Here is a 57671-nt window from a genome sequence, read left to right as displayed (position 1 = left end):
CGAGGGGACGCAGGGGCTGGTGTTCCTGCTAGGGCCGGCCACGGTCGCGCTCGCCGTCCCGCTGCATCGTCAGCTGCACCGGTTGCGGGGGTACCTGCTCGGTTTGGTGGTCTCGCTGGTCGTCGGGGTGCTGGTATCGGTCGGCTCGTCGGTGGCCCTGGTGCGCCTGCTCGGAGGCGACGAGACGCTCATGCGCACCGTGGCGCCCAAGGCGACGACGGCACCGGTCGCGATCGCGCTGTCGGGCACGATCCAGGGCATCCCGGCGCTCACGGCCGCCATCGGCATCAGTGCGGGGATCCTGGGGGCGGTGGCCGCGCCCACCGTGCTCACCTGGCTGCGCGTGCGCGATCACCGTGCCCGCGGGCTGGCCACGGGTGCCGTCTCGCACGGCATCGGCACCTCACGGATGCTGCTCGAGCACCCGACCGAGGGAGCGTTCTCCGGCTTGTCGATGGGCCTCACCGCCCTGGCCACCAGCGCGCTCCTGCCAGTGCTCGTGCCGCTCCTGGTACGCCTGCTGGTCTGACCCGCCTGGCCTCGCCGGGCCGGTGGACGGAACGCGTCACCCCACGGGCGCGCGCACGACGGCGATGCACGGCACCAGCCACGCCTCGAGGTAGGCCTCGAGGTCGGCGCCGTGCCGCGGGGGAGTGCCGGGGTCGACCGCGAAGGACTGGATGAGTCGCAGCATGTGCTCGACCAGCTGGGAGAGTCGCACAGCGTCGAAGCCGGCGGCCGGCCAGTCGACGGGCAGGGCGCCGAGCACCTGGCGGCCGAACTCCTGCGCCTGGGGCCCGGTGATGCTCTGGGCTCGGGCTCCGGTGGCGTCGGTGGCCAGCGCGAGGGAGAGGTAGGGATCCTCGGGCAGTCGGTCGATGACGAACATCAGGCCGGCGACGACGGCGCGAGCGGGGTCGGACTCGCCGGCCAGGCACGTCTCGAGGGCCGCGAGGAAGGCAGGCATCTGGGCGTCGGCGAGCTGGGTGACGAGATCGTCGGCGTCGCCGGCGTAGCGGTAGAGGGTGGCGCGACTCACCTCGAGATCGCGGGCCACCTCGGCCATCCGGGGGGCGCGGCCCCGCTCGAGCACGATGCGTCGCGCGGCGTCGAGCACACGCTGGCGCGCCTCTGCGTCGTCGGAAGGCGGTGAGCCGCCCCAGCCATGGGTCCGCATGAAGCAGTTCTATCGCATGGCGATCATTGACGATACATATTCTTAGAAGCGTACACTCGGCGATCATGACCACACTGGAGAACCCGACCGAGGCCCCCGCTCCCCTCGACGAGGCCCTGACTCGGCGCACCCGCGCCCTCGTCGACGCCAAGACCACCGAGTACGCCACCGACATGCTCGAGGTGCCGTTGAGCTACTACCGCGACCAGGGCGTCTTCGAGCGTGAGCTGTCGCTGTTGCGCAGTACGCCCCTGGCCTTGGCGATGAGCGCGCAGATCAAGGAGCCGCACTCCTTCGCCACGCGCACCGTGCTCGGCACCCACCTGCTCTTCACGCGCGACGCCGACGGTGCCGCCCACGTGTTCCTCAACTACTGCCGCCACCGAGGCGCCCGTCCGGCCGAGGGCGCCGGTGTCAGCCGCCGGTTCACCTGCCCCTACCACGCGTGGTCCTACGACACGTCGGGCTGCTTGGCCTCGATGCCGGGCAAGAAGGGCTTCGCGGGCATGGACAAGGGCGAGTACGGCCTGGTCGAGCTGTCCTCGGAGGAGCGCCACGGCTTCGTCTGGGCGGTGCTCGACGAAGACATCGACATCGACCTCGACGAGCACCTCGGCGCCTTCGACGCCGAGCTCTCCCAGTGGGGTTATGAGAACTACGGCTACCTGACGGAGCGCGAGTTCGACGCCGAGGTGAGCTGGAAGAACTCGCTCGAGGCGTTCGCGGAGTCCTACCACTTCCCGTTCGTGCACGGGCAGAGCGTGATCGGCATGAACACCGTCGCCGACACCGCCGCCTACGACGAGTTCGGCCCCCACCACCGACTGCACATGCCCTTCCGGTGGATCGCGGACCTGGAGGAGGGCCAGGGCGACTGGAGCCCGGGCGCCAACGGCGGGGTCATCTACTGGGTCTACCCCAACCTCATCTTGGCCAACAGCCCGGTCGGAGTCGAGATCATCGACATGCTGCCGGTCGACGACCCGGTGCGCTGCACGGTGCGGCACAGCTGGATGTCGATCGTCCCGGCTGCGGACGACGCCACGCGCTCCATGTACGAGGACATCTACGAGCAGGTGCACGCCGCCGTGCGCGACGAGGACTACGGGGTGCTGCCCGGGTGTGGCGCGGGTGTGCGCGCGGGCCAGCACGATCACATGATCCTCGGCCGCAACGAGATCGGCGTGCAGCACATGGTCAGGGTCATGGCCGAGCGGCTCGGGATCGACCTCACCGCGCAGTGAGGTGGGTCTCGAGCTGTCCGAGGCGGTGACGACCACTCCGCCCCGCCCGTCGCGGGCCGCTTTCGAGGTCGTCCTCGCGTGCGTCGACCACCGCAGTCGCTCGGTGCTGGCCGAGCACCTGCTGCGTCGGCGCGTCGAGGCCCTCGGGGTGGACGACGTGACGGTGCTCGGGGTGGGCGGGCACAAGGCGCGCGCAGCCGAGCCGGTGCCGCCGGTGGTGCTCGACGAGATGCGGCAGCGTGGTGTGCCCGAGGAGCGCCTCGCCGCGCTCGCCGCGGTCCGGGCCGCGCCGCCGCGGCTCACCGCCCGCCACCTGGCCGGCGCCGATCTCGTGCTCGTCTTCGAGCACGACCACCGGGTCGAGGTGTTCCAATACGCCCCCCGCATGCTCCGACGCTGCTTCGCGCTCACCGAGCTCGCGGCGATCTGCGAGGCCGAGCCGGGTCTGCTCGCACTGCCACGAGCCGAGCGGGTCGCGGCCGCGTCGCGCCTGCGTCACCTGGGCCGGGAGGCACCCGACGTGGCGGCGACCTGGCGGCAGCCCGAGAGTGCCGTCCGGCGGGCCGCTCAGGCCATCGACGAGGCCGTCTCGACCATGGCGCCTTTCCTGCTCTGAACCGGGCTCTGACCTGCGATGATGATGGTCCACACCAGCCGATTTCAGTCTCCGGAGAGCGCTGTGTATTGTTCTCCGACGTTGCCCCTTTAGCTCAGTCGGCAGAGCGTCTCCATGGTAAGGAGAAGGTCTACGGTTCGATTCCGTAAAGGGGCTCTGGTCCGGGGTCCGAGCCTCCTGGCGGCACCAGTCGCACGGGGGAGGATCTCCACCTATGTGGCGGGGTAGCTCAGGCGGTTAGAGCACACGACTCATAATCGTGGTGTCGCGGGTTCGAGTCCCGCTCCCGCTACCACTTCCCACCGACTAACACCGATCCGAGGACACACCGTGGCAAGCAAGAGCTCTGACGTCCGCCCCAAGATCACGCTCGCGTGCGTGGACTGCAAGGAGCGCAACTACATCACCAAGAAGAACCGGCGCAACAACCCGGACCGCATGGAGATGTCGAAGTTCTGCCCGCGCTGCCGCAAGCACACTGCGCACCGCGAGACCCGCTGACACCAGCGCACCGACGTCCACGACGGCCCGCCCGGTTCCACCGGGCGGGCCGTCGGCGTTCCCGGACGCCTCCGCGGCAGGGTCACGGCTCGCACACCGGTGCCGGCCACCGGCCGGCACGGCTCACGTCGAGCAGGCTGAGCGAGGGGACGACGGGTCGCCCGCCGAGCCCCTGGTAGTGCCGGGTGCCGGACTCGCTGGCCACCCAGATGCCGCGCGGTGAGGCGGCCATGCCCTCGGCCCCCGGCGGCCAGGCGAGCCGTCGCCCGCCCCGCCCTCCGTCGGACGCCGCGAGCACTCCGCACCGGGTGTTCGAGAGGCTCAGCCACAGCCCGGTGCGGCCGCCGATGCGGGCCCATACGGCGCCCTGCGCGTGGTAGGGGATGCGTCGGGTCGAGCCCCGGTTCGACTCGTCGAGTTGCACGACGCCGGGGGTGAGCACGGTGTCGAGCTCGTACCAGTCCAGCGCGGCTCGGCCGGGGTGCACCCGGCTGGGCCGGAAGCGGCCCAGACCGATGCGCCGGGCGGCGCGAGTCGTGGTGCCGTCGAGCACGCCGAACGACCCCTGCACCGGGTCGGCGAGCCGCCACACGCGCACGGTGGCCAGCGAGCGGGGGTCGAGCAGCCACAACCGCTCGCTCTCGGTGAGCCAGAGGCCGTGGTCGTCGATCGCGAGACCGCCACCGTGCCTGCACGGCACGACCGGTCCGGTACCGACAGTGCCGCTGATCTTCCACCGGCTGCGCTCGGCCTCGGCGCTGCGCAGATCGACGCGCACCACGTAGCAGTACAGCTTGCCGCCGTCGCCGGGCTCGTACCCGCCGATCCAGCCCGTGTGCCCCCGTACGGCGACCCCCTGGGGCACGAACCCGTCGCGCAGGTGCGGGGCCCACAGCGCGTCGCACACGGCGTCGGAGATCGAGAGTCTCGTCGGGTGGGTGCCGCGCAGGTAGCGCGGCGAGGTGCCCCGCCCGGCCCGCACCCGGTCGCAGTCGGAGAGCCCTCGCGCGACTCGAGTGGTGGCGCTCGCGTCCTCGCGCTCGTCGGCCGGCGCCCCGCCCGAGCAGGCGGCCAGGGAGAGGCAACCGGCCACCAGCGCGAGCAGACTACGTTGGTGCCATGCCCATCGACGCCGGCCTCGTCGGTCGCACCTTCCCGCCCACACCTCTTTACTCTGTCACGCCCGACAGCGTCGCCGCGTTCGCAGCAGCCACCGGCACGACCTGGCGATCGGGCGAGCCCGCGCCGGCGACATACCCCATCGTGCTGGCCTTCGACGCGATGAACGCCTTCCTCGAGGCCGAGCAGGTGCAGCTGCACCGCATCGTGCACGGCGAGCAGCGCTTCGCCTACGAGCGGCCCGTCGTGCCCGGCGACCAGCTCACCGCGACCCTCACCGTGGCGAGCCTGCGCCAGATCGGCGGCAACGACATCATCGGCACCGCCAGCGAGATCACCGACGCCGACGGCGCCTTGGTGTGCACCACCACCGCCACGCTCGTGCACCGCGGGGAAGGTGCCTGATGACCGACGCGACGCTGACGACCCAGACCTTCACCGTCACCCGTGCCGACCTGGTGGCCTACGCCGAGGCGAGCGGCGACCACAACCCCATCCACCAAGACGAGCGCGTCGCCCGCAGTGTCGGGCTGCCGGGCGTGATCGCCCACGGCATGTACACGATGGCGCTCGCTGCGCGGGCCGTCGGCACCTGGTTCCCGGGCGCCGAGGTGGTCTCGTTCGGCTGCAAGTTCACCCAGCCCGTGGTGGTCCCCGCCGAGGGCGGGGTCGAGGTCGAGGTGGCCGGCGAGGTGAAGAGCGCCGACGACGGGCTCACGACGCTCGCGCTCACCGTCACCAGCGGGGGCCAGAAGGTGCTCGGCATGCCCAAGGCCGTCGTCCGTGCCTGAGGGCCAGACGCCGCGGCTGGCCGACCACACCACGCTGCGGCTCGGCGGCCCGGCGCGCGCATGGGTGGTCGCGCGCACCGAGTCCGAGCTGGTCGCGGCGGTCGCGGCCGCAGACGCCGCGGGGGAGCCGGTGCTCGTGCTCGGCGGCGGCAGCAACCTCGTGGTCGGCGACGACGGGTTTGCGGGCACCGTGGTGCAGGTGGCGACGTCCGGCGTGAGCGCCGACGTCGACCCGGACGACGACCCCACGTGCGGCGGCGCACTGGTCACCGTCGCGGCCGGCGAGGGGTGGGACGCCTTCGTCGCCACGGCCGTCGCTCGCGGCTGGGTGGGCGTCGAGGCCCTCTCCGGCATTCCCGGGTCGGTGGGGGCGACGCCCGTGCAGAACGTCGGCGCCTACGGCCAGGAGGTGGCCGACACCATCGCCCAGGTGCGCGCCTACGACCGCGAGCACGGCAGCGTGCGCACGTATGCCCTGGCCGACTGCGGCTTCGGGTACCGCTGGTCGCGGTTCAAGGCCGAGCCGCACCGCTATGTCGTGCTCTCGGTGACCTTCCAGCTGCGTCAGGGCACCCTCGGCGCGCCGGTGCGCTACGCCGAGCTCGCCCGCACGCTCGGGGTCGAGGTGGGGCAGCGGGCCCCGCTCGTCGACGTGCGGGCGGCGGTGCTGGGGCTGCGCGCCGGCAAGGGGATGGTGCTTGACGCCGGTGACCACGACACCTGGAGCGCCGGCTCGTTCTTCACCAACCCCGTGGTCGCGCCCGAGGCCGTGCCCGAAGGAGCACCGGCCTTCGAGCAGCCCGACGGGCGGGTCAAGACCAGCGCGGCCTGGCTGATCGAGCACAGCGGGCTCGGCAAGGGCTGGGGTGCCGAGGTCGGCACCGGTCGCGTCACGCTCTCGACCAAGCACACGCTGGCGCTCACGAACCGAGGCGGGGCTACGGCTGACGACCTGCTGGCCCTGGCTCGCGCCGTCCGCGATCGGGTGGAGCGGGCCTACGGCATCGGGCTCGTGCCGGAGCCGGTGCTGGTCGGCTGCGACCTCGACCAGCTCCGGGACCGGTAGCCGGCTCAGTAGCTGCTGTTGTAGCTCGAGCCGGAGTCGTCGAGGGCGCCGGTGGCCGCCAAGGCGATGATGAGAACGAAGAACGCGACCCCGAGCACGAGCAGGATCGTGCCGATGATGCCCATGACGAAACCGGCCGTCGCCTGACTGCGGCCGCCGTAGCGTTGGGGCTCGCGGTCGATCTCCTTACGCGCCTTGGCGCCCAGCCACCACGCGAACGGCGCGACGATGATCGGCAGCAGGCAGAGGGCGCTGCCGGCCAGGGAGACGATGCCGAGCACCATCGCGGTCGTCGACGAGGGGTGGTTGGGCGGGATCGCGCCCTGGTAGCCGTAGCTGTACTCGTGTGGCTGACCCGCGGGATCCTTCGACGCGTACGGCTGCTGGCCATAGGGCTGTTGCCCGTACGGCTGCTGGCCATAGGGCTGTTGTCCATAGGGCTGTTGTCCGTACGGCTGGGTCGGCTCCTGGCCGTACGGCTGGCCCTGCGAGGGGCTCGGCGGGGTGGGGTAGCTCGACTGGCCAGGTGCGTACGGGTTGTCCCGTGGCGGCTGCTGGCCATAGGGCTGGTGGGTCGAGGGCATCGACTCGTCGGGCTGGTCCTGGTCGCTCACGCGTCCATCCTCTCATCGGGCGCGGCCAGCCAGGCGTCGATGTCGCGGATCACCGCGCGCTTCACGTCGTCGGGGGCGCGTGAGGCGCGGATCGACATACGTGCGAGCTCGGCCAGCGTGGGGTCGTCGAGATCGTGCGCGGCCCGCATGGTGGCGTACTGGCCGGCCAGTCGCGAGCCGAAGAGCAGCGGGTCGTCGGCGCCGAGCGCGACGGTGGCCCCGGCCGCCAGCAGTTCCGGCAGCGGCACCGAGGTGAGGTCGGAGTACACGCCGAGGGCGACGTTCGAGACCGGGCAGACCTCGAGCGCCACCCCGGAGTCGACGACACGGCCCAGGACGGCGGGATCCTCCACCGAGCGCACGCCGTGGCCGAGACGGTCGGCGTGCAGGGCGTCGAGGCACGTCGTGACGTGCTCGGCCCCGCGCAGCTCGCCGCCGTGAGGCAGCATCGCCAGGTCGGCGCGGCGCGCGATCTCGAAGGCCGGGGCGAAGTCGGCGGTGCTGCCGCGCCGCTCGTCGTTGGAGAGCCCGAAGCCGACGACGCCCCGCCCGGCGTACTGACCCGCCAGCCGAGCCAGGGTGCGGGCGTCGAGCGGGTGACGGGTGCGGTTGGCGGCGATGACGACCGCCATGCCGATCCCGGTGTCACGCGAGGCTCCTGCGACCGCGTCGAGCACCAGGTCGGTGAACTCCGTGATGCCGCCGAAGCGTGCCGCGTAGCCGCTCGGGTCGACCTGGATCTCCAGCCAGCGGCCGCCGTCGCGCACGTCGTCCTCGGCGGCCTCGCGCACCAGTCGGCGCACGTCGTCCTCGGTCCTCAGCACCGAGCGCGCCACGTCGTAGAGGCGCTGGAAGCGGAACCAGCCCTTCTCGTCGGCGGCCGAGAGGTGAGGCGGCCACTCGCTGACCAGGGCATCGGGCAGCCGGATGCCCTCGCGCTCGGCGAGCTCGAGCAGGGTCGCGTGCCGCATCGAGCCGGTGAAGTGCAGGTGGAGGTGCGCCTTGGGGAGAGCCTGGAGGTCACGCACCCGGCTCACCCTAGATCCCGGCACGGGCGCACCGCCGAGAGGCATCGTTTGGACGCCGCTTGCCGGTCCGCCTAGACTCGCCCGTCGGTGGAGGATTCCCCATGCTTCGGCATGCCCGGGAACGTCTCGACCGAAGGGCACTAGCTCAACTGGCAGAGCATCGGTCTCCAAAACCGAAGGTTGGGGGTTCAAGTCCCTCGTGCCCTGCAAGAACACTCGTTCCAGGCAAGACCGAGAGCAGTCGAAGGAAGTGGAAGGCCCGTGGCCGACAGTGCGACCGACCGCAGGGTCCGCGACGACGGACCCGCGCGCACCACTCCTGCGACCTTCGTGCGGCAGGTGATCGCCGAGCTCCGCAAGGTCGTGTGGCCCACCCAGGAGCAGCTCGTCACCTACTTCTTCGTGGTCATGGTCTTCGTGCTGGTGATGATGGCGATCGTGTCGGCGCTCGACCTCGGGCTCGGCAAGCTCGCGTTCGCGGTCTTCACCGGCCAGCAGAACTGACGAGATCCGCTCGACCCCGGCTTCGGCCGACCCGCAGACGAACCCCAGCGACGTGATGGAGCAACCAGTGTCGGAGCAGTACGAGACCGAGCAGACCGAGCAGGGCGAGGAGACCACCTCGGCCGAGGCTCCGGTCGACGTCGCGCCCGAGGAGGTGCTCGAGGAGAGCGCCCCCGTGCTCGACTCTCCCGACTCCGAGCTCGGTGACGACTCCGACGAGGCCGACGAGGCCGACGACGAACTGGCCGAGGAGGATCCGCTCGAGGAGTTCCGTCGCGAACTGTGGGCCAAGCCGGGCGACTGGTACGTCGTGCACACCTACTCGGGCATGGAGAACCGGGTCAAGCAGAACCTCGAGAACCGCTCGATCTCGCTCAACATGGAGGACTACATCCACGAGATCGTGGTCCCCACCGAAGAGGTCGCCGAGATCAAGAACGGCCAGCGCAAGATGGTCAAGCGCACCGTGCTGCCCGGCTACGTGCTGGTGCGCATGGACCTCACCGACGAGTCCTGGTCCGCTGTGCGGCACACGCCGTCGGTGACCGGCTTCGTGGGCAACTCCCACCAGCCCGTGCCCCTGACCATGGGCGAGGTCGAGGACATGCTGGCCCCCGCCGTCCGCGCGCGCGTCGAGGCCGAGGCCGCCGCGGCGGGCACGGCACCGGCCGGTGGCGGCGCCACGACCGCGAAGAAGCCCGTCGAGGTCGCCGACTTCGAGGTCTCCGACTCCGTCATGGTCGTCGACGGCCCCTTCGCGACGCTGCACGCCACGATCACCGAGATCAACGCCGAGTCCCAGCGCGTCAAGGCGCTGGTGGAGATCTTCGGCCGCGAGACCCCGGTCGAGCTCAGCTTCAGCCAGATTCAGCGAGTCTGACGGCGAAGCCGGCAGAACCGAGCGAGGTCGAGCAAGCGCTCGACCGAGCCCGCAAGGTCGAGACCGCGTGTCGAGACCAGAGGAGTCGGGCCGAGGACCGGCCGACGTGGGACCGACCGACGTGGGACCGGCCGACGTGGGACCGGCCGACGTGGGACCGGCCGACCGTGGGACCGGCCGACGTGGGACCGACCGATTTGGGGCCGGCGCCCGGCTCGTCGCACACTGGTCGCTGCACGAGAAGCACGACCCACGAGCACTGGCTCGCCGGCACCATCGGTGAGGCAGGTGGCAGGGGGCGCACCGGCGTCCTCGTCATGACCACGAACAAGGAAGAGAAGCAATGCCTCCGAAGAAGAAGATCGCTGCCCTGGTCAAGGTGCAGCTCCAGGCCGGCGCCGCGTCGCCGGCCCCGCCGGTCGGTACCGCGCTCGGTCCGCACGGCGTCAACATCATGGACTTCTGCAAGGCCTACAACGCCCAGACCGAGTCCATGCGCGGCAACGTCGTCCCGGTCGAGATCACGATCTACGAGGACCGGTCCTTCGAGTTCATCACGAAGACGCCGCCGGCCGCCGAGCTCATCAAGAAGGCCGCCGGCCTGAAGAAGGGCTCCGGTGTCCCGCACAAGGAGAAGGTCGGCAAGCTGACCAAGGACCAGGTGCGCGAGATCGCCCAGACCAAGATGCCCGACCTCAACGCGAACGACATCGATGCCGCGATGAAGATCGTCGAGGGCACCGCCCGTTCCATGGGCGTCACCACCGACTGATTTCGACCTGCGAGAGAGAGACACAGACATGCAGCGCAGCAAGACCTACCGCGCGGCGCTCGAGCAGTTCGAGATCGACGAGCTGTACGCGCCGCTGGCCGCGATCAAGATCGCGAAGAGCACCTCCAAGAAGAAGTTCGACGAGACCGTCGACGTCGTCATGCGACTCGGCGTCGACCCCCGCAAGGCCGACCAGATGGTCCGCGGCACCGTGAACCTGCCGCACGGCACCGGCAAGACCGCCAAGGTGCTGGTCTTCGCCGTGGGCGACAAGGCCCAGGCCGCGCTCGACGCCGGCGCCGACGAGGTCGGCGGCGACGAGCTCATCGAGAAGGTGTCGGGCGGCTACCTCGACTTCGATGCCGTGGTCGCCACCCCGGACCTCATGGGCAAGGTCGGTCGCCTCGGCCGCGTGCTCGGCCCCCGTGGTCTCATGCCGAACCCCAAGACCGGCACCGTCACCCCGGACCCGGCCAAGGCCGTGTCCGACATCAAGGGCGGCAAGATCGAGTTCCGCGTCGACCGGCACGCCAACCTGCACTTCATCATCGGCAAGGCATCCTTCGGTGAGACCCAGCTCGCGGAGAACTACGCCGCGGCGCTCGAGGAGGTGCTGCGGCTCAAGCCGGCCAGCTCCAAGGGCCGCTACATCAAGAAGGTGACCGTCTCCACGACCATGGGCCCCGGCGTCCAGGTCGACCCGAACCGCACCAAGAACGTCGCGGTCGAGGACGAGGCCGCCTCCGCCTGACTCGCGACGAGTCACTGATCGACCCTCGAGGGGTCACTTCCGACGCCGCCATCGTGGTGGGGAGTGACCCCTCGAGGGTCTTTTCGCGACCCTCGCGGATCTTGACGGGCCGCACGCCTGAACCTATGGTCATACGGAAGAACGCAAAACGTATGATCGTGAGGTCAAGGATGACGGACGCACGGGCCGGGAGGGTCGGCGAGCGGGTCGTGGTGCTCGGGGGGAGCGTCGCGGGACTCTGCGCCGCAGCCGCTGTCGCCCCGCACTTCGCCGAGGTGGTCGTGCTCGAGCGCGACGACCTGCCCGCGGATGCCGAGCACCGACGCGGGGCCCCGCAGAGCAAGCATCCGCACTTCCTCCTCAATGCCGGGAGGACGGCGATCGGTCGGCTCTACCCCGGGATCGAGGAGGAGCTCGTCGGTCTCGGCGCGGTCGTGCGCAACCCTGCCGCCGAGACCGCCTACGGCGAGCATGCCGGCTGGGCCCCGCGCGTGACGGGCCAGATGACGATGCTCTACTCCTCGCGGGTGCTGCTGGAGCGAGGTCTGCGCGATCGTGCCAAGGCGCTGCCGAACGTCGTCTTCCACGAGCGCGCGCAGGCCACCGGCCTGCTGACCGCGGACGGCGGCACGGCGCGAGGTCGGGTCACCGGTGTCACCTGGCGCGACGCCGCAGGTGGCGAACGTGAGCTGCGCGCCGACCTGGTGGTCGACTGCCTGGGGCGCGGCTCCTCGGTGGGTGGCTGGCTCGTCGAGGCCGGCTGGGCCGCGCCACGCGAGCTGACCCTCGACGCCAAGGCCGTGTACTCCTCGCGGTGGTACACGATGCCCGAGGGCGAGCAGCGGCCCGGGTGGTGGTGGTCGCACCTCGCGCTGTTGCCGACCAACCAGAGCGGTCCGCACGCGGTCGAGCACGACTACTTGTGCACGGTCTTCCCGATCGAGCACGATGCGCGCATCGTGTTCATGGGCTCGTGGGGCCACGAGATGCCCCGCACCGTCACGGACTTCGAGGCGGCGGCCGAGCGCACCCGCACGCCGTACTTCTCCGGGGTCATGAAGCAGCTCGAGCCCACCTCTGAGGTCTTCGTGACCCGCTCGACCGGCAACCGGTGGCGGCGCTACGACGAGATGGAGCACCCGCCCACCGGGCTGGTGAGCCTGGGCGACGCGACGTGCGCGTTCAACCCTCTCTACGGACAAGGCATGAGCGCGGCCGCCTGCTCGGCGGTGATCCTCGCCGACCGCCTGGCGCAGACCTCGTCGGTCGACCCGGCGTTCCATCGCACGTTCTCGAGGGAGCACCGCCGGTTCCTGGAGGTTCCCTGGACCCTGGCGGTGGCCCGTGACCAGGGCTACGACCACGCGGAGGGCACCGAGACCGCAGCGGCCTGGAGGCGCAGGATCGCCATGCGCATCGCCTGGCCGGCGTTGGCGCTGGTCTCGGCTGCCGGTCGCGAGGATCCGGCCGTCGAGCAGCACTTCGGCCGGGTCTTCAACCTCGAGGAGTCCTTGGGGCAGATGGTGCGCAACCCGCGCTTCCTGGTCGGGGTTGCCCGCTTCTGGGTGCGCTCGCGCCTGGGCCGCACCTCCCTGCCCGCCGGTTACGACCTGCTCGGCGAACCGCCTGCCATGAATCACGACCACCTCGTCGGCAGGAGCTGACCCGTGTTGCGCTGGACCGACCCTGCCGACCTGGTCTGGCAGAAGAACCTCATGGACCTGATGTTCCTCGGCATGTTCGCCCTCGCCAGCGGGTGCGCCGTGGTGGCGTGGCGTCGTGGTCGCCGGATCGACGTCCTCGTGCTCGTCGCGGCGCTGTGGTACGGGCTGTTCCTGGAGCTCTCCGGGATGATGATCCACAACAGCTATCAGCAGGGCACGTTCGTGCTGATGCTCGACTGGGGCTGGGTGCCCGGACTGCGCGACGCGACGCTGATGCCGAGCTACGTGCCGATCTTCTATCCGGTGATGCTCTACACCGGCTTCCGCATCGTCGACTCCCTCGGTATCACCGCGCTCCTCCAGCGCGCGATCGCCGGCGGCGCCATCATGCTGGCCCTCGATGCGCCCTACATCATCGAGGGCGGTCTGCGACACGTCGTGTGGTGGACCTGGGGTGACTGGAACCTCTACCAGCTGTGGCAGGGGTGGCCGGCCATGGACGCCTGGTGGCAGACCACGTGGGGCGCCGCCTTCCTCTTCGCGGTCTACCGGTTCGCTCCCACGGCGACCGCGACCCCGCGCCGCCTGCTGCTCGGCTCCCTGGGCATCGGTGGGGGGTTGAACGTCGTCGGCCCCCTGCTGCACCTGCCGCTGCTCGGGGTGACCCTCGCCGGCTGGCCGCAGTGGCCGTTCATGGGCGTGCTCGCGGTCGTGGCCTGGGGGGTCGCGATACGCGCCATCGCCACCGGGCGGCCGAGGGCCCAGGGTGGCGCGGTGGGGCTGGTGGCCGGCTACGTGGCCGCCATGGGGGCCATGGTCATCGCCAACGCCGTCTACGAGGGTGGCCTCACGCTCTACATCGGCGTCCAGGCACTCGGGCTCCTCGCCCTCGCGACGCTGGTGGCCCTGCCCTACGCGCAGCGGCGAGCGGCGTCGTCTGGGGCGAGCGAGCGCGAAGTGTCCGTGGGAGGATCGCCGCGTGAGGACGCGGGGCTGGCAGGGTGACCTGCCGCGAGACGAGGCCGAGGCGCGCGAGCGCATCGTCGCCGCGACCCGCCGCTGCGTCGAGCGTCACGGCGCCGCGAAGACCACCCTGGCCGACGTCGCGAACGAGCTCGGCGTCACCCGACAGACGGTGTACCGCTACTTCAGCAGCATCGCCGACCTGCTCGTCGCGGTGGGCGAGTCAGGCGCCGAGCAGTTCCTCGACCGCCTGACCGCGCACGTCGCCGACATCCGTGAGCCCGGCGAGGCGCTCGTCGAGGCCATCGCGCACACCATCGAGCACATCGCCGAGGAGCCCCACATCGGCCTGCTGCTCCAGACCGGGGAGACCGAGTTGTTCTCCCGCCGCGCGACCTCGTCGACGGCCATGGACTTCGGGCTGGCCGTGCTGCACCGGTTCCCGATCGAGTGGAGCTACGACGAGATCGAGATGACCGGGCTGGTGGAGTTCATGCTGCGCACGTTCCTCTCCCTGCTCGAACACCCCTCCGATCCGCCGCGCGACGGCGAGGAGCTGCGGGCCTACCTGCGGCGTTGGGTGGCCCCGGCGCTGCTTGCGCCGGCGACGAGCTGAGGGCGCCTGCGTCGCAGAGCAGGTCGCCGTCCAGCGCGCCAGACGTTGCGCCAGACGCGTGCAATCGACCCCTCGAGCAGCAACGAGTAACTCCTCGAGGGACGACCGGGATCCCTCGTGGTTCAGCTGAGGGACTCGGCGGCGGCCAGGGCCACGCAGGTGGCCACCCCGGCCATGGCGGTCTCGACCTGCTCCAGCGGCGGGAAGGTGGGGGCCAGGCGGATGTTGCGATCGCGCGGGTCGTCGCCGTGCGGGAACGAGGCGCCGGCGGGGGTCAGTGCGATGCCGGCCTGCTTCGCGAGCTGGATGATGCGGGTCGCGGTGCCGTCGAGCACGTCGAGGTTCACGAAGTAGCCGCCGGTGGGCTTGGACCACTCCGCGATCCCGAGCCCGCCGAGGCCCGTGGTGAGCGCGGCGTCCACGGCCTCGAACTTGGGGGCGATGATGTCGCGGTGCCGGCGCATGTGCGCCCGCACCCCGTCGGCGTCGCCGAAGAACTCGACGTGGCGCAGGTGGTTGATCTTGTCGGGGCCGATCGAGGCCATGGCGAGATGCTTCAGGAACCACGCCTTGTTGGCCGCGCTCATCGCCATGACCGCCACACCCGCGCCCGCGAACGTCATCTTCGAGGTGGAGGCGAACAGGAGGGGTCGGTCGGGGTGGCCGCAACCGCTCGCGATCGCCAGCGCGTCGGCCGACTTCGCCTCGTCCTCGGTGAGGTGGTGGAAGGCGTAGGCGTTGTCCCAGAACACGCGGAAGTCCGGCGCCGCGGTCGGCATCGACATCAGTTCCGTCGCCACTTCGCGACTGCACACCGCGCCCGAGGGGTTGGCGTACGTCGGCACGATCCACAGACCCTTGACGCTCGGGTCGTCGGCCACCAGGGCCCTGACCGCCTCGACGTCGGGGCCGTCGGCGTTCATGGGCACGGTCACCATCTCGATGCCGAAGTCGGCCAGCATCGAGAAGTGGCGGTCGTATCCCGGCACCGGGCACACGAACTTCAGGGCCGGCTCGTCCTTCCACGGACGCTCCGAACCCGGCCCGCCCCACAGCAGCAGGTCGACGATCGTCTGGTGCATCATCGTGAGGCTCGAGTTGCCGCCGCAGACCACCTGCTCCGGCTCGACCCAGAGCAGCTCCGCGAAGATCTCCCGCAGCTCGGCCAGGCCCTCGAGACCGCCGTAGTTGCGCACGTCGGCGCCCGAGCGGTCCGTGGTTGACGTCGGCAGCGAGAGCAGACCGTCGGAGAGATCGAGCTGGGCGCTCGACGGCTTCCCACGGGTCAGGTCCAGCGCCAGCCCCCGCGCGCACAACGCGTCGTAGTCCGCCTGCTTCTGCGCCCGGAAGGCAGCGAGGTCGGCGGGGGAGAGGGAGGCGAGCGGCGCAGCGGCGGTCATGGCCCAGATCCTGCCAGCCTCGCTCGATTTGTCGGCATCGCCCCGGGCGACGTAGCGTGTGGCCTCGTAACCAGAGACCGCCGGTTCCCCGGCTGTGCGAGCAGCCAGGGCGAAGGTTCCGCGAGAGCGGGCAGCCAGCGCAGGATGCAGAGCATTGATGCGATTCCTCGTGAACCGCATTCCACGCCCTGAGCCTGCGCCCGGGGCGTTCGTCGTTCGACGGGCTCCCCGCGGTCTTCCAGCACACTCAGAGGAGACCCATGGCGCGGCCAGACAAGCAAGCGGCCATCGCGGAGATCGTCGACTCGTTCAACGACTCCGCCGGTGCCGTGCTGACCGACTACCGCGGTCTCACCGTCAAGGAGCTGAAGGATCTTCGACGCTCCCTCGGAGAGAACGCCACGTACGCCGTGGTCAAGAACACGCTGGCCAAGCTGGCCGCCACCGAGGTCGGCATCTCCGGCTTCGACGACCTGCTGACCGGCCCGACCGCGATCGCCTTCATCAACGGCGACGTCGTCGAGGCGGCCAAGGGCCTGCGTGACTTTGCCAAGGCGAACCCCGCCCTCATCATCAAGGGCGGCATCCTCGACGGCGAGCCGCTGGACGCGGCCAAGATCGCCAAGCTGGCTGACCTGGAGTCCCGCGAGGTACTCATGGGCAAGCTGGCCGGCGCGATGCTCGCGTCCCTCAGCCAGGCCGTCTACCTGCTCAACGCGCCGCTCAGCCAGGCCGCCCGCCTCGCGGGTGCGCTCCAGGCCAAGGCCGAGCAGGATCCCTCGATCCTCGCAGGTGGTGCGGGCGAGCCCGTCGCCACCGAGAGCGCCCCTGCCGAGGAGGCTCCCGCAGCGGACGCCGCCCCGGCCGACGACGCCCCGGTAGAGGACTCCGCCGACGCCTGACCGACCAGGTCGTTCGGCAGCACATCACCACCTGAAACCCGGCCGGTCGCCCCGGCCACACCAGAAAGGTAGAGCCACCATGGCCAAGCTCAGCACCGACGAGCTCCTTGACGCCTTCAAGGAGATGACCCTCATCGAGCTCTCCGAGTTCGTGAAGCAGTTCGAGGAGACCTTCGGCGTGACCGCCGCTGCTCCCGTCGCCGTGGCCGCCGCAGGCGCCCCGGCCGGTGGCGGTGGCGACGACGCCGCCGCCGAGCAGGACGAGTTCGACGTGGTCCTCGAGGCCGCCGGCGACAAGAAGATCAACGTCATCAAGGAGGTCCGCGCGCTGACCTCCCTCGGTCTCAAGGAGGCCAAGGAGCTCGTGGAGGCGGCCCCCAAGGCCGTCCTCGAGAAGGTCGACAAGGACGCCGCCGCGAAGGCCAAGGAGGCCCTCGAGGGCGCCGGCGCCACCGTGTCGGTCAAGTAACGACCTCCACGAGTCGAGCACGTCTCGACGTCGCCCAGGGCGGCACCCTCCGGTTCGCCGGACGGGTGCCGCCCTGTTGCGTTTCGGGGCCTCGCCGACCCCGAGCGGGCAGCGAAGCCTGGGGGAGGGGTGAGAGGAGTCTTCGCAGGTCGCGGCAGGTCGCAGTACGGTGACGAAGTTTCCGATCGACGTGACGAAGTGACGCCGACCACGTAACCTCGCGGGTGCACGGGCGTTGTTACCCATGAGTCAGCGTCCGGGGTGCATGGGGTTGTCAAGGCGAGGTCCAGCAGGGCCGTGACGGCAAGGGGTGGTGTGCGTGGGCACCGAGATCAAGGTCGAGAACCTGACCAAGAGCTTCGGCAAGAGCCTGATCTGGGGTGACGTCACCCTGACGATCCCGGCCGGCGAGATCTGCGTGATGCTCGGCCCGTCCGGCACCGGCAAGTCGGTGTTCCTCAAGACCCTCATCGGTCTGCTCAAGCCCGACCGCGGCTCCATCGTGATCCAGGGCACCGACATCGCCTCGTGCTCGGAGAAGGAGCTCTACGAGGTCCGCAAGCTCTTCGGCGTGCTGTTCCAAGACGGCGCCATGTTCGGCTCGATGAACCTCTACGACAACATCGCCTTCCCGCTGCGCGAGCACACCAAGAAGTCCGAGTCCGAGATCCGCAACATCGTCATGGAGAAGATGGACCTCGTCGGCCTTCTCGGCACCGAGGACAAGCTGCCCGGCGAGATCTCCGGTGGCATGCGCAAGCGCGCCGGCATCGCCCGCGGCCTGGTGCTCGACCCCGAGATCGTGCTCTTCGACGAGCCCGACTCCGGCCTCGACCCGGTGCGCACGGCGTTCCTCAACCAGCTCATCGTCGACCTGAACGCCCAGATCGACGCGACGTTCCTCATCGTGACCCACGACATCAACACCGCGCGCACGGTGCCCGACAACATCGGTCTGCTCTACCACAAGCACCTGGCGATGTTCGGCCCGCGCGAGATGCTGCTCAGCTCGGAGGAGCCGGTGGTACGTCAGTTCCTCAACGCCCAGCGGGTCGGCCCGATCGGCATGTCGGAGGAGAAGGACGCCGACGAGCTGGCGGCCGAGGCCGATCAGGAACTGCCCCCGCTGCCGCCGATCCCGATGCAGCTCGAGCCCTCGAACGGCATTCCTCGCCGCTCCCAGCGTGAGCCGGGTGCGTGGTGCAAGGAGAACGGCATCACGCCGCCTCCGGGCTCCTTCGAGGAGAACATGTCCATGACCACGGCCGTCTGAGGAGGGCTCGACACACGTGGCCAACCTGACCGCGAGCAAGGTGCTCGCGCCGGTCGGCGCCGCAGGCACGCTCTTCGCGTTCGCGCTCGACGTACTGCGGGGCCTCTTCCGGCGACCGTTCCAGTTGCGGGAGTTCATCCAGCAGGCGTGGTTCATCGCCTCGGTGACGATCATCCCGACGGCGCTGGTCGCCATCCCCTTCGGAGCCGTCATCGCGCTCCAGGTCGGGGGCCTCATCAAACAGTTCGGTGCGCAGTCGTTCACCGGCGCGGCCTCCGTGCTCGCCGTGGTGCAGCAGGCCGCTCCCATCGCGACGGCGCTCCTCATCGCCGGCGCGGGCGGTTCGGCCATCGCCGCCGACCTGGGCGCCCGCAAGATCCGCGAGGAGCTCGACGCCATGATGGTGCTGGGCATCGACCCCATCCAGCGCCTCGTCGTCCCGCGCGTGCTCGCCGCCATGCTGGTCTCGCTGTTCCTCAACGGCCTGGTCAGCGTCGTCGGTGTGGCGGGCGGCTATGTCTTCAACGTGCTGCTCCAAGACGGCACGCCCGGCGCCTACATCGCCAGCTTCACCGCCCTCGCCCAGCTGCCCGATCTGTGGATCGGCCTGGTCAAGGCGGTCATCTTCGGTCTCATCGCCGCTGTCGTCGCCTCCTACAAGGGCATGAACGCCGGTGGAGGCCCCAAGGGCGTGGGCGACGCGGTGAACGAGTCCGTCGTCATCACCTTCGTCCTCCTGTTCGTCGTCAACTTCGTCCTGAGTGCGATCTACCTCCAGGTCGTACCCCCGAAGACGGGCTGAGGTCATGGCCAGCATCAAGTCCGTCTACGCCAAGCCGATGTCGGCGCTCGACGACCTCGGTCAGCAGCTCTCCTTCTACCTGCGCGCGCTCGCCGCCGCACCGGCGTCCGCGGTGCGCTACCAGAAGGAGGTGCTGCGCATCCTCGCCGAGGTGACCCTCGGCTCCGGCGCCCTGGCCGTCATCGGCGGCACCGTCGGTGTCATCCTCGCGATGACGTTCTTCACCGGGGCCCAGGTCGGCCTCTCCGGCTACGCCGCCCTCGACCAGATCGGCACGGCGCCGCTGGCCGGCTTCGTCTCCGCCTACTTCAACACCCGCGAGATCGCCCCGCTGGTCTCGGGCATCGCGCTGGCCGCGACGGTCGGCTGCGGCTTCACCGCCCAACTAGGCGCCATGCGCATCTCCGAGGAGATCGACGCCGTCGAGGTGATGGCGATCCCCTCGATGCAGTACCTCGTGTCCACCCGCATCGTCGGCGGCCTGATCGCGATCATCCCGCTCTACGTCGTGGGCCTGGTGTTCTCCTACTGGGCGACCCAGCTGACCATCGTGCAGTTCTACGGCCAGAGCCCGGGCACCTACTCCCACTACTTCTTCCAGTTCCTCCCGCCCGGCGACGTGCTCTGGTCGTTCGGCAAGGTTCTGGTCTTCGCCGTCACGGTGATCCTCATCCACTGCTACTACGGCTACTCCGCAGGCGGCGGCCCCGCCGGCGTGGGCGTGGCCGTGGGTCGCGCGGTGCGTACCTCGATCGTCGCCGTCAACGTCATCGACCTGTTGCTCTCGATGGCCATCTGGGGCACCACCACCACCGTCCGGCTGGCGGGGTGACGACGTGATCCTGCGACAGTTCAAGCTCCTCGGCATCATGTTCTTGGCGCTGGCCCTCGGCAGCGTCTGGCTCACCTATGCGATCTTCACCAAGAAGTTCACCGACTACGACAAGGTCACGCTCGAGTCGTCCACCCTCGGCCTCCAGTTGCCGCCACGCGGTGACGTGAAGGTCCGCGGTGTCATCGTGGGCGAGGTGCTCGACTTCGCCCCCACCGACGACGACAGCGTCGACATCACGCTCGGCATCTACCCCAGCGAGATCGACAAGATCCCTGCCGACGTCACCGGCTCGATCCTGCCCAAGACGCTCTTCGGCGAGAAGTACGTCGCCCTCGACATCCCGCAGGGCTCCGAGCCCTCGCAGTCCGACCACCTCGAGCCGGGCGCCACCATCTCCCAGACCAAGATCGCCACCGAGGTCGAGGCCGTGCTCAACGACCTCTACCCGCTGCTGCGCACGGTGCGTCCAGCCGACCTGAACATGACGCTGACGGCGCTCTCGAACGCGCTCGAGGGCCGCGGCGAGCAGCTCGGCCAGACGCTCCAGACGTTCGACGCCTACCTGAAGAAGCTCAATCCGCAGCTGCCGGCGCTGGTCGAGGATCTCCGCCTGACCGCGCAGGTCTCCGACACCTACGCCGACGTGCTGCCCCAGGTCGGCAGGATCCTGCGCAACACCATCACCACCACGACCACGCTCGAAGACCGTGAGGCCAAGCTCAACGACCTCTTCACCAACGTCACCGGCTTCTCCAACACGACCCGACAGTTCCTGGCCGACAACGAGCAGAACCTCGTGCGCTTCGGTCAGGTGAGCGTGCCGCAGACCACGACCCTGGCCCAGTACGCCCCCGAGTTCGGCTGCCTGATGCGTGGACTCGTGAACGCCGGCAAGCTCCAGGCCGAGGCGTTCCGCGACTTCACGCTCCACATCGTGCTCGAGACCCTGCCGAACCAGCCCCGCGGCTACACGCCGGCCGACAAGCCGCACTACGGCGAGAACCGCGGCCCGACGTGTCTCCATCTCCCCAACCCGCCCTGGAGCCAGAACAACCCCGTGCGTCAGCAGCCCAACATGGACGACGGTGTGGACACCCCCACCGGCAAGGGCACCGACCGCGTCGTCCCGGGCTTCGCCCAGCGGGCGTCCTCCGCGCCGGGGTGGGTCGGCTCCGAGCAGGAGACCGACATGTTCAAGGCCCTGATCGCGCCCGGCATGGGAGTCGAGGAGTCCGACGTCCCCGACCTCGGACCCTTCCTGATCGGGCCGATGGCGCGCGGGGCGGAGGTGGACGTCCAGTGAAGCTGCTCGACCTCAAGACCTCCGTCGACCTGGTCAAGCTGACCGTCTTCGTCGTCGTCACGACGCTGGCCACCGGCATCCTGGCCGTCGCGGTCGGCAACCTGAGCTTCGGCGACACCAAGGAGTACAAGGCGGAGTTCGTCGACGCCACGGGTGTGAACACCGGCGACGACATCCGGGTGGCCGGCGTCAAGGTCGGCACGGTCAAGGACGTCTCGATCGTCGACCGCACCCGAGCGCTCATCACCTTCGACGTCGACACGACGGTCCCGGTGACCATGGCGACGCACGCGACGATCCGCTACCGCAACCTGGTGGGTCAGCGCTACATCGCCCTCGACCAACGGGTGGGCGACACCAAGGCGCTGCCCGAGGACTCCACCATCGACGTGCGCAACACCTCGCCCGCGCTCGACCTCACGGTGCTCTTCAACGGCTTCAAGCCGCTCTTCGCTGCCCTCTCGCCCGACGACATCAACCAGCTCTCCTACGAGGTGGTGCAGGTCTTCCAGGGTGAGGGCGGCACGCTGGAGAGCCTGCTGCAGCACACCGCGTCGGTCACCAGCACGCTGGCCGACCGCGACAAGGTGATCAGCTCCCTCATCACGAACCTCGACGAGGTGCTCGACAACATCGCCGACCGTGACAAGCAGCTTTCCGACCTCATCATCACCTTCAAGCAGCTCGTGGCCGGCCTGAAGAAGGACCGCGGGCCGATCCTCGACTCCCTCGACCAGATCTCGGAGCTCTCCGTGCAGACGGCCGACCTCGTCGACGGGGTCAAGGATCCCTTCGTCACCGACGTCAAGCAGCTGCGCAGGTTCGCCGGCAACGTGAACCGCAACAAGGCCGAGCTCGACCGCGCGCTCCAGGTGCTCCCCATCAAGCTCAACAAGGTGGGTCGCACGGCGATCTACGGATCCTGGTTCAACTTCTACCTCTGCCACTTCCAGGGCCGGGTCCGGCTCCCCGGCGGCCAGTCGCTGCCGGTCAACTACAACGTGGGTGGAGCGAGGTGCAGTCTCGGATGAAGCCTTTCCGCGAACGCAACCCCGTGATCATCGGTGCGGTCGGCATCGCCGTCCTCGCCCTCCTGCTCCTGGCCGGGTTCCGTGCTCAGGATCTGCCGCTCATCGGCGGTGGCGACACCTACTACGCCGACTTCTCCGAGGCGGGCGGACTGCGCGTCAACGATGAGGTCCGCATCGCCGGCGTGCGCGTCGGCAAGGTGGAGAGCATCGAGCTCGACGGCAACGTCGTCAAGGTCGGCTTCCGCATCAAGACCGACTCCCAGTTCGGCCCCACCTCGGCTGCTGCCATCCGGGTCAAGACCCTGCTCGGCGACATGTTCTTGGCGCTGGACCCCGCCGGGTCGGGCCAGATGAAAGCGGGCACCGTCATCCCGGTCGACCGCACGACGAGTCCCTTCGACGTCGTCGACGCCTTCGAGGGCCTGGCCGACACCGCCTCCGACATCAACACCAAGCAGTTGACCCGGTCGCTGACCACGCTGGCCGACCTGACCCGGAACACACCGCGGGAGTTCAAGGCGGCTCTCGACGGGGTCTCGCGGCTCTCGCGCAACGTCGCGGCCAAGGACGAGCAGATCAATCGGCTGCTCACCAACCTCAAGCGGGTCTCGACGGTGCTCGACGCGCGCGACCAGGACATCATCAAGCTGATGAAGGACTCCAACGTGCTCTTCCAAGCGTTGGTGGAGCGGCGCGACGAGATCCACCAGCTGCTGGTCTCCACCAGTCAGCTCTCGGTGCAGCTCACCGATCTGGTGCGCAAGACCCGCGGTGACCTCAAGCCGGCGCTCTCCCAAGTCGAGGGCGTGCTCGATGTGCTGAACAAGAACGAGGACAACATCGACAACAGCCTGCGGCTGATGGCGCCGTTCTACCGCGTGTTCGCGAGCACGCTCGGCAACGGCCCGTGGTTCGACACCTACATCCAGAACTTCCCCCTGACCGTCCCGGACCTCGGCAACGGAGGTGGTGTCGGATGAGCGCCGCTCGTAAGTTCGTGTTGCCGGTCATCGTGCTGGCCCTGGTCGCCGGAGCGCTCTACTACTTCACGCGTGGACCCGAGCAGAAGACCCTGACCGCGGCCTTCCCGCGCACGGTCTCCCTCTACGTCGGCAGCGACGTCCGCGTGCTCGGGGTGCCGGTCGGCAAGGTCGACTCCGTGACGCCGTCGGGTACCGACGTCATCGTGAAGATGAGCTATGACGCCGACGTCAAGGTGCCGGCCGACGCCTCGGCCGTCATCATCGCGCCCTCCATCGTGGGCGACCGGTACGTGCAGCTGACCCCCGCCTACGACGGCGGCGCGGTGCTGACCAGCGGCAAGGTGCTCGGTGTCGACCGCACCTCCACGCCGCTGGAGCTCGACGAGATCTTCGGCAGCCTCGACCGGCTCACCGTCGCGCTCGGCCCGAACGGGGCCAACAAGCGGGGTGCGCTGACCGACCTGCTCAACGTCACCGCGAAGAACTTCGGTGGGCAGGGCGCGACCTTCCGGCAGACCATCAGCGATGTCGCCAAGCTCACGCAGACCCTCGACGACAACAAGGACGCCCTCTTCGACTCCACCGCAGAGCTGGAGAAGTTCGTCAACACCCTGGCCGTGAACGACACCACCGTGCGGCAGTTCAACCAGTCCCTGGCCAACGTCTCGGACCTGCTGGCCGGTGAGCGCACCGAGCTGGCGTCCTCGATCAAGAACCTGGGCGTCGCGTTGGGGCAGGTCAACACCTTCGTGAAGACCAACCGCGGAGTGCTGGGGCGCGACATCACCAAGCTCAACCGGGTGGCCAAGGTGCTGGTCAAGCGTCGCAGCGAGCTCGACGAGACGCTGCACACCGCGCCGCTGGCCCTCAACAACCTCTACCTCACCTACAACCCGCAGGCTGGAACCCTCGACACCAACGCCAACCTCGGCAACTTCATCGACCAGATCGGCTCCGACCCGGCGCTGGTGCTGTGCACGGTGCTGAACCAGGTCGACACCTCCGGCCAGCTGTGCGACTCGATCAGTAGCGTGCTGCCCCGGGCCGGTGCCCTGGTCAAGAACGGCAAGATGCCGCAGACGCCGGATCTCTACGACCCGACGCTCGGCGGACTCGCGGAGGTGCACCAGTGATCGCCCGAGGCCTGCGTCGCGCGCGACTGGCCGTCGTGCTGCTCGCGCTCTGCCTGGGTGCCAGCGCGTGCGACTTCGACGTCTACTCGCTGCCGCTGCCCGGCGGTCCCGACGTCGGCAGCGACCCGATCGTCATCACGGCACAGTTCGGTGACGTGCTCGACCTCGTGCCGAAGTCGACGGTCAAGGTCGACGACGTGTCGGTCGGCCGGGTCACCGACATCGAGCTCGACGGCTACACGGCCGTCGTCACGATGGAGCTCAACAACGACGTCGACCTGCCCGACAACGCGGTCGCCCAGCTGCGGCAGACCAGCCTGCTCGGCGAGAAGTTCGTCGACCTCTCGGCGCCTCGCAGCGGGGCCAGCGACAACAAGCTCGAGACCGGCGACGTGATCGGCCTGGACCGCACCGGCCGCAACCCCGAGGTCGAGGAGGTGCTCGGTGCGCTGAGCCTCATCCTCAACGGTGGCGGTGTCGCCCAGCTCAAGACGATCGCCGCTGAGCTGAACAAGGCCCTCGAGGGCCGCGAGGACTCCACCCGCTCGGTGCTGCAGCAGATGGACACCTTCGCCAGCACGCTGGACGACAACAAGGCCGACATCGTCAACGCCATCGAGAAGCTCAACCGGCTCGCCGTCTCGGTGCGTCGGCAGCAGGGCACCATCAACAACGCCCTCGACGAGCTGCCGAGCGCCCTGCGGTCGATCAACCGCCAGCGTTCGGACCTGGTCACGATGCTCCAGGCCCTCGACCGTCTCGGCGGGGTCGGCGTGCGGGTCATCAAGAAGACCAAGGCCAACACGATCACCACGCTGAAGCAGTTGCGGCCGATCCTGACCGAGCTCGCCAACGCCGGCAGCGCGTTCGTGAACTCCTTCAACGTCTTCCTCACCTACCCGTTCGTCGACGAGGTCGTCGGACGCGATCCACAGGTCGCCCGCAACCTCCAGATGGGCGACTACACGAACCTCTCCATCGAGCTGGACCTCGACCTCTCCCTCGGCATCACCGGGCTGCCGACGTCGCTGCCCACCCTGCTGCCGACCGAGCTCGACCCGACCGCCGTGCTCGGTGCCGTCACCAAGTGCCTCCAAAGCGGCAACATCAACTCCAAGGCCTGCCAGAAGGTGCTGAACGACGCCCAACTGCTGCTCCAGCTGCGTGAGGAGTGCCAGAAGCCGAAGAACAAGGACGTCGCCGTCTGCACCGCGCTCAACCTGTTGCCCGGCCTACCGCAACTGCCGGGCAGCAACAGCGGCTCCGGCGGATCCGGTGGCGGCCTGGGCGGCGTACTGCCCACCCTGCCCGGGCTCGGCCGCGCCGGCGCCCTACCGATGGACACCGGCCCACGCGGCCCCACCTACGGTCAGCTCCAGGACATGTTCGACCCCGGCCTGGTCTCGATGCTCGTCCCCGGGATGGTGACCCAGTGAAGGTGACCCAGTGATCACGCGTCGCGTCAAGATCCAGCTGTTGGTCTTCGCCCTCATCACCGTGGTGGGCGTGACCTTCGTCGGCATCCGCTATGCCCAGATCCCCTCGCTGATCTTCGGCAGCGGCTACCGGGTCACCGCGCACTTCGACAACTCAGGCGGCGGCATCTTCGCCGGGGGAGAGGTCACCTACCGCGGTGTCAACGTCGGCCGGGTCGACAAGCTCGTACTGACCGACTCCGGTGTCGATGTCGTGATGGACATCAAGGACGACTACGACACCATCCCGGCCAACACGCTGGCGGTCGTGGGCAACAAGTCGGCGGTCGGTGAGCAGTACGTCGACCTCCAGCCGCAGACCGATGACGGGCCTTACCTAAAGGCGGGCTCCGAGATCGCCGCGCCCGACACCCGCACGCCGATCCCGACCGAGAAGATCCTCAGCGACCTCGTCACCACGGTCGGCTCGGTCAACAAGAAGTCGTTGAAGACGACCATCACCGAGCTCGGCGAGGCGTTCGACGACAGCGGCCGGGATCTCCAGACGATCCTCGACAGCGGCTCCAGCTTCCTCGACACCGCCAACGCCAACTTCGAGACCACCCGGGCGCTGATCCGCGACGGCAACACGGTGCTCAAGGGTCAGATCGCCTCCGAGAGCGCCATCCGCACCTTCGCCCGGCAGCTCGACCTCTTCAGCACCACGCTCGCCGACGCCGACCCCGACCTGCGTCGTCTCATCGACAACGGTGCGCCCGCGGCGGCCGCACTGAAGAAGCTGATCGACGACAACGGCGTCGAGTTGGGCGACCTCATCAACAACCTGGTCACGACCGGACAGGTCATCGTCAAGAACATCCCCGGCATCCGTCAGCTCCTGGTCATCTACCCCTACGTGGTCGAAGGTGGCTTCACCGTGGTGTCGAAGTCGCCCGACACGGGCCTCTACGACGCGCACTTCGGGCTCATCTTGACCACCCAGGCGGTGTGTCACCAGGGCTATGGCAGCACCGACACCCGGCCTCCTCAGAACGGCGGCAACCGGCCGATGAACACCAAGGCCGGCTGTACCGAGCCGATCACCGAGAGCAACGCGCGTGGTCCGCAGAACCTGCCCCGGCCCGCCGCGTCCTACGGGGACTCCCCGGTCGTGGCGTCCTACGACCCCAGCACCGGCAAGCTGACCTGGGGTGACACGGCTCCCGACGGTTTGGATTCGCCCGATAGCGTGGCGCCGCCCACGCTCGGGAAGGAGACCTGGAAGTGGCTGTACCTCCAGCCGTTGACCCCACCCCAGTGAGGGTCAACCCCCTCTTCCGCTGGATCCTGCTCGGAGTGCTGCTGATGCTCCTGGTGGCCTCCGTGGTCGTCACGACGGCCGCGGTGGCCTCGCGTACCTCGACCCCGGGTACGTCGTCGTGGACCCGGTTCACCTCGGCGCTCACCGGCAGCGACCCGGAGCAGAGCGAGCGCGACGAGGTGCGTGACATCGGCTCGCAGTTCATGCTGCGGATGCTCAGCTACGGTCCGTCGATGCTCGACAGTTCGGGTCAGATGCCGGAGTACCGCAAGCGGGTCACCGACATCATCACCTCGAAGTTCGAGGTGAGCTTCAACGACACCGTCGGAGTGGCCGAGCAGTTGGTGGCGCAGTCGGGTCAGTCGCGCTCGGCCGAGGTGTACTCCACCGGGGTCTCCGCCATGGACTCCGACTCCGCGACCGTGCTGGTCGCCGGCACGTTCACCGACTCCTACCCGGACCCGAGCGCGGCCTCGTCGTCGAAGAAGTCCGGCGGCGCCAGTGCCAGTCCGTCCGCCAGCGCCTCCGCCAGCCCGTCGGCAAGCCCCTCCGCCAGCCCGACCACCGACCCCTCGGCAAGCAGCGACGACGGCCGGGTGCAGACCGCGCCGGTGCAGTTCCGCGTCAGCGTGAGCGTCGTGCTCGTCGACGGCGAGTGGAAGGTCGACGACTACGCACCCGTCACCAGCGGCACCGACGACAGCACCGTGCCGCTCACGCCCGGCGACGGCTCCACGAGCGGGTCCGGCTCGGGCGGCAGTGCCGGCAGCCAGGGAGGCACCTCGTGAGCACGGCGGAGACGCCCACGCCCAGCTGGTACGACGTGCTCGACGTCGAAGGGTCCGCGAGCGACGAGCAGATCCGGGCCGCCTGGCGCTCGGGCATCGCCGATCTGGATCCCTCGGACCGACGCTTCCGGTTGCTCAACCAGGCGGCGGAGGTGCTGCTCGACCCCCGACGGCGCGCCGACCACGACGCCATCCTGGCCGAGCAGGAGCGTGACGACCTCGCGCCGACCGCGGCGCCGGTGACGGCGCCGACCGACACGCCGGCGGAGACCGCCGGCGAGACCACCGGCGAGGCCACCGGCGAGGCCACCGGCGAGGCGACCGACGAGTCGAAGGCCGCCGGGCAGTCGCGGCGTACCGCGCCGGCGCCCGCGATCGCGAGCGCGAGCACCGCCGAGGCAAAGCAGGGGCGCGGGGCCGGGCTGCCCGTCGTCCCGGCCTGGGCGGTCATGGTCGTGGCCTTCCTCCTCGTGCTCAGCCTGGTGCCCGCGGGCTTCGTGCTCTGGCACGGCGACCCGGAGGCCTCCGCCCAGCCCGCGCTGGCCGCCGCCGAGCGCGCCGTCGGCCCGGTCACCAGCTACGACTACCGGCACCTCGACGAGGACGCCGCCGCCGCGCACACGTACATGACGTCGTCGTTCGCGAAGAAGTACGACCAACTGTTCGCGGTGATCGAGGAGAACGCTCCCGACACCAAGACCGTGGTGGGACCGGTGGAGGTCGTCGACTCCGGCATCGTGCGCACCGGCGACGACCGCGTCGACGTGCTGCTGTTCATCAACCGGTCGCGCACGAACAAGCAGGTCACCACGCCCGACGTCTACAAGGACCAGGTGACGCTGCGCATGGTCCGGCAGGACGGCGAGTGGCTCGTCGACGATCTGACGACCAGCCCGGCATCCTGACCCGGCCTCTGACCCGGCCTCTGACCGGCCTCTGACCCGGCCTCTGACCCGGCCTCTGACCCGGCCCGGAGAGGCTCGGCGCACCGTTCGGAGCGAAGTGCTTGACCTGGCCGAGTCCGGGGTTCATCATCGACGCAGACTCCTGGCCGGTTCCTCGGCCGCAGTGGCGTCGCGGCCTTGTCTTGCGCGCTGGTGTTCAGGTATCGTGGCGCCTTGCGCCTGCCCTCAAATGCTTTTCGGTCAGTCTGGCGACCGTCCAGTGGTGGGTCGGCGTTTCTCGAGCTGACATGATCCGAAGGATTACTCTTGGCTGCTCCTGCCACCACCGCGCTCAACACCTCCGGCCACCGCCGCCTCTCGTTCGCGAAGATCGCCGAACCCCTCGAAGTCCCGCAGCTCCTCTCGCTCCAGACCACCAGCTTCGACTGGTTGGTCGGCAACGAGGCGTGGAACGCCGAGGTCGACCGCCGTCGCGAGGCCGGCGACGACGTCTCCGAGAAGTCGGGCCTCCAGGAGATCTTCGAGGAGATCTCTCCCATCGAGGACTTCTCCGAGACGATGTCGCTCTCGTTCGAGAACCCGGTCTTCTACGACCCCAAGTACACCGTCGAGGAGTGCAAGGAGAAGGACTTCACCTTCTCGGCGCCGCTCTACGTCTCGGCCGAGTTCACCAACAACGACACCGGTGAGATCAAGGGCCAGACCGTCTTCATGGGCGACTTCCCGCTCATGACCGACAAGGGCACCTTCGTCATCAACGGCACCGAGCGTGTCGTCGTGTCCCAGCTGGTCCGCAGCCCGGGCGTGTACTTCGAGCGCACCGCCGACAAGACCTCCGACAAGGACATCTACACCGCCAAGCTCATCCCGAGCCGTGGCGCGTGGCTGGAGTTCGAGGTCGACAAGCGCGACCTCGTCGGCGTCCGCCTCGACCGCAAGCGCAAGCAGAACGTCACCGTGCTGCTCAAGGCGCTGGGCTGGACCAACGAGCAGATCCGCGAGGAGTTCGGTGAGTACGAGTCGGTGATGCTGACTCTGGAGAAGGACCACACCGAGACCCAGAAGGACGCACTGCTCGACATCTACCGCAAGCTGCGTCCGGGCGAGCCGCCCACGGAGGAGGCCGCCCAGACCCTGCTCAACAACTACTACTTCAACCCCAAGCGCTACGACCTCGCGAAGGTCGGTCGCTTCAAGATCAACAAGAAGCTGGGCCTGACCGAGGCGTTCGACCAGCAGACGCTCACCGTCGACGACATCGTCGCGGCGATCAAGTACATCGTGGCGCTGCACGACGGTCGCACCGAGATCGAGGCGCCCCAGGGTGCCCTCGGGGTCGAGGCCGACGACATCGATCACTTCGGCAACCGGCGCATCCGCACGGTGGGCGAGCTGATCCAGAACCAGCTGCGCACCGGCCTGGCTCGCATGGAGCGCGTGGTCCGCGAGCGCATGACCACCCAAGACGTCGAGGCCATCACGCCGCAGTCGCTGATCAACATCCGGCCCGTGGTGGCGGCGCTGAAGGAGTTCTTCGGCACCTCCCAGCTCTCGCAGTTCATGGACCAGACCAACCCGATCGCCGGGCTGACGCACAAGCGCCGGCTCAACGCGCTCGGCCCCGGTGGTCTCTCCCGTGACCGAGCGGGCATGGAGGTCCGCGACGTCCACCCGTCGCACTACGGCCGCATGTGCCCCATCGAGACCCCCGAGGGTCCGAACATCGGTCTGATCGGGTCGCTGGCCTCCTACGGCCGGATCAACCCGTTCGGCTTCATCGAGACGCCCTACCGCAAGGTCGTCGACGGTGTGGTCACCGACCAGGTCGACTACATCACCGCCGACGACGAGGACCGCTACGTCATCGCTCAGGCCAACGCGGTGCTCGACGCGAACGGCAAGTTCGTCTCCGAGCGCGTGCTGGTGCGCCAGCGCGACGGCGAGGTCTCCGAGCTCCTCGCCGAGGAGATCGACTACATGGACGTCTCGCCGCGCCAGATGGTGTCGGTCGCGACGGCGCTCATCCCGTTCCTCGAGCACGACGACGCCAACCGCGCGCTCATGGGCGCCAACATGCAGCGCCAGGCCGTGCCGCTCATCAAGAGCGACTCGCCCCTGGTCGGCACCGGGATGGAGTACCGCGCCGCCGTCGACGCCGGCGACGTCGTCACGGCCACCGCTGCCGGCGTCGTCAAGGAGGTCTCGGCCGACTACGTCGAGACCATGAACGACGACGGCACCTACACCTCCTACAAGCTGGCGAAGTTCCGCCGGTCCAACCAGGGCACCTGCATCAACCAGCGTCCGCTGGTCAGCGAGGGTGCTCGGGTCGAGGTGGGCTCGCCGATCGCCGACGGTCCGTGCACCGACGACGCCGAGATCGCGCTGGGCACCAACCTGCTCGTGGCGTTCATGCCGTGGCAGGGCCACAACTACGAGGACGCCGTCATCCTCAGCCAGCGCCTCGTGCAGGAGGACGTCCTCACCTCGATCCACATCGAGGAGCACGAGGTCGACGCCCGCGACACCAAGCTCGGCCCCGAGGAGATCACCCGGGACATCCCGAACGTCTCCGAGGAGGGCCTGGCCGACCTCGACGAGCGCGGCATCATCCGCATCGGCGCCGAGGTCACCAACGGCGACATCCTCGTCGGCAAGGTCACGCCCAAGGGCGAGACCGAGCTGACGCCGGAGGAGCGGCTGCTGCGCGCGATCTTCGGTGAGAAGGCCCGCGAGGTGCGCGACACCTCGATGAAGGTGCCGCACGGCGAGTCCGGCACGGTCATCGGCGTCCGCGTCTTCGATCGTGAGGAGGGCGACGAGCTGCCGCCGGGCGTGAACCAGCTGGTGCGCGTCTACGTGGCGCAGAAGCGCAAGATCTCCGTGGGCGACAAGCTCGCCGGTCGGCACGGCAACAAGGGCGTCATCGCGAAGATCCTCCCCATCGAGGACATGCCGTTCATGGAGGACGGCACCCCGTGCGATGTGATCCTCAACCCGCTGGGCGTGCCGCGACGCATGAACATCGGGCAGATCCTCGAGCTGCACCTGGGCTGGCTGGCCAAGCAGGGCTGGGATCTCAACCTCTCCGGTGACGCCGACGACGCGGAGTGGAAGAAGCGGCTCATCGCGATCCACGCCGACAAGGCCGAGCCCGACTCCCGCGTGGCGACGCCGGTCTTCGACGGCGCTCGCGAGGACGAGCTCACCGGGCTGCTGGGGGCCACCATCCCCAACCGCGACGGCGACCGGCTCATCGACGAGACCGGCAAGGCCCGGCTCTTCGACGGTCGCTCCGGAGAGCCCTTCCCGGACCCGGTCTCGGTGGGCTACATGTACATCCTGAAGCTGCACCACCTCGTCGACGACAAGATCCACGCGCGCAGCACGGGCCCGTACTCGATGATCACGCAGCAGCCGCTGGGCGGTAAGGCCCAGTTCGGTGGCCAGCGGTTCGGTGAGATGGAGGTCTGGGCGATGGAGGCCTACGGCGCTGCCTACGCCCTCCAGGAGCTGCTCACGATCAAGTCCGACGACGTGCCCGGTCGCGTCAAGGTGTACGAGGCCATCGTCAAGGGCGAGAACATCCCCGACTCCGGCATCCCGGAGTCGTTCAAGGTGCTCGTCAAGGAGATGCAGTCGCTGTGCCTGAACGTCGAGGTGCTCTCCTCCGACGGCAGCCGCATCGAGCTCCGTGACGCGGAGGAGGACGTCTTCCGCGCCGCCGAGGAGCTCGGCATCGACCTGTCCCGCCGCGAGCCCAGCTCGGTCGAAGAGGTGTAGGCGGTCGCCCGGTGCCGTCCTCGTGACGGCGCCGGGCGCCGTCTCCGCCCCCCTTTACACACACTGTTTAGAACTACCGAAGGGTTGCAGCCATCGTGCTCGACGTGAACTTCTTCGACCAGCTCCAGATCGGCCTGGCCACTGCTGAGGACATCCGCCAGTGGAGCCACGGCGAGGTCAAGAAGCCCGAGACCATCAACTACCGCACGCTCAAGCCCGAGCGTGACGGCCTCTTCTGCGAGAAGATCTTCGGTCCCACCCGGGACTGGGAGTGCTACTGCGGCAAGTACAAGCGCGTGCGCTTCAAGGGCATCATCTGCGAGCGCTGCGGCGTCGAGGTGACCCGCTCCAAGGTGCGTCGTGAGCGCATGGGCCACATCGAGCTCGCCGCGCCCGTCACGCACATCTGGTACTTCAAGGGCGTGCCCAGCCGCCTCGGCTACCTGCTCGACCTGGCCCCGAAGGATCTTGAGAAGGTCATCTACTTCGCGGCCTACATGATCACCGCCGTCGACGAGGACGCCCGTCACCGCGACCTCTCCTCGCTGGAGAACAAGGTCGGCCTCGAGCGGGAGCGTCTCGAGAAGCGCCGTGACGGCGGCCTCGACGACCGGGCCAAGAAGCTCGAGGAGGATCTCGCGGCCCTCGAGGCCGAGGGTGCCAAGTCGGACCAGAAGCGCAAGGTCAAGGACGGCGCCGAGCGCGAGATGAAGCAGATGCGCGACCGCGCGCAGCGCGAGCTCGACCGCCTCGAGGAGGTCTGGGACACCTTCAAGAGCCTCAAGGTGCAAGACCTCATGGGCGACGAGCTGCTCTACCGCGAGATGAAGAGCTGGTTCGGCAAGTACTTCGAGGGGCACATGGGCGCCGCGGCGATCCAGAAGCGCCTGCAGAGCTTCGACATCGCTGCCGAGGTCGAGAACCTGCGCGAGATCATCGCCACCGGCAAGGGTCAGAAGAAGGTCCGCGCGCTCAAGCGGCTCAAGGTCGTCGACGCGTTCCGCAAGACCGGCAACCAGCCCATCGGCATGGTGCTCGACGCCGTCCCGGTCATCCCGCCGGACCTGCGCCCGATGGTGCAGCTCGACGGTGGCCGGTTCGCGACCTCCGACCTCAACGACCTCTACCGCCGGGTCATCAACCGCAACAACCGTCTCAAGCGACTGCTCGACCTCGGCGCGCCCGAGATCATCGTCAACAACGAGAAGCGGATGCTCCAGGAGGCCGTCGACTCGCTGTTCGACAACGGCCGCCGCGGTCGCCCCGTCACCGGCCCGGGCAACCGGCCGCTGAAGTCGCTCTCCGACATGCTCAAGGGCAAGCAGGGTCGGTTCCGCCAGAACCTGCTCGGCAAGCGCGTCGACTACTCGGGCCGTTCGGTCATCGTGTCCGGCCCGCAGCTGAAGCTGCACCAGTGCGGTCTGCCCAAGCAGATGGCGCTGGAGCTGTTCAAGCCGTTCGTCATGAAGCGGCTCGTCGACCTCAGCCACGCGCAGAACATCAAGTCCGCCAAGCGCATGGTCGAGCGCGCCCGCCCCGTGGTGTGGGACGTGCTCGAGGAGGTCATCACCGAGCACCCGGTGCTGCTCAACCGGGCACCCACGCTGCACCGTCTCGGCATCCAGGCCTTCGAGCCGCAGCTGATCGAGGGCAAGGCCATCCAGATCCACCCGCTCGTCTGCGGCGCGTTCAACGCCGACTTCGACGGTGACCAGATGGCCGTGCACCTGCCGCTCTCCGCGGAGGCCCAGGCCGAGGCGCGCATCCTGATGCTCTCGACCAACAACATCCTCAAGCCGTCCGACGGTCGGCCCGTGACCATGCCCAGCCAGGACATGATCATCGGTCTGTTCTGGCTCACCAGCGACCGCGCCGGTGAGAAGGGCGAGGGTCGGGTCTTCTCCTCGCCGTCCGAGGCCATCATGGCCTTCGACCGCGGTGAGGTGTCGCTCCAGAGCCGCGTCAAGGTCCGCCTCGACGACATCGTGCCGCCGCTCGGGCTCGACCTCGACGCGGACGACGAGGAGTCGCGGGCGATCACGCTCGAGACCACGCTGGGTCGCGTGCTGTTCAACGACACGCTGCCGGCCGACTACCCGTTCGTGAACGAGGAGGTCGGCAAGAAGCGTCTCGGCTCGATCGTCAACGACCTCGCCGAGCGGTACCAGAAGGTCGTCGTGGCCGCGTCGCTCGACGCGCTCAAGGACGCCGGCTTCTACTGGGCCACGCTCTCGGGCGTCACGGTCTCCATCGACGACGTCACCACGCCGGCCGACAAGCCGGCCGTGCTGGAGTCGTTCGAGAAGCAGGCCGCGAAGGTCCAGAAGGACTTCGAGCGGGGCCTGATGACCGACGACGAGCGCCGTCAGGAGCTCGTGGAGATCTGGACCGAGGCCTCCCGCCGCGTCGGTGACGCGATGGAGACCGCCTTCGATCCGGCCAACCCGATCTACATGATGGTGCACTCCGGTGCCTCGGGTAACTGGAACCAGATCCGTCAGGTCGGCGCCATGCGTGGCCTCGTGGCCAACCCGAAGGGCGAGATCATCCCGCGGCCGATCAAGGCCAACTTCCGCGAGGGTCTCTCGGTGCTGGAGTACTTCATCTCCACGCACGGTGCCCGCAAGGGTCTGGCCGACACCGCGCTGCGTACCGCCGACTCGGGTTACCTGACCCGCCGTCTGGTCGACGTCAGCCAGGACGTCATCATCCGCGAGGACGACTGCGGCACCGAGCGCGGTCTGCCGAAGAAGATCGGCGAGAGGCGCGAGGACGGCAGCCTCGTGCACGCCGAGAACGTCGAGACCTCGGCCTACGCCCGCTCGGCGGCGACCGACGTCGTGCACCCGGAGACCGGCGAGGTGCTCGCCGCCGCCGGCGACGACCTCGGCGACGTCAAGATCGGCGAGCTCGTGGCCGCGGGTGTCGAGGAGGTCAAGGTGCGCTCCGTGCTCACCTGCGACGCCCGCACCGGCACCTGCGCCAAGTGCTACGGCCGCTCGCTGGCCACCGGCAAGCTCGTCGACATCGGCGAGGCGGTCGGCATCATCGCCGCCCAGTCGATCGGCGAGCCCGGTACCCAGCTGACGATGCGTACCTTCCACACCGGTGGTGTGGCCTCGGCCGACGACATCACGCAGGGTCTGCCCCGCGTGGTCGAGCTCTTCGAGGCCCGTTCCCCGAAGGGCCGCGCGCCCATCACCGAGGCAGCCGGCCGGGTCGAGATCGAGGAGACCGACAAGGCGCGCAAGCTCCTCGTCACCCCCGACGACGGCTCGGAGGTGCAGGAGTACCCGGTCTCCAAGCGGGTGCGCCTGCTGGTGGCCGACGGCGACCACGTCTCGGTGGGCCAGATGCTCACGGTCGGTACCCCCGACCCGCAGGACGTGCTGCGCATCCTCGGTGTGCGGCGCGCCCAGGAGCACCTGGTCGACGAGGTCCAGCAGGTGTACCGCAGCCAGGGCGTGTCGATCCACGACAAGCACATCGAGATCATCGTGCGGCAGATGCTGCGCCGGGTCACGGTGATCGAGTCGGGCGACACCGTGCTGCTGCCCTCCGACCTGGTCGACCGCGTGCTCTTCGAGGAGGAGAACCGCCGCGTGGTCTCCGAGAGCGGCACCCCCGCCTCGGGTCGCCCGGTGCTCATGGGCATCACCAAGGCCTCGCTGGCCACGGAGTCGTGGCTCTCGGCAGCCTCCTTCCAGGAGACCACCCGGGTGCTCACCGACGCCGCGATCAACGGCCGCAGCGACTCGCTGCGGGGTCTGAAGGAGAACGTGATCATCGGCAAGCTGATCCCGGCGGGTACCGGCCTCGAGCGGTACCGCAGCATCCGGGTGGAGCCCACCGAGGAGGCGCGCGCCGCGGCGTACTCCGTCACCGGTTACGACTCCTACGACTACGAGTTCGGCGGTGCCAACCAGGCCGTCGCCCTCGACGAGTTCGACTTCGGTTCCTACCAGAACTGACGACGTCCTCCGGTCGCTCGACGCCCGCTCACGCCTCACGCGTGGGCGGGCGTCGTCGCGTCCGGGTCTCTTGGCGACTCTTCAGGTTGCTGCGCGCAACAATCGTCGGGGGGTGGCCGTCTCACGGGGGTAGGAACCCACCAGGCCCATGATGGAAAGGACGAGTCTGACCATGTCGAACTCCCGCCTCACCACGATCCTCACGGTGATCGCCGCCATCGTCGCGCTCGGCGCGACGGCCGTCGTGATCGCCCAGGTCACCAGCCCCGACTCCAGCCAGGGCAGGGCGGCAGATACGGCCCCGGCCACGCCACCGGTCTCCCCAGCCACGACGCCGGCGGGAGCGGATTCGTCGAGTGCCTCGCCGTCACCCTCCAAGAGCGGCGCGTCCTCCGAGTCTGCGGACTCGGACTCGGGGTCGGGTTCGGCCTCGTCGAACGACGCGGCCGTGCCGGAGTGCGAGAACGCCGACCTCACGGCGTCCTACGCCGCGGGGGATGCCGGTGCCGGTCATCGCTACGGCGCCATCCGGATCGAGAACACCAGCGACCACGCCTGCACGACCGGCGGCTTCGGGGGACTCTCCTACGTCGGCAAGGGCGACGGCACGCAGGTCGGGGCGCCCGCGACCCGAGACGGCGACAGCGACGGCGCATTCGTGCTCGACCCCGGGCAGGCGGCTACCAGTGAGGTGGACGAGGTCGTCGCGCAGAACTACCCGAAGAAGAAGTGCGACCCCGTCGACGTCGACGGGTTCCGGATCTACGTGCCTAACTCGACGAAGTCCCAGTTCGTCAAGCACCCGACCACCGGTTGCCTGAACTCCGACATCGAGCTGATCAGCCACCAGGCCTTCGCGAAGGTGCGGTGAACCTGCCCGTGAGGGTGTGACGACCACCACGGCGAGGATGTGTCGTGGAGCGTGTCCGCCGGAGGCGCCGGCGGCGCACCACCGAGGGGGAACCCATGCCCGACCAGGCCGCCGACGAGGGCACCGACCAGGCCGTCGAAGACACGGAGCAGCAGGAGGAGGAGCACGCCGACGGCTCCCTGCACGAGATGTCGGACGACGAGGTCGCCGAGGTCGAGAAGGAGCGCGAGGAGCGCCTGGACCCGGAGAACCGGCCCGACAACGTGGAGATCGACAACACCCAGCGCACCTTCGACCCCGAACAGGGCATGTTCACCGACTCCGAGGGCTACGACGAGGGCGATGCCCAGTACGCCTCCCCGGAGTCCGAGGATCCCACCCAGGACGGCTCCGACGACTGACCCGTCGCCAGTTTTCCCCTGACCCGTCGCCAGTTTTCCCCTGACCTGCCACCAGTTTCGTCCGCTCGGAAACTCGTGGCAGGTCACTTGAAAACTCGTGGCGGGTCACCTGAAAACTCGTGGCAGGTCGGGGGTGGTGGGGCGTGGCTGACAGAATGGGTCGGTGAGCAACGAGCAGCCCGACGTGAGTACCGATGTGCTCGTGGTGGGCGCTGGCCCTGCGGGGTCCGCTGCCGCCGCATGGCTCGCCCGGTCCGGGGCCGAGGTGGTGCTGGCCGATGCGGCCACGTTCCCGCGCGACAAGACGTGCGGTGACGGGCTCACGCCTCGGGCGGTGCACGAGCTCCAAGCGCTCGGGCTCGAGGACTGGCTGCGCGCTCACACGGTCAACCAGGGCCTGCGCGCCCACGGTTTCGGCCAGACGCTGCTGCTGCCCTGGCCCGGCGGCAACCTCCCCGCCTGGGGCAGCGCCGTGGCCCGCACCGAGCTCGACGACCACCTGCGCACCGTGGCGTTGAAGTCCGGTGCGACCGGGCTCGAAGACGCCCGCGCCGTCGACGTCCGGTGGGACGGCGCCCGCGTCGCCGCCGTGGTCTTCGAGCGCCGGGGGCAGGGCGTTCGGTCAGGTGCCGAGCGGTTCGAGGTGGCCTGCCGTCGACTCGTCGTCGCCGACGGCGTCCGCTCGCCACTGGGCAAGCTGCTGGGTCGCGCCTGGCACCGCGACACCGTGTACGGCGTAGCCGGCCGCAGCTATGTCGCGTCGGGCGTGAGCGACGACCCGTGGATCAGCTCGCACCTGGAACTGCGCGGTGAGGACGGCGCCATCCTCTCGGGCTACGGCTGGATCTTCCCGCTGGGCACGGGAGAGGTGAACCTCGGCGTCGGCACACTCGCCACAGCCAAGCGCCCGGCAGACATCGCGATCAAACCGCTCATGGCCTTCTACGCCGAGCAGCGGCGGGCCGACTTCGACCTCACCGGCGACCTGCGCGCGCCCACCTCGGCCCTGCTCCCGATGGGCGGCGCCGTGTCGCACGTGGCGGGGGCCAACTGGGCGCTCATCGGCGACGCCGCCGGGTGCGTGAACCCGCTCAACGGCGAAGGCATCGACTACGGTCTCGAGACCGGGCGCTTCGTCGCGGACCTCCTCGCCGACCTGCCGGCCGACGCCGCGGGTCTCTCGACGGCCTGGCCGGCCCTGTTGGGCGAGCACTACGGCGAGGCGTTCTCGATCGCCCGACGACTGGCCGGCCTGGTCACGGTGCCGTGGGTGCTGCCTCGCTTCGGACCCGCAGGCATGCGCTCGGACCTGCTGATGACCCTGGCGTTGCGCTGGATGGGCAACCTGGTCACCGACGACGACCGCGACCGGGCCGCCCGCGTGTGGCGGTGGGCAGGACGCCGTTCGCTGGCCGTCGACCACCGACCCCCCTTCTCCTGACCGCTGCGATGCGTCGGCACCGTCGCGGTGAGGGGTGGTATCGCGCCACGATCGGCCTGGGCCGGGTGCTGTTGCGCGGTCTGGACCTGACCGTCCGTGCCGAGGGGCTGGAGCGGCTCCCGGCGAGCGGTCCGGTGTTGCTGGCGTCCAACCACGTGTCGTTCCCGGACTTCGTGTTCGTCGGCGAGGCCGCTCTGCGTCGGGGGCGCTACGTGCGCTTCCTCTGCCGCTACGACATGTGGCATCAGCCCGTGGTCGGCCGGGCGCTCGACGGCATGCGCCACGTGCCGGTCGACCGGGCCGCTCCCGCCGGTGCCTACCTCGCAGCCCGTCGGCTCCTGGGCGAGGGCGAGGCGGTGTGCGCCTTCCCCGAGGCCGGCATCTCGCATTCCTACACCGTGCGCTCGCTGATGCCCGGAGTCGCGGCCCTGGCCCGCGAGACCGGGATACCGGTGGTGCCGGTGGCGGTGTGGGGCTCCCAGCGGCTCTGGCCGATGCGTCGCTCGGTCGACGAAGCCCAGACCCGGCCGCAGCTCTCGCGCGGCAGGTTGGTCGACGTCCGGTTCGGGGAGGCGATCCCGGTGGCGGCTGACGCCGACCTCGGGTCCGTCACGACGGTCCTCGGTCACCGCGTGACGCAGATGCTGGAGGGGCTCCAGGAGCTGCCCGAGCACCGACCGCGACCGGGGGAGCGCGCCCGCTGGTACCCGGCCCACCTGGGTGGTACCGCACCGACCCGCGAGCAGGCGGTCCCGCTCGACGTGGTGCCCCGCACGGCGGTGCGGCCGACCTGGGGACCGCAGCCTCAGCCGGCGGGTGCGCCCGGGCTCGTCGAGGACTCCGGAACGGCGCGGCGCGCGGGCGCACCGCCGACCAGCACGGGCGAGGCCTCACCCGACACCGCGGCCCGGTAGCCGGCGAGTCGGCCCGGAGCGCTCGGCACGAGCCCGGCGGACGCCGCCAAGGTCGGGACGCGGTCGAGATATCCGGTGAGCGCTCCGGAGACCTCTGCGCGCTGGAGCGCGTAGGTCGTGGTGGTGACCAGGGCGGGCAGTGCGAGGGGATACCTGGCCTCGCCCACGGCCGCCGGGGTGGGCTGCACGCAGGGCAGCCCCGGGCCCGCGGAGACGGCCTGGGTCGGCATCCAGTCCACGGCCTGGTGGCTCGACCAGTCGAGCAGGAGCGGTTCGCTGCTCGTGGCCGTCTGCTGGGCCTGCCGGGCGCGGCGCCAGCGTCGCTCCACGACGCTGAGCTCCGATTGCGTGAGGGCCACCCGGGAGACCGCCCCCCGTGCCTGTGCGGAGGCCACGGCGACCCAGTTGCGGTTTCTGCTCACGGCGCCCGGGTCGGTTCCGTCGCGACGGCTGGCCGCGAGGGTCCGGCGGGCCAGTGCGAGTTCGGTGGTGGCCCGGTCGCGTTCCGCGATCTGCCGGTCCCGTCGGGCGAGGAGGCGGTCGCGGACGGCGGCGCGACGGGTCACCTGCGCGGAGAGGCGCTCACGCCGCTGGGCCGACCAGACGAAGCCGCCCACGTGGTCTGGGGCGACGAGCTGGGTGTCCGCGGCCGCGGGTGGATCGCCGTCGAGCACGGCGCCGGTCAGGATCTGCCGGGCGACGGGGGTGGTGGCCAGTGCCGCCCCCTCGGCGCCGGTCCGGCCGGCCAGCCGGACCAGCCGCGCGACGGTGAGGCATCCGGTCGACCCGTCGGCGGCGTCGACGACGACCGCCGGTGCCGCGGCCACCCTCAGCTGCACGACGCCCAGCCCGGCCGCGGAGCAACGCTCCTGCGCGCTGCGGCCGATGGTCTTCTCGGAGAGAACCACATCGGCCCGCCCCGAGCACAGCGCCGCGAAGCCTGCACCGGGGCCGACCTTCGAGGCTTCGCCGAGCGGGTCGGTCGACGTCGTCGGCAGCACGGTGCCCTCCGTGACGACCCGCACCTGCCCGGTCGGGGCCTGCTGGGGCACGACGACACGGACCTGTGAGGAGGGAACCAGAGCCGAACACCCGCCGAGGGCGAGCAGGAGTACCGGTGCGCCGAACCCGAGTGCGGTGGTGCCGAACCTCATCGAGGGGGTTCGGGAAGCCGTTCGGCGCGCATGGTCTCGACGTCGTCGGCGAACGAGGCGAGCACGGTGGCGAGGTCGTCGAGCCTGCGGGCGCCGGTGTCGGCACCAGTGCGGCTGCGCCCGGTGCGTACGCGGGCGGCCGTGAGCAGTGTGTGTGCCTCCCGGCGGGCGTGCAGCCGGATGAGCTCGGCGTCGAGCTCGGCCTGGGCGGTCAGCATCTCCGTGCGCCGAGCCGCCTCGGTCTCGAGGGACTCCAGGTGCCGTTCCGTCGCGTCGTAGACCCGATGCATGAGGGCGACCAGGCCGCGCGCCACCTCGTCGGGGCTCAGGGTGCGCTCGACCTCGGGCTCGGCGGTCTCGATCGCGTCGAGGAACTGCCCGGCGACGGCCGGGGTCGGGTCGACCACGCTGAGACGTGGGGTCTCGTCGGGCTCCGCGTGGACGGGGGGCTCGGCGGTCGCCTCCTGGAGCTCGCGCATGATCCGGCGGATCGTCTCGCGACGCTCGCCGTCGTCGCCGATCGCCGGCTCGGCGGACCCCACGCGCGAGACGTAGAGGTCGTCGTGGCGTAGTGGCTGCGAGAAGTCGACCCTCCCGAGTCGACCTCCGGTGCTGTTGGCGAGGATCTCGCCCAGCCCCGGTGCGGGGTCGATGGAACCCGCCGACCGTGATTGCGCACGATTCGATCGATGCGTCATGACCTGCCCCCTTCGGTCCTACTGTCCCCCATGAGATCCGGCCACCCGGTGGCCGGTACCCGCACCAGTGTGTACCGAGCGGTAGCGAAAACCACGGACCAGGCCGCATCTTTCCCGGATGTGGCGTCCGGGAAACGTGCCGAGGCCTCGTCCGGGCCCATCCGATGGCTGAGCAGGACGTAGCTCGCGGCGTCGATCGCGTCGGTGCGCGCGTCGACGGGCACGAAGAGATCCGGACGCCCGGTGAAGAGCTCCACCGCAAAGGTGCGTCGGCCGTCGGTGACGATGCTCCTGCCGGTGTGCACGTGGCTGCGGATGTAGCCGGCCATCGCCTGCTCGTCGGCGACACCGACGACGAGGCCAGACGATGTGAGGGTGTTCTGCTGGTCGCGACCGGTGGTGACGGCGTCGGCGAAGCGCGCCTCGAGACCCTGGTGGGGGTAGATCGCCATCTGGCGCAGCGTCCAGGGCACGCTCGCGATGAGTACCACGACGAGCAGGGTGAGCGTGAGAGTGCGGCGACGCTCGCTGCGGCCCACCAGCCAGACGGCGCCCACGAGCGCCAGCACGAGACTCGGCAGCGCCTGGCTCAGCGCGAACGGCGTCGTCTCGGCACCCACGCCCGCCGAGCCGGCCGGGAGCACGACGGCGGTGAGCAGCAGGGCGGCGAGCCAGCCGGAGACGAGGTCGCGGCGCACCGCGGCGACCACCAGGAGCGCCGGCAGCACCACCAGGGCCAACGGTGCCCCGCCGATGAGGAGGCCGAGGGTCCGGGCGGGCAGGTCGACCAGCGAGACGGCCACGGAGGCGCCCGCGTCCGACGTCTCGACGGCCCAGCTCCACGGCGCGGAGCCGTGGAGCGCCGAGAGCAGCGTGACCAGGGCGAGCCCGAGCACGGTCGGAGCGACGAACGCGACCAGCGTGCCCTCGAGCTCGAGGGACGGGGCACCCCGGCGTCGCAGGGTCGTGACGAGGAGCGCCGCGGCGACGAGCACCCAGACGAGGCTGGCGTAGCTGCTGAGCACCGCGGCTGCGAACGCGACCCCGGCGAGCGGGACGTAGCCCACTCGGTCGGTCGTGAGCCAGGCCACGAGGGCGACCACGCCCAGGGTCAGCATCGCCAGCCACACCACGGAGCGAGCCCCGGTGGAGGCGCCGAGGACGAGCAGAGGGTTGGCCGCGGCGGCGACCAGCACGCCGACCCGGCCGGCGGTGCCCACCCGAGCGCCGCGCAGCAGAGCGTGCAGCGCGACGAGCAGAACGCCTGCGCAGGCCGCGGAGGCGACCGGCACCACGAGGAGCGAGTGCTCGCCGGGCGGCACGACGACGAGCGGGCCGAGGGCGAGCACCGCCAGCGGTGGCAGGTCGGGGGTGAAGGTGGTCGCCCCGGAGGCCGCATGGAGCAGGTCGAGGGCGTGGTCGAGGCGGTCGAGCACGTCGAAGCCGACGACGTGCAGCCGCGCGACGAGGTACCAGCCGAGCGCGGTGTAGACGGTCACCGCCAGCGCGAAGACCGTGAGGGATCCGCGCGGACGGCGCGATCGACGTCCGGGGCGGGTCTCGGGTGGCGACGGTGTGAGGAGCGAGGACGTCACGGCTCCTCCCGGCGCAGCACGAGACGGACGACGCCGCACCAGGCCGCGAGGCTGGACAGCGCCCACCACAGCGGCGTGAGGAGCGCGGCACGGGTCAGGCCGAACTCGCGGCGTCGCAGGTTGCCGAGCAAGGCGATCCAGGTGGCGGTCAGGTTGCCGACCAGGAGCAGGGAGACGGCCACGAGGGTCCAGGGCATCGGTGGGGCCGTCACCGGGAGTCCCAGGCGATGCGCCGAGGCGAGGCTGACCACGCACCACAGGAGCGGGTTGGCCAGCCGTGCGGCGTGGGGCGCGAGCCAGAGACCGAGGGCGGCCAGGCCGCGGGTGCCGACGTCGCGCCGCAGCCGTCGTGGATGCCGGGCGTGCACCAGCACGGTCTCGAGCGCCCCGGTGGTCTGCCGACACAGCCAGCGGAACCAGCTCCCGAGGGTCGCGTGACCCGTGGAGACCGTCGTGGAGTCCAGCACGCGGGAGCGGTAGCCCTGCCGGTAGAGCCGGAGGGCGAGGTCGAGCGCAGGAGCGTCGTGATGGGGATCCCAGGCCCCGGCCACGCGCAGGGGCGCCGTGGCGATGTGCAGCGAGCTGCCCGCGAGCTCGGCGAGACCGTCGCGGGCCGTGTCGGCGGCCACGAGCAACTCGAATCGGCCGGCCAGTTCGTTGGACGCCCAACCGCGCACGAGACCGGCCCGGCCGTCGTCGAGGGCGACGTTGAGCTTGGCCTGGAGGGCGATCACGTGCGCTGGAGCGTCGGCGAAGCAGCGCGCGGCCACGCGGAGCTGATCGTCGTCGGGCAGGTCGTCGACGTTGTACACGACGCAGTGGGTGCCGCGTGCCTGCATCAACCCCACCGTGCACAGCTGCGCACGGGTGCGGGCGCCGGCGCGCGGCACGACCGAGACGAAGGCGTACGGCGGCAGGTCGGCGTCGTCGAGAGCGCGTCGGGTCTCGAAGTCGTCGTCGACACACAGCAGGCGCACCTCCAACCGGGTGCGGGGGTAGTCGAGCCGGGCGAGCGACTCCAGAAGTGTGGCGACGTGGCCCGCGTCGTCACCGTGCAGGGGCACCAGCACCGTGTACCGCGGGAGCTGGGAGTCGGGGAGTCCGGGGAGGTGGGCGTCGGGACACAGCTCGGTGCGGCCCGCCAGGCCACGGTGGGCCAGCACCAGCTGCTGTGCGCAACAGGCCAGGTAGACCAGGGAGACCGTGGCGGCGGTCCACCGCGCCAGGTCGGCCGGCCACTGCCAGCCGGCGAGCACCACGAGCGCGATCAGTACCAGGGCAGCCAGTCGCTGGGGGGCCGTGAGCAGTGGCCGGGCGGCGAGCTCGGGCTCGGTCTCACGCAGGAAGCTCTCGGCCACCTCGACGTGGTGGGGGCCGTGGGCGCGCTGCATCAGGTGGTCGACCTCGCGGCGTTCGGCGATGAGCTGACGCAGGGGGGCACCGACGTGCGCCTCGATCTCGGCGAGTGGCTCACCCACCAGGGGCCGGGCCACAGCCAGCAGCACGGTGCTGTCGGCGACCGCCACCGGTAGCGCCGCGTGCTCGCGGGCGAGCGGCTCGGGCAGCCGGTCGGCCGTCTCGTGGTCGAGCGGACTGTCGATCAGGCTCACCCGCTGGATCTGGTGCAGTTCCGAGAGCGCGGCGACCACGACCGACTCCTCGACGAAGCCCTCGGCGACCAGCACCTCGCTCAAGGGGTCGCCGGTCCCGGTCTGCACGGCGAGCGCGTCGTCGAGCCGCTGCTGGTCGAGCAGGCCGCTGGCGAGCAGCATGTCGCCCAGCTGGGCGCGCTCCAGTCTGGCCTCGGCGGTCTCCGGCGTCCGTGCGCGAGCCGGGTGCACGCGTTCGATGGCCGCCATCAGCTCGGGCAGGGCGTGCGGCACGAGCCACACCGGTCGGCGCAGCCGGTCGCGCACGACCTGGAGCGCGATGGGGTCGTCGGGCTCGCCGGTCGCCACCAGGACGACGGGTTGGGTGTCGGACGCCCCCTGCGCGTGCTGCTCCGGGTCGCCGAGCGTGTCGGGCTCACGGTGGAGCAGGGCGTAGGGCTGCACCCGGAACGTGCGGCAGAGCCCCTCGGGGAGCAGGTGCGCTACTCCGGAGTCGATGCCCTCGGCGAGGACGGGGAGGCGGCTCTCGGCGTCGAGGGAGCGGGAGACGGTCTCGCCCGCGGGTGGATCGGTCGGTGCACTCACGGGGCGGGATCTCACCAGCCCCCGGGGAGGGGTCGCGCTCCGGTGAGGGCTGGGCGCGCCCGCAGGACGGCGAGCCCGAGGCCGGCCACGAGCACCAGGACGAGCGGCGCGAGGAGTACCGCGCCCAGAGCGGCCGCGCCGAGTGCGAGCGTGAGCAGCGCGGAGGAGAGGGCGCGGAGAACCGAGGAGTCCGGTCGCTCGACCGTCTCCCCGTCGCCCTGCTCCGAGCCAGGTGCGCACGCGTGCGCTCGTGTTGCCATCGTGTGCTGTCCCCCAGAGCCCGTGCAGAAAGCCGGGCCAGTTCACCAGCGTAGGTGGGAGCCCTTCGGAGGCGGGGAACAGCGGGGCCATGAATGAGTAACAGGGGTCGATACAGGCGGGGGTACCGGCGTCTTCGCGCGGGTCAGGCGCGGTCAGCAGGAGGGCCGGGTGCTCGGCCGGGTGCTCGGCCGTGGTGGCTGCTTCGCGGGGGTGCGAGACTCGAGCCATGTCCGATCACAGCCCCGGCGAGACCCGAACCGAGCGCGAGACCGTGTTCACCTACGCCGCTCCGAAGCTGAAGTTCGGCCCGGGTGCGGCCGACGAGCTGGGGCACGATCTGGCAGCTCTCGGCGCCCGGCGGGTGCTGCTCGTCACCGATCCGGGGGTGGCCGCCACCGGCCACCCCGCGCGGCTCGCCGACCTCGCCCGGACGGCGGGCCTCGAGGTCGTCGTCCACGAGACGGCGCGGGTGGAGCCCACGGACGAGTCGATGATCGCCGCCATCGACGCGGCCCGCGATGCCGGGCCGTTCGAGGCGATCGTGGCCGTCGGAGGCGGATCGGCGATCGACACCGCGAAGGCGGTCAACCTGCTCACCACGAACCCCGGCGAGCTGATGGACTACGTCAACGCGCCGGTGGGCAAGGCGCAGGCGCCCACCCAGCCGCTGCTGCCGCTCGTGGCGGTGCCGACCACCACGGGCACGGGCTCGGAGAGCACCACCATCTGCGTGCTCGACGTGCTGTCGCTGCACGTGAAGACCGGCATCAGTCACGCGGCGCTGCGCCCGACGATGGCGGTGGTCGACCCGCGGCTGACGATGGGGCAGCCGCCGATGGTGACCGCCTCGGCCGGTCTCGACATCCTCAGTCACGCCCTCGAGAGCTACACCGCGCAGTGGTACGGCTCGATGGCCGCGAAGGCACCCGAGCAGCGGGTGCCGTACTGCGGCGCCAACCCGATCGCCGACCTGTGGAGCGAGCGGGCGCTGGGGCTGCTGGCCGCCTCGTTCCGCACCGCGGTGGCCGACGGCAGTGACGAGCACGCGCGCGAGCAGATGGCGCTGGCGGCGACCTTCGCCGGCCTCGGGTTCGGCAATGCGGGCGTGCACATCCCGCACGCCAACGCCTATCCGATCGCCGGGCGGGTGCGGGAGTACCGGCCGGCCGGCTACCCGCAGACCGACCCGATGGTGCCGCACGGCATGGCGGTCTCGCTCACCGCGCCGGAGGCGTTCCGGTTCACCTTCGAGGCCAGCCCCGAGCGGCACCTGCGGGCCGCCTCGCTGCTGGACCCCTCGGCACCGACTTCGGGTTCGGACGCCGGCCCCGACGTGCTGCCGCGCGTGCTCGCGACGCTCATGCGCGACGTCGGCCTGCCCAGCGGTCTGGCCGAGGTCGGCTACGGCGAGGGCGACGTCCCCGATCTGGTGGACGGCGCCCTGAAGCAGCAGCGGCTGCTCGCCACCGCCCCGCGCGAGGTCACCCCCGACGACCTCGCCGGCATCATCGGCGCCTCGATGCACCACTGGTGAGGCGACCGCTGAGCGTCTCGGATCGTGCGCGGCGCGCACGGAGGAGCAGTTCGGTGCCGGACTCCGGCCCCACCCCCAGCTGGGCGCAGACCCAGTCGAGTTCGTCGTCGAGGGTGCTGGCGAAGATGTTCGGGTCGTCGCTGGCGACGACGAAAGGGAGACCTTCAGCGTCTCAGCGAGGCACCGGGTGATGGGTCGGGTGTCTCGGGGGCCGACACCACCGGGCGATCAGGGGAGAAGCCCACGCACCTGATGCGTGCTCATCTCCCCCGTTGCTGCCCCGAGCCAGCGATACCCGACCCAGATGCGGCGCTTTCACGCGCAGCGCCGACAATGGGGGAGTGACGACCGCCGCCGACGCCTCCGCCCCCGTGGCCGATGTCGTCGCCGCGCTGCGAGCGGCGGGGCTGGGCGACGTCGACGACTCGGTGACGACGCGGGCGGCGTACTCGAGCGATGCCTCGCTGTACCGGATCCCGCCGCAGGTGGTGGTGCGGCCGCGGCACCGCGACGAGCTGCTCGCCACCCTGGCGGTGGCCCGCGAGGCCGGGGTGCCGCTGACCATGCGCGGCGCCGGCACCTCGATCGCCGGGAACGCCGTGGGCGCCGGCATCGTGGTCGACACCGCCCGGCACCTCAACCGGGTGCTCGCCGTCGACCCCGAGGCCGGCACCGCGGTCGTGGAGCCCGGCGTCGTGCACGCCGACCTCCAGCGCGCGGCGGCACCCCACGGGCTGCGGTTCGGTCCGGACCCCTCGACGCATCCGCGCTGCACCATCGGCGGCATGATCGGCAACAACGCCTGTGGCTCGCGGGCGCTCGGCTACGGCCGCACCGCCGACAACGTGCTCGGCCTCGACGTCGCGTTCGGCACCGGCGAGGAGTGGAGCGGCGGCACGTCCTCCGTCGGCACGGAGCTGAGCGATCTCGTCAGCGCCGACCTCGGTCACGTGCGCACCCACTTCGGCACCTTCACCCGCCAGGTCAGCGGCTACAGCCTCGAGCACCTGCTGCCCGAGCGCCGCGACCTGGCCAAGTTCCTCGTCGGCTCCGAAGGCACCCTCGGCGTGGTGCTCGGCGCCACCGTGCGCCTCGTCGACGACCGGGTCACCCGCCGGATGCTCGTCTTCGGCTACCCGAGCATGACCGAGGCCGCCGACGCCGTGCCCGCGCTGCTCGCCGCCGCACCCCGCGCGATGACCGCCTGCGAGGGGCTGGACGCCCGCATCGTCGCGCTCGTGCGCGCCCAGCACCCGGTACCGGACCTGCCCGACGGCGGCGGCTGGCTGTTCTGCGAGACCACCGACCCCGCCCACGACACCGCACTCATCGGCGCGGCCGGGGCCCTGGGCCACCGGGTCGTCACCGAGGCGGGCGAGCAGGCGGCGCTGTGGCGCATCCGCGAGGACGGCGCGGGCCTGGCCGCGCGCAGCCTGCGGCGTCAGGCGCTCTCGGGCTGGGAGGACGCCGCCGTGCCGCCCGAGAGGCTGGGCGCCTGGCTGCGCGACTTCGAGGCACTGTTGGCCGCGCACGACCTCGACGGCGTGCCGTACGGCCACTTCGGCGACGGCTGCCTGCACGTGCGCATCGACTTCGACTTCACCGATCGCCAGAGCGACCCGGGTGCCGGGGCCCAGCGGTTCCGCGCATTCCTCGTCGACTGCGCCACCGCGCTGAAGCAGCACGGCGGTTCGCTCTCGGGCGAGCACGGCGACGGCCGCGCTCGCTCCGAGCTGCTGCCGCTGATGTACGACGAGCACTCGGTGCGCCTCTTCGCCGCCGCCAAGGCGCTGTGCGACCCCGACAACGTGCTCAACCCCGGCGTGCTCGTCGACCCCGACCCGCTCGACGCGCACCTTCGCCCCGCGCGGCCGAGGGCCGGCGTCCGTACTGCGCTGCGGCTCCTGCACGACGGCGGCTCGCTGGCCGAGGCCGTGCACCGCTGCACGGGTGTCGGCAAGTGCGTGGCCCCGCAGCCCTCGGGCGTGGGCGCACAGGTCATGTGCCCCTCGTGGCAGGCCACCCGCGACGAGAAGGACTCCACCCGCGGCCGCTCGCGCGTGCTCCAGGAGGCGCTGGACGGCTCCCTGGTCGCGGGCCTCGGCGACCCGGCCGTGGCCGACGCGCTCGACCTCTGCCTGGCCTGCAAGGGTTGCGCGTCCGACTGCCCGACCGGCGTCGACATGGCGACCTACAAGTCCGAGTCGCTCTACCAGCGCTACGACGCCCCCGGCGCCACGGAGAAGCGCCCGCGCAGCCACCGGCTGCTCGGCCGGTTGCCCAAGCTCGCCGCCCTCACCGCACCGTTGGCGCCGGTCGCCAACCGCTCGCTGCGCCTCGGACCGGTGGCCCGGATGGCGAAGTCGATGGCCGGGGTCGACCAACGCCGTTCGCTGCCCGACTTCGCGCCCCGGACCCTACGCCGCTCGGCACCCACGGCACGGCTGGCCCACACCCACACCTCGGGGGAGACCCCCGACGTGTGGATCTGGGCCGACTCCTTCACCGACCACTTCCTCCCCGGCTCCGGCCACGCGGCGATCGCGGTGCTCGAGGCCGCGGGTCTGCGGGTGCGGGTGATCGACGAGCGCGCCTGCTGTGCCCTGACGTGGATCACCACCGGCCAGCTCGACGAGGCCCGGAGGATCGCCGCCAAGACCGCGGCGACCCTGGCGCCGTACGTCGCCTCGGGTGTGCCGGTGCTCGGACTCGAGCCGTCGTGCACGGCCACCCTGCGCAGCGACCTGGTCGAGCTCGTCGACGACCCGCGCGCCGAGCAGGTGGCCACGGGGGTGCTCACCTTCGCCGAGCTGCTCACGAAGCTCGACCTCCCGCTGCCGGACCTCAGCGGAGTCGAGGTGGTGGCGCAGCCGCACTGCCACCAGCACGCCGTCATCGGCTGGGGAGACGACCAGGCGCTGCTCGAGAGGGCCGGCGCCACCGTCGTCCGGGTGCCCGGCTGCTGCGGGCTGGCCGGCAACTTCGGCATGGAGCAGGGCCACTACGAGGTGTCGGTCAAGGTCGCCGAGACCCACCTGCTGCCCACGGTGCGCGCCCACCCCGACGCCGTGGTGCTCGCCGACGGCATGTCGTGCAAGGTGCAGCTCGACGACCTCGCCGACGTGCGGGCGATGCACCTCGCCGAACTGCTCGCCTCGAAGCTGCCTGCCTCGAAGCTGCCCGGCGCTCGAACCGGGGGCGCGCGATGAACCCCAAGCACCGCCGGCTGATCATCCCTGCCGCCCTCGTGCTGCTGTTGCTCATCGTGGTCATCGCCTCGGTGTCGAAGTGAGCGAGCCGTTCTCGGTGCTCGGCTCCGCCCTCCGAGACGACGAGGGGCTGGTGCGGGCGGTCGCCTCCGGTCGCCGCAAGGGCCTCGAGCCGCCGGCCTGGCGCCGGGTCGAGCTGCGCTACGTCGACCTCAAGGCCGGCCGGCACCTGCAGGTCGTGCGCTACGACGACCAGCAGGCGCACACCGCCAACCACGCGGCCGGCGCTGCTGCCGGTGCGGCGGTCGAGGAGCTGATCGCACTGCCGTTCGGCACCTGGCACGTCGAGACCGCCACCGCCACCCACCAGCTGCGGGTGACCAAGAAGGGCGAGCCGCTGCTGCACACCAAGCGCCGCACCGCGCCGGTCGAGCCCGACCGCGGCCACGACCGCGAGAAGTCCCGGCTGCTGGAGGAGTCCGACCCGCTGTTCGCCGCCCTCGGCCTCAGCGACGCCGACGGGCGGATCAAGCCGAGCCGCCGGGCGAAGTTCCGGCAGGTCCAGGAGTTCGTGCGACTGCTCGACGACTGCGTCGGCGAGGCGATCGCGCAGGGCAAGCTGCGTCGTCCGACGGTGCAAAGACCCCTGCGTGTGGTCGACCTCGGCTGCGGCAACGGCTACCTCACCGCGGCCGCGCACCGGGTGCTGGCCGGCGTGCGCGGGCTGCCCGTGCAGGTGATCGGAGCCGACGTGAAGGAGCAGTCGCGCGACCACGGCACCGCGCTGGCGGCCACGCTCGGCGTGAGCGACTCGTTGACGTTCGTGGCGGGCAGCATCGCCGACGTAGAGGTCGACCCCGCACCCGAGGTGGTGCTCGCCCTGCACGCCTGCGACACCGCCACCGACGACGCGCTGGCCCGCGCCGTCGGCTGGGGAGCCGCGGTGGTGCTGGCCGCGCCGTGCTGTCACCACGACGTCGCCGCGCAGTTGCGACGCGCCGACGCGCCGGCGCCGTACGCCGCACTGCTGCGCGACGGCATCGTGCGCGAGCGGTTCGCCGACACCCTCACCGACACCCTGCGCGCCTCGCTGCTGCGGCTGGAGGGCTACCGGGTCGACGTGGTGGAGTTCATCGGGTCCGAGCACACGCCGCGCAACACGCTGCTGCGTGCGGTGCGCAAGGGGCCGCGGGTCTCCGGTGGCGCGGAGGCGGCCGAGTACGACGCGCTCGTCGGAGCCTGGGGCCTGACCCCGCGGCTCGGCGTGCTGCTCGACCGGTGAGCCGCGTCGTGACGCGCGTGACGGTGCTGGTGGGCGCCCTCGTGCTCGCGCCGATGGTCACCGGCATCGCGGTCTCGGCGGCCGACGACGGGCCCGGCCACGTGGTGCTGACCTTCCGCGACCCCGACATCGTCGAGTCCAGCGGACTGGTCCTCACCCATGGTCTCTTCGTCACGATGAACGACTCCGGCGACACCGGCCGGGTCTTCTCCGTGGCACCCGACGGCGACGCGGTCGGCGTCACGCAGTGGGGCACACCCGACGACGACGCGGTCGATGTCGAAGGGCTCGCGCCGGCCTGTGCCGACCGGGAGCCGGGCGTGTGGGTCGGCGACATCGGCGACAACGCCGAGGCGCGTGACTCGATCAGGGTGGTGAAGGTGCCGGTGGGCCGCGGCGACCTCGACGCCACCGGTGCGCCGCGGTACACGCTCACCTACCCCGACGCAGCCCACGACGCCGAGACCCTGCTCTGCGACCCCGCCGACGGCCGTCTCTACGTGGTCACCAAGGGCTTCCTCGGCGGCACGGTCTACGCCGCGCCGAAGCGGCTCACCGCCACCGGGGTCAACCGCCTGAAGCCGGTCGCCAGCACCATCCCCATCGCCACCGACGGTGCCTTCTGGCTCGACGGCCGACACCTGGTGGTCCGCGGCTACGCCGGTGCCCGGGTCTACGCCTGGCCCTCGATGGACGTCGTCGGCGCCCTGCCGCTGCCCAGCCAGAAGCAGGGCGAGGGCATCGCCGTCGACACCGACGGGCGGGTGTTCGTCTCCACCGAGGGCGCCTTCTCCGACGTGCAGGAGGTGCCGGTACCGCGCGCGCTGCGGCGAGCCCTCGCCCCGCTCGTTGCGGCGTCTGGTGGCTCGCCGTCGACCTCCCCGAGTCAGCCCGCCACTGCGGTGCTGCCGGAGGACGAACGCACCTCGGCTGTCGACCACGCCTGGTGGACGTGGCTGGTCGGGGGAGCAGCTGCCGTGCTCGTCGTCCTGGTCCTCGGCCGGGTCTGGATCCTCAGCCGTCGTCGCTGACCCGCCGTCAGTTCTCCGCGGAGTGGGCGGCGAAGCCCGTTACCGAATGGCGACGCCGTGACGAACCGTCCTCCAAGCGACCACTCCTTGGTAACAGGAGGTCAACAAAATGATCTTTTTCAACTTATTTCGGTGAGTCGGGTTTGTCTGTCGGTGGCGCAGGGGCAGAACACCTGTACACCGACGATCGACGGCTCCCTCCTGGGAGAGGAGCCACAGCAAGGGGGAACGGTCGCCGACGTACCACCTCACCGCCCGCAGGCCGCCAGGCACGCGGGCGGTCGGTGTTTCTGCGCTCCGGCCCCGGTCCGGGCCGCCTGCCGGGTGTCTCACAACGGGTGATCGCCGCGCGGTCGCACCTGGCTACCGTCGGGGCCATGGTGCGCCTGCGCAGGACGTCCCCGGAGCAGCCGGGCTGGACCCGGCGCCGCTCCGGTCGCGGGTTCGTCTACCTCGACCAGGGCGGCGACCGACTGCCGGACGACGATGCCCAGCGGGTCCGCGACCTGGTGATCCCGCCGGCCTGGCGAGACGTGTGGGTGACGCCCCACGCGAACGGCCACCTCCAGGCGGTCGGCACGGACGACGCGGGCCGGCGGCAGTACCTCTACCACCCCGCCTGGCGCGAGCGCCGGGACGCCGAGAAGTTCGACCGGATGCTGGATTTCGGGCGGGCGCTGACCAAGGCGCGCGAACGCGTCGTCGCCGACCTCGGGCGCGAGGGCATGCCGTTGGAGCGGGCCTGCGGTGCCGCCGTCCGGCTCATCGATCTCGGCTACTTCCGCATCGGCAACGACGTGTACGCCGACGAGCACGGATCCTTCGGCCTCACCACCCTCGAACGACGGCACGTGCGGCGCCGTCAGGACCACCTGGTGTTCACCTTCCGCGGCAAGTCGGGGGTCGACCACCGCATCGAGATCGACGACGAGGTCGTGATCGAGGCGATCGAGGTGATGCGCCGGCGGCGCGGCGCAGACGACCCGCGACTGCTGTCCTACAAGCAGGCCCGCTCCTGGCGCTCCGTGCTGCCCGACCTGGTCAACGACTACGTGCGCGAGGCGACCGGGCTCGAGGCCACGGCCAAGGACTTCCGCACCTGGCACGCCACCGTGCTCGCGGCGGCCGCGCTGGCGACCTCCGACGAGCCGGGTGAGTCGCAGGCCTCGCGCAAACGCGCGGTGTCGGCGGCGATGAAGGAGGTCTCGTCGTTCCTGGGCAACACCCCCACGCTCGCGCGGACCAGCTACGTCGACCCGCGCGTGGTGCGGGCCTACGAGGCGGGACGCACCATCGGCGCCACCACGCGACGCGACTACGACACCCCCGACCAGCGTCAGGCGGCGCTGGAGCGGGCCACCTTGAGAATGCTCAGGCGCGAGGCAGGGTGAGCACGAAGTCGGAGCCGGGCGAGCCCGGCTCGTAGCGGACGTCGCCCGCGTTGGCCCGCGCGAGTTCCCGGGTGATGAAGAGGCCCAAGCCGGTGCCGCGCACGCGGCGGTGGCTCTCCGCGCGCCCGAAGCGGCTGAACAGCGCGTCACGGAACTCGGGCGGGACTCCCGGACCGGCGTCCACGACGTGGATCTCGACGGTCTCACCGACCTCGACCACCGTGATGCGCGATGCCCCGTCGGCGTACTTCTCGGCGTTGCTCAGCAGGTTGCGCAGCATCTGCTCCAGATGCAGGGGCTGCACCCAGGCGCATGCGTCGGGAGGACAGTCGACCGCGGGCTGATGGTTCGGTTCGCCGGAACTCGCGAGCTCGCGCAGCCGGGGCAGCAGCAGGCAGGACTCCGGGAAGGCGGTCAGGGCCCCGGACTCACTGGCCACCATGGTGAGCACCTCGGCCACCATGTCCTGCACCTGGAGCCCGGCCCGCCCGATCACGGCCAGGGAGCGGGTCACGGTCGCGGTGTCGCCGACCTCCGCCGCCTCCGCGCCGATCTCGGCGTAACCGACCACGGAGGTGAGAGGGTTGCCGATCTCGTGGCCGAGCATGCCCAGCAGGTCGACCTTGAACGCGTTGGCGTGCTCGAGCTCCTCGTTGGTCGCGGCGAGGGCCGCGGCGGCCTCCGCGCGCTCGCGCATCGGCTGGTAGAGAGCCGCGCGCTGGATCATCAGGTAGACCGGCACGGTGAGCAGCACGAACCACGGGGCGCGGGTCCAGACCGCGGAGAGCAGGCCGCACACCAAGAGCACGGAGAGCTCGGTGCCGTAGAAGGCGCCTGCGGTGAGGGTCTGGCGCAGCCACACCTCGTCGTCGGCGTGGTTGAGCAGGGCGCTGCACCACAGCAGTCCGGTCTCGACCACGAGGAAGGAGGCCGCGCACAGGACCAGGGCGAGCAGCCCCAGGGCGCCGGTGCCGTGCATGAGTTCGCGCCCGCCCAGTACGCCGCTGCGCACCAGTGCGGCGACGATGCCGGCGAGCACCAGGTAGGCGGCCGAGCCGATCCACTTCCACCACGCCACGCGCAGACCGCGCAGGTAGGCGTGCGCGTAGGTCAGCGGGACGACGAGCAGCAAGAACACCGGCGGCAGCAGCAGGGCGCTGGCGAAGGCCCATCCCGACAGCGCCTTGTGTGCCTGTTGGTTGCGGGAGACGCCACCCATCAGTATCCGGCCGATCTCGACGTTGAGCACCGAGAAGGCGATGAGCACCATGGCGGTGGTCTGGGCCCGATGCTCCTGGCGGCAGGGCAGCGGTGCGACGTAGGTGAAGACGATGGGCAGGGTCAGGGCGGCGACCATGGTGAGGAGCAGGTGCGCGCGCATGCGTCCGGGGGTCCGCCTGAGCAACTCCACCTCGGACCGCAGCTGCTGCCACCGCATGGGAACGCGGTCGTCGACGGCGCCGGTCACGCAGTCATGATCCCAGTACCCCCGCCCGTGTGCGCCCGTTTCGAGGCAAGTTCGGCGTTTCCGTGAGGCGCATCGACCGAAGTGGTCTGGAGGAGGGCGGTCAGAGCCGGTCGACCACCCAGTCCAGGCAGCGGGTCAGCGCGGCGATGTCGTCGGGATCGACGGCGGGGAACATCGCGATGCGCAGCTGGTTGCGGCCCAGCTTGCGGTAGGGATCGCAGTCGAGGATCCCGTTGGCACGCAGCACCGCCAGTATCTCCTCGTAGTCGATCGTCTCGTCGAGGTCGAGGGTGCCCACCACGAGCGAGCGCGCGGCCGGGTCGCTCACGAACGGCCGCGCCCACGCGCATCGCTCGGCCCAGCCGTAGAGGGTGTCGGACGACGCCCGCGTGCGCGCCACGGTGGCCTCGAGGCCGCCCAGCTCGAGCATCCAGCGCAGCTGCTCACCCATGAGGAACAAGGTGGCGACGGCGGGGGTGTTGTAGGTCTGGTCCTTGCGGGAGTTCTCGATCGCCGTGGGCAGGTCGAAGAAGGCCGGGACGTACCGGCCGGAGGCGCCGATGCGCTGCGCACGCTCGATCGCGGCGGGGGACATCAGGGCCACCCAGAGCCCGCCGTCGGAGGCGAACCCCTTCTGTGGCGCGAAGTAGTAGCAGTCGGCCTGCGCGAGGTCGACCGGCAGACCGCCGGCGCCCGAGGTGGCGTCGACCAACACCAGGGCGCCGTGGTCGGCTCCGTCGACGCGGCGCACCGGTGCCATGACGCCGGTGGAGGTCTCGTTGTGCGCCCAGGCGTAGGCGTCGACGCCGGACTCGGCCCGCGGCTGCGCCAGGGTTCCGGGCTGGCCCCGCACGAGCGACGGGTCGGCCAGCCAGGGCGCGGCGGTCGCGGCGGTGGCGAACTTGCCGGTGAACTCGCCATAGACCAAGTGCTGGCTGCGCTCGGCCACCAGTCCGTACGTGGCGACGTCCCAGAACGCCGTGGAGCCGCCCACGCCGAAGACCACCTCGTAGCCGTCGGGCGGGGAGAACAGCTCGGTGAGCTGTGCCTTGACCTGCCCGACCAGGGAGCGCACCGGCTGCTGGCGGTGTGAGGTGCCCATGAGTGCGGTGCCGGTCGCGGCGAGGGCGTCGAGGTGCGAGACCGGCAGCTTCGAGGGGCCGGAGCCGAACCGCCCGTCGCGTGGCAGCAGCTCGGCCGGGATGCGCAGGTCGGGGCTCACGCCGCGATTCTCGCAGCAGTGCGGGAGAGTCCAGAATGCTGCCCGTGCTGCGGATCGAGCGGGTGGACCACACCCACCCCGACGCGCTGCGCCTCATCGAGGAGGTGCAGCAGGTCTACGTGGCGCGCTACGGCGGGCGCGACGAGACGCTCATCGACCCGCTCGACTTCGCACCACCCGTCGGCAGCTTCTTCGTCGGCTACCTCACCCTCGACCCGGATGGCAGCCCGGACGCCGGGCCGGTGGCCGTCGCCAGTGGTGCCTGGCGGCGCACCGCGACGCCGCTGCCGGGTGCGAGCGCCGTGGCCGAGGTCAAGCGCATGTACGTCGTGCCCGCGGCACAACGACGCGGTCTGGGCCGGGCGATGCTCGCGCACCTGGAGC

51 protein-coding genes and 3 tRNA genes (2 of these 54 cut by a window edge) are annotated in these 57671 nt (G+C 70.5%); 42 read left to right on the top strand and 12 right to left on the bottom strand.

The features are described 5' to 3' along the window. On the top strand, positions 1–529 hold the 3' portion of the coding sequence (locus tag ISG29_RS12360) for an LrgB family protein (protein WP_194503736.1). Its footprint begins 188 nt before the window's first position; 529 of the gene's 717 nt are visible here — the last part of the coding sequence; its start codon lies beyond the left edge, outside the window; its stop codon occupies positions 527–529. A 36-nt stretch (positions 530–565) separates the two neighbouring features. Here the strand turns inward: ISG29_RS12360 and ISG29_RS12355 are convergent, their stop codons facing one another. Continuing rightward, positions 566–1177: a TetR/AcrR family transcriptional regulator gene (locus tag ISG29_RS12355; protein WP_194503735.1), complete on the bottom strand. Its 612-nt coding sequence runs from the start codon at positions 1175–1177 to the stop codon at positions 566–568. A 65-nt stretch (positions 1178–1242) separates the two neighbouring features. Between ISG29_RS12355 and ISG29_RS12350 the strand changes: the two genes are divergently transcribed. From ISG29_RS12350 to rpmG, 5 genes are all read left to right on the top strand, one after another. Further along, on the top strand, positions 1243–2421 hold the full coding sequence (locus ISG29_RS12350) for an aromatic ring-hydroxylating oxygenase subunit alpha (protein ID WP_194503734.1): 1179 nt from the start codon (positions 1243–1245) through the stop codon (positions 2419–2421). 25 nt (positions 2422–2446) lie between these two features. Continuing rightward, positions 2447–3037, top strand: a complete 591-nt coding sequence (locus ISG29_RS12345; RefSeq protein WP_194503733.1) for an arsenate reductase/protein-tyrosine-phosphatase family protein — start codon at positions 2447–2449, stop codon at positions 3035–3037. Positions 3038–3120: 83 nt separating this feature from the next. After that, positions 3121–3193, top strand: a tRNA-Thr gene (locus ISG29_RS12340). Between the two features lie 62 nt (positions 3194–3255). After that, positions 3256–3332, top strand: a tRNA-Met gene (locus ISG29_RS12335). 35 nt (positions 3333–3367) lie between these two features. After that, positions 3368–3538 carry a 50S ribosomal protein L33 gene (gene rpmG / locus ISG29_RS20925; RefSeq protein WP_194503732.1) on the top strand — a complete coding sequence of 57 codons (171 nt, stop codon included), beginning with the start codon at positions 3368–3370 and terminating at the stop codon, positions 3536–3538. A gap of 82 nt (positions 3539–3620) precedes the next feature. Here the strand turns inward: rpmG and ISG29_RS12325 are convergent, their stop codons facing one another. Further along, positions 3621–4631, bottom strand: coding sequence for a hypothetical protein (locus tag ISG29_RS12325; protein ID WP_194503731.1), 1011 nt, complete (start codon positions 4629–4631; stop codon positions 3621–3623). A 26-nt stretch (positions 4632–4657) separates the two neighbouring features. On the opposite strand from ISG29_RS12325, the gene ISG29_RS12320 reads away from it, so the two are divergent. Genes ISG29_RS12320 through ISG29_RS12310 form a run of 3 tightly spaced genes read left to right on the top strand, consistent with a single transcriptional unit; the run spans position 4658 to position 6514 of the window. Beyond that, complete coding sequence (locus tag ISG29_RS12320; protein WP_194503730.1) at positions 4658–5062, top strand: FAS1-like dehydratase domain-containing protein; 405 nt, start codon at positions 4658–4660, stop codon at positions 5060–5062. Then, positions 5062–5448: a MaoC/PaaZ C-terminal domain-containing protein gene (locus tag ISG29_RS12315; protein WP_194503729.1), complete on the top strand. Its 387-nt coding sequence runs from the start codon at positions 5062–5064 to the stop codon at positions 5446–5448. The genes ISG29_RS12320 and ISG29_RS12315 overlap by 1 nt, the downstream gene beginning before the upstream one ends. After that, positions 5441–6514 (top strand): UDP-N-acetylmuramate dehydrogenase, encoded by a 1074-nt coding sequence (locus ISG29_RS12310; RefSeq protein ID WP_194503728.1) that lies wholly within the window; start codon positions 5441–5443, stop codon positions 6512–6514. Before ISG29_RS12315 ends, ISG29_RS12310 begins: the two co-directional genes overlap by 8 nt. Positions 6515–6519: 5 nt before the next feature. Here ISG29_RS12310 and ISG29_RS21670 read toward each other — a convergent pair whose 3' ends face one another. Further along, positions 6520–7128, bottom strand: a complete 609-nt coding sequence (locus tag ISG29_RS21670; RefSeq protein WP_194503727.1) for a DUF4190 domain-containing protein — start codon at positions 7126–7128, stop codon at positions 6520–6522. Further along, the gene (locus ISG29_RS12300; RefSeq protein WP_194503726.1) at positions 7125–8201 is read right to left on the bottom strand and encodes an adenosine deaminase; all 1077 of its coding nucleotides are present in this window, start codon (positions 8199–8201) and stop codon (positions 7125–7127) included. Before ISG29_RS12300 ends, ISG29_RS21670 begins: the two co-directional genes overlap by 4 nt. An 89-nt stretch (positions 8202–8290) precedes the next feature. Between ISG29_RS12300 and ISG29_RS12295 the strand changes: the two genes are divergently transcribed. The 8 genes from ISG29_RS12295 to ISG29_RS12260 all read left to right on the top strand — a co-directional run bounded on the left by ISG29_RS12295 (position 8291) and on the right by ISG29_RS12260 (position 14306). Next, positions 8291–8363: transfer RNA gene (locus ISG29_RS12295), tRNA-Trp, on the top strand. A 54-nt stretch (positions 8364–8417) separates the two neighbouring features. Continuing rightward, a complete protein-coding gene (gene secE / locus ISG29_RS20915; protein ID WP_194503725.1) occupies positions 8418–8660 on the top strand; it encodes a preprotein translocase subunit SecE in 243 nt (80 codons plus the stop codon). A 55-nt stretch (positions 8661–8715) separates the two neighbouring features. After that, positions 8716–9540, top strand: a complete 825-nt coding sequence (gene nusG / locus ISG29_RS12285) for a transcription termination/antitermination protein NusG (RefSeq protein ID WP_194503724.1) — start codon at positions 8716–8718, stop codon at positions 9538–9540. A gap of 343 nt (positions 9541–9883) precedes the next feature. Beyond that, the gene (rplK, locus tag ISG29_RS12280) at positions 9884–10312 is read left to right on the top strand and encodes a 50S ribosomal protein L11 (RefSeq protein WP_194503723.1); all 429 of its coding nucleotides are present in this window, start codon (positions 9884–9886) and stop codon (positions 10310–10312) included. 28 nt (positions 10313–10340) lie between these two features. Beyond that, positions 10341–11063 (top strand): 50S ribosomal protein L1, encoded by a 723-nt coding sequence (gene rplA, locus ISG29_RS12275; protein ID WP_194503722.1) that lies wholly within the window; start codon positions 10341–10343, stop codon positions 11061–11063. A gap of 170 nt (positions 11064–11233) precedes the next feature. Continuing rightward, positions 11234–12727, top strand: coding sequence for an FAD-dependent oxidoreductase (locus ISG29_RS12270; protein WP_194503721.1), 1494 nt, complete (start codon positions 11234–11236; stop codon positions 12725–12727). Positions 12728–12730: 3 nt separating this feature from the next. After that, positions 12731–13732, top strand: coding sequence for a hypothetical protein (locus tag ISG29_RS12265; RefSeq protein ID WP_194503720.1), 1002 nt, complete (start codon positions 12731–12733; stop codon positions 13730–13732). Next, positions 13707–14306: a TetR/AcrR family transcriptional regulator gene (locus ISG29_RS12260; RefSeq protein ID WP_194503719.1), complete on the top strand. Its 600-nt coding sequence runs from the start codon at positions 13707–13709 to the stop codon at positions 14304–14306. The genes ISG29_RS12265 and ISG29_RS12260 overlap by 26 nt, the downstream gene beginning before the upstream one ends. Positions 14307–14428: 122 nt before the next feature. Here the strand turns inward: ISG29_RS12260 and ISG29_RS12255 are convergent, their stop codons facing one another. After that, entirely contained in the window at positions 14429–15706 is a 1278-nt protein-coding gene (locus ISG29_RS12255; protein WP_194503718.1) for an aminotransferase class I/II-fold pyridoxal phosphate-dependent enzyme, read from the bottom strand. Between the two features lie 260 nt (positions 15707–15966). On the opposite strand from ISG29_RS12255, the gene rplJ reads away from it, so the two are divergent. From rplJ to ISG29_RS12160, 19 genes are all read left to right on the top strand, one after another. Further along, the gene (gene rplJ / locus ISG29_RS12250; protein ID WP_194503717.1) at positions 15967–16608 is read left to right on the top strand and encodes a 50S ribosomal protein L10; all 642 of its coding nucleotides are present in this window, start codon (positions 15967–15969) and stop codon (positions 16606–16608) included. Between the two features lie 79 nt (positions 16609–16687). Next, on the top strand, positions 16688–17077 hold the full coding sequence (rplL, locus tag ISG29_RS12245; RefSeq protein ID WP_194503716.1) for a 50S ribosomal protein L7/L12: 390 nt from the start codon (positions 16688–16690) through the stop codon (positions 17075–17077). A gap of 319 nt (positions 17078–17396) precedes the next feature. Beyond that, positions 17397–18350: an ABC transporter ATP-binding protein gene (locus ISG29_RS12240; protein WP_194503715.1), complete on the top strand. Its 954-nt coding sequence runs from the start codon at positions 17397–17399 to the stop codon at positions 18348–18350. Positions 18351–18366: 16 nt separating this feature from the next. Beyond that, positions 18367–19152: an MlaE family ABC transporter permease gene (locus ISG29_RS12235; RefSeq protein WP_194503714.1), complete on the top strand. Its 786-nt coding sequence runs from the start codon at positions 18367–18369 to the stop codon at positions 19150–19152. Between the two features lie 4 nt (positions 19153–19156). Next, positions 19157–19984, top strand: coding sequence for an MlaE family ABC transporter permease (locus ISG29_RS12230; RefSeq protein ID WP_194503713.1), 828 nt, complete (start codon positions 19157–19159; stop codon positions 19982–19984). Positions 19985–19988: 4 nt separating this feature from the next. After that, positions 19989–21290, top strand: a complete 1302-nt coding sequence (locus ISG29_RS12225) for an MCE family protein (protein ID WP_328828946.1) — start codon at positions 19989–19991, stop codon at positions 21288–21290. Further along, positions 21287–22321, top strand: coding sequence for an MCE family protein (locus ISG29_RS12220; RefSeq protein ID WP_194503712.1), 1035 nt, complete (start codon positions 21287–21289; stop codon positions 22319–22321). Before ISG29_RS12225 ends, ISG29_RS12220 begins: the two co-directional genes overlap by 4 nt. Continuing rightward, positions 22318–23301 (top strand): MCE family protein, encoded by a 984-nt coding sequence (locus tag ISG29_RS12215; protein ID WP_194503711.1) that lies wholly within the window; start codon positions 22318–22320, stop codon positions 23299–23301. Before ISG29_RS12220 ends, ISG29_RS12215 begins: the two co-directional genes overlap by 4 nt. Continuing rightward, a complete protein-coding gene (locus ISG29_RS12210; RefSeq protein WP_194503710.1) occupies positions 23298–24437 on the top strand; it encodes an MCE family protein in 1140 nt (379 codons plus the stop codon). The genes ISG29_RS12215 and ISG29_RS12210 overlap by 4 nt, the downstream gene beginning before the upstream one ends. After that, entirely contained in the window at positions 24434–25873 is a 1440-nt protein-coding gene (locus ISG29_RS12205; protein WP_194503709.1) for an MCE family protein, read from the top strand. The genes ISG29_RS12210 and ISG29_RS12205 overlap by 4 nt, the downstream gene beginning before the upstream one ends. Positions 25874–25883: 10 nt before the next feature. After that, positions 25884–27173, top strand: coding sequence for an MCE family protein (locus ISG29_RS12200; protein WP_194503708.1), 1290 nt, complete (start codon positions 25884–25886; stop codon positions 27171–27173). Next, positions 27170–27961 carry a hypothetical protein gene (locus ISG29_RS12195; protein ID WP_194503707.1) on the top strand — a complete coding sequence of 264 codons (792 nt, stop codon included), beginning with the start codon at positions 27170–27172 and terminating at the stop codon, positions 27959–27961. Before ISG29_RS12200 ends, ISG29_RS12195 begins: the two co-directional genes overlap by 4 nt. Next, complete coding sequence (locus ISG29_RS12190; RefSeq protein WP_194503706.1) at positions 27958–28866, top strand: J domain-containing protein; 909 nt, start codon at positions 27958–27960, stop codon at positions 28864–28866. Before ISG29_RS12195 ends, ISG29_RS12190 begins: the two co-directional genes overlap by 4 nt. Before the next feature lie 306 nt (positions 28867–29172). Further along, positions 29173–32649 carry a DNA-directed RNA polymerase subunit beta gene (rpoB, locus tag ISG29_RS12185; protein ID WP_194503705.1) on the top strand — a complete coding sequence of 1159 codons (3477 nt, stop codon included), beginning with the start codon at positions 29173–29175 and terminating at the stop codon, positions 32647–32649. A 95-nt stretch (positions 32650–32744) separates the two neighbouring features. Next, positions 32745–36620, top strand: coding sequence for a DNA-directed RNA polymerase subunit beta' (locus ISG29_RS12180; RefSeq protein WP_194503704.1), 3876 nt, complete (start codon positions 32745–32747; stop codon positions 36618–36620). Positions 36621–36792: 172 nt separating this feature from the next. Next, positions 36793–37491 carry a DUF4232 domain-containing protein gene (locus ISG29_RS12175; protein WP_194503703.1) on the top strand — a complete coding sequence of 233 codons (699 nt, stop codon included), beginning with the start codon at positions 36793–36795 and terminating at the stop codon, positions 37489–37491. 95 nt (positions 37492–37586) lie between these two features. Further along, positions 37587–37892 carry a hypothetical protein gene (locus ISG29_RS12170; RefSeq protein ID WP_194503702.1) on the top strand — a complete coding sequence of 102 codons (306 nt, stop codon included), beginning with the start codon at positions 37587–37589 and terminating at the stop codon, positions 37890–37892. Positions 37893–38055: 163 nt separating this feature from the next. Beyond that, positions 38056–39333 (top strand): geranylgeranyl reductase family protein, encoded by a 1278-nt coding sequence (locus tag ISG29_RS12165; protein ID WP_194503701.1) that lies wholly within the window; start codon positions 38056–38058, stop codon positions 39331–39333. Positions 39334–39341: 8 nt separating this feature from the next. Further along, positions 39342–40247 carry a lysophospholipid acyltransferase family protein gene (locus ISG29_RS12160; RefSeq protein ID WP_194503700.1) on the top strand — a complete coding sequence of 302 codons (906 nt, stop codon included), beginning with the start codon at positions 39342–39344 and terminating at the stop codon, positions 40245–40247. On the opposite strand, the gene ISG29_RS12155 is transcribed toward ISG29_RS12160, so the two are convergent. From ISG29_RS12155 to ISG29_RS12135, 5 genes are all read right to left on the bottom strand, one after another. Then, positions 40139–41299 carry a type 2 periplasmic-binding domain-containing protein gene (locus tag ISG29_RS12155; protein WP_194503699.1) on the bottom strand — a complete coding sequence of 387 codons (1161 nt, stop codon included), beginning with the start codon at positions 41297–41299 and terminating at the stop codon, positions 40139–40141. The two genes, ISG29_RS12160 and ISG29_RS12155, sit on opposite strands and share 109 nt — an antisense overlap. Before the next feature lie 98 nt (positions 41300–41397). Then, positions 41398–42099: a hypothetical protein gene (locus ISG29_RS12150; protein WP_194503698.1), complete on the bottom strand. Its 702-nt coding sequence runs from the start codon at positions 42097–42099 to the stop codon at positions 41398–41400. After that, positions 42096–43694 carry a hypothetical protein gene (locus ISG29_RS12145; protein ID WP_194503697.1) on the bottom strand — a complete coding sequence of 533 codons (1599 nt, stop codon included), beginning with the start codon at positions 43692–43694 and terminating at the stop codon, positions 42096–42098. The genes ISG29_RS12150 and ISG29_RS12145 overlap by 4 nt, the downstream gene beginning before the upstream one ends. Beyond that, entirely contained in the window at positions 43691–45889 is a 2199-nt protein-coding gene (locus ISG29_RS12140) for a GspE/PulE/PilB domain-containing protein (protein WP_194503696.1), read from the bottom strand. The genes ISG29_RS12145 and ISG29_RS12140 overlap by 4 nt, the downstream gene beginning before the upstream one ends. Positions 45890–45900: 11 nt before the next feature. Further along, a complete protein-coding gene (locus tag ISG29_RS12135; RefSeq protein WP_194503695.1) occupies positions 45901–46149 on the bottom strand; it encodes a hypothetical protein in 249 nt (82 codons plus the stop codon). Between the two features lie 227 nt (positions 46150–46376). Here ISG29_RS12135 and ISG29_RS12130 point away from each other — a divergent pair, with 227 nt between their 5' ends. The 5 genes from ISG29_RS12130 to ISG29_RS12110 all read left to right on the top strand — a co-directional run bounded on the left by ISG29_RS12130 (position 46377) and on the right by ISG29_RS12110 (position 54597). Further along, positions 46377–47684 carry a hydroxyacid-oxoacid transhydrogenase gene (locus ISG29_RS12130; RefSeq protein WP_194503694.1) on the top strand — a complete coding sequence of 436 codons (1308 nt, stop codon included), beginning with the start codon at positions 46377–46379 and terminating at the stop codon, positions 47682–47684. 341 nt (positions 47685–48025) lie between these two features. After that, entirely contained in the window at positions 48026–50893 is a 2868-nt protein-coding gene (locus tag ISG29_RS12125) for an FAD-binding and (Fe-S)-binding domain-containing protein (protein ID WP_194503693.1), read from the top strand. Between the two features lie 79 nt (positions 50894–50972). Next, positions 50973–52175: a class I SAM-dependent methyltransferase gene (locus ISG29_RS12120; RefSeq protein ID WP_194503692.1), complete on the top strand. Its 1203-nt coding sequence runs from the start codon at positions 50973–50975 to the stop codon at positions 52173–52175. A gap of 8 nt (positions 52176–52183) precedes the next feature. After that, the gene (locus tag ISG29_RS12115; protein WP_194503691.1) at positions 52184–53206 is read left to right on the top strand and encodes an SdiA-regulated/phytase-like domain-containing protein; all 1023 of its coding nucleotides are present in this window, start codon (positions 52184–52186) and stop codon (positions 53204–53206) included. Between the two features lie 377 nt (positions 53207–53583). Beyond that, positions 53584–54597, top strand: coding sequence for a DNA topoisomerase IB (locus ISG29_RS12110; protein WP_194503690.1), 1014 nt, complete (start codon positions 53584–53586; stop codon positions 54595–54597). Here the strand turns inward: ISG29_RS12110 and ISG29_RS21665 are convergent. Further along, positions 54578–56065 (bottom strand): sensor histidine kinase, encoded by a 1488-nt coding sequence (locus tag ISG29_RS21665; RefSeq protein ID WP_194503689.1) that lies wholly within the window; start codon positions 56063–56065, stop codon positions 54578–54580. The two genes, ISG29_RS12110 and ISG29_RS21665, sit on opposite strands and share 20 nt — an antisense overlap. A gap of 100 nt (positions 56066–56165) precedes the next feature. Beyond that, complete coding sequence (serC, locus tag ISG29_RS12100; RefSeq protein ID WP_194503688.1) at positions 56166–57287, bottom strand: phosphoserine transaminase; 1122 nt, start codon at positions 57285–57287, stop codon at positions 56166–56168. 35 nt (positions 57288–57322) lie between these two features. Here serC and ISG29_RS12095 point away from each other — a divergent pair, with 35 nt between their 5' ends. Beyond that, positions 57323–57671, top strand: the 5' portion of a protein-coding gene (locus ISG29_RS12095; protein WP_194503687.1) for a GNAT family N-acetyltransferase. 179 nt of this gene lie beyond the right edge of the window; 349 of the gene's 528 nt are visible here — the first part of the coding sequence; its start codon is at positions 57323–57325; the stop codon falls past the right edge of the window.

The organism is Nocardioides acrostichi (assembly GCF_015319165.1).
Taxonomy (GTDB): domain Bacteria; phylum Actinomycetota; class Actinomycetes; order Propionibacteriales; family Nocardioidaceae; genus Nocardioides; species Nocardioides acrostichi.
The sequence above is the reverse complement of the archived record's forward strand: the minus strand, read 5'-3'. Positions and strand labels throughout refer to the sequence as shown.

Excerpts from the sequence above, each read along its gene's own strand:
- ISG29_RS12355 (WP_194503735.1), bottom strand. The coding sequence starts at position 1,177 with ATGCGGACCCATGGCTGGGGCGGCTCACCGCCTTCCGACGACGCAGAG.
- ISG29_RS12350 (WP_194503734.1), top strand. The coding sequence starts at position 1,243 with ATGACCACACTGGAGAACCCGACCGAGGCCCCCGCTCCCCTCGACGAG.
- ISG29_RS12320 (WP_194503730.1), top strand. The coding sequence starts at position 4,658 with ATGCCCATCGACGCCGGCCTCGTCGGTCGCACCTTCCCGCCCACACCT.
- ISG29_RS12315 (WP_194503729.1), top strand. The coding sequence starts at position 5,062 with ATGACCGACGCGACGCTGACGACCCAGACCTTCACCGTCACCCGTGCC.
- ISG29_RS12300 (WP_194503726.1), bottom strand. The coding sequence starts at position 8,201 with ATGCCTCTCGGCGGTGCGCCCGTGCCGGGATCTAGGGTGAGCCGGGTG.
- nusG (WP_194503724.1), top strand. The coding sequence starts at position 8,716 with ATGGAGCAACCAGTGTCGGAGCAGTACGAGACCGAGCAGACCGAGCAG.
- rplK (WP_194503723.1), top strand. The coding sequence starts at position 9,884 with ATGCCTCCGAAGAAGAAGATCGCTGCCCTGGTCAAGGTGCAGCTCCAG.
- rplA (WP_194503722.1), top strand. The coding sequence starts at position 10,341 with ATGCAGCGCAGCAAGACCTACCGCGCGGCGCTCGAGCAGTTCGAGATC.
- ISG29_RS12270 (WP_194503721.1), top strand. The coding sequence starts at position 11,234 with ATGACGGACGCACGGGCCGGGAGGGTCGGCGAGCGGGTCGTGGTGCTC.
- ISG29_RS12255 (WP_194503718.1), bottom strand. The coding sequence starts at position 15,706 with ATGACCGCCGCTGCGCCGCTCGCCTCCCTCTCCCCCGCCGACCTCGCT.
- rplJ (WP_194503717.1), top strand. The coding sequence starts at position 15,967 with ATGGCGCGGCCAGACAAGCAAGCGGCCATCGCGGAGATCGTCGACTCG.
- rplL (WP_194503716.1), top strand. The coding sequence starts at position 16,688 with ATGGCCAAGCTCAGCACCGACGAGCTCCTTGACGCCTTCAAGGAGATG.
- ISG29_RS12230 (WP_194503713.1), top strand. The coding sequence starts at position 19,157 with ATGGCCAGCATCAAGTCCGTCTACGCCAAGCCGATGTCGGCGCTCGAC.
- ISG29_RS12215 (WP_194503711.1), top strand. The coding sequence starts at position 22,318 with ATGAAGCCTTTCCGCGAACGCAACCCCGTGATCATCGGTGCGGTCGGC.
- ISG29_RS12210 (WP_194503710.1), top strand. The coding sequence starts at position 23,298 with ATGAGCGCCGCTCGTAAGTTCGTGTTGCCGGTCATCGTGCTGGCCCTG.
- ISG29_RS12175 (WP_194503703.1), top strand. The coding sequence starts at position 36,793 with ATGTCGAACTCCCGCCTCACCACGATCCTCACGGTGATCGCCGCCATC.
- ISG29_RS12170 (WP_194503702.1), top strand. The coding sequence starts at position 37,587 with ATGCCCGACCAGGCCGCCGACGAGGGCACCGACCAGGCCGTCGAAGAC.
- ISG29_RS12160 (WP_194503700.1), top strand. The coding sequence starts at position 39,342 with ATGCGTCGGCACCGTCGCGGTGAGGGGTGGTATCGCGCCACGATCGGC.
- ISG29_RS12150 (WP_194503698.1), bottom strand. The coding sequence starts at position 42,099 with ATGACGCATCGATCGAATCGTGCGCAATCACGGTCGGCGGGTTCCATC.
- ISG29_RS12135 (WP_194503695.1), bottom strand. The coding sequence starts at position 46,149 with ATGGCAACACGAGCGCACGCGTGCGCACCTGGCTCGGAGCAGGGCGAC.
- ISG29_RS12130 (WP_194503694.1), top strand. The coding sequence starts at position 46,377 with ATGTCCGATCACAGCCCCGGCGAGACCCGAACCGAGCGCGAGACCGTG.
- ISG29_RS12110 (WP_194503690.1), top strand. The coding sequence starts at position 53,584 with ATGGTGCGCCTGCGCAGGACGTCCCCGGAGCAGCCGGGCTGGACCCGG.